Here is a 57671-nt window from a genome sequence, read left to right on the forward strand (position 1 = left end):
CGACAGCCCCGACCGCGTACAGCGTCCCCCGCCGCCAGTGCCGCGGCGACAACCCGAGTTCGGCCCAGCCGAGCCCGCGCCGCCGCATCATCGCCACCAGCACCACGGCGGCTATCGGAACGGTGAGGATGTTCGCCCACGCCGAGGTGAAATGGGCGACCAGATTGGTGCAGGCCAGCACTATCACGACGACGGCGACGTCCAGGTAGGCGTGCATCCGGCGGGCCGGACCGGCGAGGTCGGCCGGTGCGGTGTCGTTATCGTTCCGAGACATCGGCGCCAGTCTACGTTCATCCACTCCGGCGTGCTGATGACCCGCCCGATCCGGGTCTTGCTTTGTATGTATACGTCTACGTATAGTGGCGAAGCGAGACGGGGTGGTGTGCGCGGTGTGGCGGATGCCCCGAAATCAACGAATGCGCAAATCCGCAGTTACTTATGAAGTGGAGAAGTCATGACCACCGAGGACTACGGCGAGATCACCCTGAAGGACGGCCCGGGCGGCCTGCGCCGCAAGCGCTTCACCGGCCGCTATCTCGCCGAGGCCCGCGAGGTAGCGAAAACCGGCGTCACGGTGGACCGCGTATACCACAGTCGCAAGGGCAAGTTCGTGATTCAGCGCCAGCGATCGGACTGGTCCGACGTCACGACGTTGACCGGCCTCGCCGCCGACTGGACCAATTGGCGGGGCATACTCGGTGTGGGCGAGCAGAATTGGGGCGATTTCACCGTCGAGATCCTCGATTCGCTCGATGACCTGCGCGGCGTCGTCCCGCCCAAGCTGTATCGCCGGGTGGTCGCCGCAACGGAGCAGCCGCACACCGAAGTTCTCGACATCTGAACGGGCCCACCGGAAAGGACCCTCGATATGTTCGCACGGCTGGGCGCTCTGGTCGTTCATCACCCGTGGAAGACGATCGGCCTGTGGGTACTGATCGTGATCGCGGTCATCGCGACCGCTCCGAAACTGACCTCCACCACCGACCAATCCGATTTCCTCCCATCGCATTACGAGTCCATCCAGGCCATGCAGGCGCAGGAGCGGGCGTTCCCGCAGAGTTCGGCTCCGGCGGCGATCCTGGTGTTCGAACGTTCCGACGGCGCACCGCTCACCGACGCCGACGCGGCCACGGTGCAGGCGATCACGACGGAGCTCGCGGACGCGCACATCCAGAACGTCACCGGGCTCGCGGCGGTGCCACCGTCGGAGAACCGCCTGGTCCAGATCGCCGCAGTGCAGATGGTCAAGGTGACGAGCGCGACCGACACCCGCCAGAGCGACGCGGTGCGGGATCTGCGTACCGCCCTGCACTCGAAGGTGGACAAGACCGAGCTGCGGGCCGGCGTCACCGGTCAGGCCGCGCAGGCCCTCGACGCCACCGAATCGTCGGAGAAGGGCCTGACCATCATCGGTGTCGCCACCATCCTGCTGATTCTGATTCTGCTGCTGGTGATCTTCCGCAGCCCGGTGATCGCGCTGCTGCCGATCGTGGTGATCGGCGCGATGACCGGCGTGGTGAACGGGCTGATCGCCTGGGTGAGTAAGGCTTTCGACCTGAAGATCGACAGCTCGGTGACGTCGATCCTGATCGTGGTGCTCTACGGCGTCGGCACCGACTACATCCTGTTCCTGATGTTCCGCTACCGGGAGCGGCTGCGTGCCGGGGAGGACCCCAAGACGGCCATGGTCAGCGCGGTCACCCGGGTCGGCGAGGCGATCACCTCGGCCGCGGGTGCGGTGATCATCGCGTTCATGGCGCTGACGCTGTCGACGCTGGGCATGTTCCGATCACTGGGACCGGCGCTGGCCATCGCGGTCGCGGTGGCGTTGCTGGCGGGGCTCACGCTGGTGCCCGCGATCGTTTCGCTGTTGGGCACCAAGGTGTTCTGGCCGTCGCAGGCCTGGCGCACCGAGCCGAAGGGCGCTCGCTTCGCGGCCCTCGGACGGGGGCTCGGCAAGCGGCCCGCGGCGTACGCGGTGGTGTCCGGCGGCTTGCTGGTGGTGCTCGGTCTGTTCGCCGTCGGCTTCAACCCGACCTTCGACCTCACCTCGGGCTCCACCTCGAACGCCTCCGAATCCGTCGTCTACAGCAAGGAATTGCTCAAGGGCATGCCCGCCGGGGTCACCCAGCCATCGGACGTGCTGCTGCAATCGTCCGGCGGGCTGAGCGACGAGCAGCTGGCGTCGTACCGGACGGCCCTGGCCGGTGTGCCGGGAGTGGGCCAGGTCGCGGAACCCGTTCGGTCGCAGGACGGTTCGGTCGCCCACTATCAGGTCACGCTCGCCTCGGCGCCGGAATCCGACGCCGCCTTCGACACCGTCAAGGGTCCGCTGCGCGATACGGCGCACGAGGCCGCCCCGCCCGGCACGACGGCGGCGGTCGGCGGTATGACCGCGGTCTTCGTCGACTTCCAGGATGCGATGAACCACGACTACATGATCGTGTTCCCGGTCGCGGCGGTGCTGATCATGGTGGTGCTGGGTCTGCTGCTGCGCAGCCTGGTGGCGCCGTGGTACCTACTGCTGTCGGTGTTCCTGGGCTTCGCGGCCACGCTGGGCGCGTCGGTGCTGGTGTTCCAGCACCTGCAGGGCGAGTCGGGGCTGATCTTCACGCTGCCGCTCATCATGTATCTGTTCGTGGTCGCGCTCGGCACCGACTACAACATCCTGATGGTGGCCCGGTTGCGCGAGGAGGCCCGGGAGGGCAACGATCCCCGGCAGTCGGCGGCGCTGGCCGTGCGGCACACCGGCCCGACCATCGCCGCGGCGGGCATCATCCTGGCCGGCACCTTCGCCTCGATGATGTTGGCGGGCAACACCGTACTGTCGGAGATGGGCTTCGCGATCTCGGTCGGCATCGCGATCGCGGCGTTCGTCATGGCGATGTTCTTCACTCCCGCGCTGACCGCGCTGATCGGTCGGCGGGCGTGGTGGCCGGGTCACGGAGATACCGGCCCGTCGAAGCACGCTGTGGCGGAGGGGAAAGCGGCCACGCGCATCTGATCACTGTCGCCGCGGCGGCGGACCGGGCCGATACCCCCATCCGCCCGCCGCGGCGATCCGGCGCTTGGCGGCGCCACGCTTCACCGCGACGACGATGAACACCACGAGACCGAGCACCACACCGGCGGCGCCGATGCCGAGGGCGAGCAAGATGGTCGAGGCGAGCGAGCCCCCGATCCCGCGCCCGATCGCCGCGGTGACGCCCGAGTCGCCCTGCGTCACCAGGTGATACGTGCCCGGCCGGGCCGCGTCGAACGAAAAGCCCGCTCGCCCTTCATGTCCGCCGAGGCCGTAGGTCAGCGCCGACGAATAGTCCTCCAGCGGAACCGATGTGCCGTCGGGGCCGAGGAGCCGCACGTTGACATTGCCCTGGAAGACCCGGGACGAGGCGTTCGGGTACTCGAAATACACCGTGTATCCGCCGGTTTCGGTGATCTGGACGTCCGCCGACCCCGGCACGGGCACCCGCTGGAAGCCGTCGACCCTGTCCGACATCCGCACGAAGCCGACCAGCGCGACGACGACAGCCCCGGCTATCCCCGCGACGACCAGCAGCGCGCCCAGCGCGTACCAGCGGCCGGACGGGATGACGCGCTCGGGCACGCCCGGCATCGCTGACGAGTGTGGTTGCGACATGCTGGACTCCTCCGCTTCGCCTGACTGTCGGCTGCGACGATTCAACCACCCGGGCGCCGGCGACGGTGCCGCTCATCGCGCCCAGCCGGCCGGATCGGTCCAGGCCTGCAGGGAACGGGTGGTGGTGAAGCGGCGCGGCTCGCGGGTGATCGGATCGGTGAATTCCAGTGTGGTGGCGAGCAGTTGGAGCGGGCGGGTGAAGTCGTCGACGGCGCGGTCGGTGAGCTCGGGGTAGAAATCGTCGCCGAGGATGGGAATGCCGAGGCCGTTCATGTGCAGGCGCAACTGGTGGGTGCGGCCGGTGTGCGGGGTCAGGCGGTAGCGGCCCAGCCCGTCGCGGTGCTCGAGCAACTCCACCAGGGTCTCGGCGTTCGGCTCGCCCGCCACCTCGAAGGCCCGGATAACGTGGCGTTCCTTGACGATTCGGCTGCGAACGGTGCACGGCAGGGCGAGTGCCGGGTCGTATCGGGCGATCGCCTCGTACCGCTTGTACACGCGGCGGCGGTGGAACAGGGTCTGGTACGCGCCGCGGCGGGCCGGATCGATCACGAACAGCACCAAGCCCGCGGTGGCCCGGTCGAGCCGGTGCGCCGGAATCAGGTCCGGCAGGTCCAGCTCTCGCCGCAGCCGTACCAGGGCGGTCTGCAGAATGTGCTGCCCGCGCGGGATGGTGGACAGGAAATGCGGCTTGTCGACCACGAGCAGGGTGTCGTCGCGGTGCACGATCGCGATCTCGAACGGCACCGCCGTCTCCTGCGGCAGGTCCCGGTGGAACCACACGGCCCCGCCCGGCAGGTACGGCGCGTCCGGCGCGATGGGGCCGTTCAGATCGACGATGGCGCCCGCCGCGAGCAATTCGTCGATCCGGGCGGCGGGCACGCGAGGCAGCCGCTCCACGAGATGGTCGCGGATCGTCGCCCAGCTGCCTTCCTCCGGCAGCCGCAGCCGCGCCGGATCCAGTCCGTGCCGCTTCGGCAGCGGCGGCTTCTGCCTGCGTCGCACACGTCGACCCTAGCGGGCCGGGTCACTCGCCATCTGCCCGCAAGCATGCCCGGGCCGCGGCCCATCGGCGGCGCGGGCGAAGCCGAAAGCCCTGAGCACGGGTGGTTCCGTGCTCAGGGCTGGTGCGAAACTAGACCGTGCAGGGCTGGTTCGCGTAGTAGGCGATCGTGCACTCCGATTCGCGGGTCAGCTTCCAGTTGCCGTCGATCTCCTTCCACGACAACTCGATGAACATCGCGTCGAAGCCGGGGACGTTGACCTGCAGGTTGTGGGTGAGCCGGTCGCCGTCGACGTTGACCGGACCGACGGCCTGCCACTGGAAGCCCGGCACGGTGGCCATCACGCCGCCGACATTGTCCACCAGCGGCAGCCCGGCCTCGCCCGCCTCCAGTTCGTTGGCGCGGGCCGAGCGCGAGGCGCCCGGGTCCAGGATCAGCTGGAGCTTGCTCTGCAGCTGACCGACGCCGGGGGCGGCGGCGTGCGCGGAAGCGACCACCGGGGCGGCCAGGGCCGGGCCCGCGGTCGCGGCTCCGCCGACGAAAACAGCCGCGGCCAGGGAGAACGCCGCCACGGCACGGGAGGAGATGTTGAGCATGGGCATATCCAATCTCTAACGGGACCGTCGGTGTCGTCCGTCTCGGGTCTTGCGGAAGGACTGGCACCACAGTGCAATATAAGGTAAGCCTATGCAAAGGTCAGCCTCAGGGCGGCCCTAATCTGCGCAGCTGAACGGAGAGCCAGTGGAAACGCTTCTCGTGGTCGGAGCCGGGCCGAAAGCGATGGCCGTCGCGGCCAAGGCGCGGGTGCTGCGGGAGCTGGGTCTGCCCGCTCCGCGCGTGGTGGTCGTGGAATCACATACGGTGGGCGGGAATTGGCTGCCCAGCGGCGGCTGGACCGACGGCCAGCACCGGTTGGGCACCGGCCCGGAGAAGGACGTCGGCTTCCCGTACCGCTCCACCTGGGCGCGTGGGCACAACCGGGCGATCGATCAGGCGATGATCGCCTACAGTTGGACCTCGTTCCTGGTCGAGAGCGGCACCTACGCCGAATGGATCGACCGCGGCCGCCCCAGCCCGCACCACCACGTCTGGGCGAAATATCTGCAGTGGGTGGCCCGTAAGGCCGAGGTCGAACTGGTCACCGGCACGGTCCGCAGCATTCGGGCCGCCGCCGACGGATGGCTGGTCTCGGTGGCCGACTCCGACGGCACACTCACCGAGATCGACACCGATCGGCTGATGATCACGGGTCCGGGCAACAGTCGCCGCGCACTCGCCGACCATCCGAAAGTGCTGAGTATCGCCGACTTCTGGGATCTGGCCGGAAAACGCCGGCTGCCTGCCTCCTCGCGCGCTGCGGTCATCGGCGGCGGCGAGACGGCCGGGTCGGCGGTGGACGAACTGGTGCACCATGACGTCCTCACCGTCTCGGTGATCTCACCCGCCGCCACCATCTACACCCGCGGCGAGAGCTTCTTCGAGAACGCGCTGTTCAGCGATCCGGCCAAGTGGCGGGCGCTGAGCCTGCAGGAGCGCCGCGACGTCATCCGCCGCACCGACCGCGGGGTGTTCTCGGTGCGGGTGCAGGAGAATGTGCTGGGCGACAACCGAGTTCATCATCTGCAGGGCCGGGTGGTGCGGGTGGCCGAGCAGGGCGACGGGGTGGCGCTGACGCTGCGCAACGAGTTACGCCCGGACCAGGTCCACACCTTCGACCTGGTGATCGACGCGACCGGCGGTCAGCCGCTGTGGTTCCTGGAACTGTTCGACGCCGACGCCGCGGACCTGGTGGAGCTCGCGGTGGGCGGCCCGATCACGCAGGCGCGTCTGGAGGCCGCCATCGGTCACGACCTGGCGGTCGACGGGCTGGAGTCGAAGCTGTATCTGCCGAATCTCGCGGGCTTGGCGCAGGGGCCCGGATTTCCGAATCTCAGCTGCCTGGGCGAACTTTCGGACCGCGTGCTGGGCGGGGCGGCGCCGCGTCCGATGGTCGGGGCGGCCCGCGGTGGCGAGGCGCACCGACCGGCCTGACCGTCGATAATGTCGCTAGGCTAGGCTACCCTTAGTTTTCGAGAATGAGGTTGGGTTCATGCGTATCGTGTCGTTCGGCTTTCAGACCTGGGGCCGCAAAACGCTACAGGCTCTGATCGATTCCGAGCATGAGGTGGTGCTCGCGGTGACCCACCCCGCCAGCGAGCATGCCTACAAGGGCATCTGGTCCGACTCGGTCGAGGAACTGGCTCGCGAGCACGGCATCCCGGTGCACCTGACCGAGCGCGCCGACGCCGAGACCATCGATCTGGTGAAGCGCGCCGAGCCGGACGTCATCGTGGTGAACAGCTGGTACACCTGGATGCCGCGGGAGCTGTACGCCATGCCGCCGCACGGCACGCTGAACCTGCACGACTCGCTGCTGCCGAAGTTCACCGGTTTCTCGCCCGTGCTGTGGGCCCTGATCAGCGGCGAGTCCGAATTCGGGTTGACGGTGCACCGGATGGACGAGGGGCTGGACTCCGGCGACATCCTGGTGCAGCGCGCGCTGCCGATCGGCCCGGACGCGACCGGGACCGAACTGGTGCTCGCCGGGCTGGAACTCATCCCGGGCGTGCTGGAGGAGGCGCTGACCGCCCTCGATTCCGGCACCGCGCAGTGGCGGCCGCAGAACAAGTCCGAGCGCACTTACTTCCACAAGCGGTCCGAGCGGGACAGCCGCATCGACTGGCATTGGGACGCGGTCGATCTCGAGCGTTTCGTGCGGGCGCTGTCGGAACCGTACCCGCGCGCCTTCTCCTACTATCGCGGCGAGAAGGTCGAGATCATCGCCTCGACGCTGTCCGAGGCGCGTTACGGCGGCACCCCGGGCCGCGTGGTGGTCGTGGAGGGTGGCGGCGTCGTGGTCTGCGGCCCGGACGCGCATCGCGGGCGCAACCGCGGCCTGCTGATCACCCGGGTCCGCGCCGCCGACGGGCAGGAACACGACGCGGCCGGGTTCTTCGCTCGCGGTGGCTATCTCACCGACGCACCGGCATGAGCGGCCCGGGCGGCGGTGCGAGCCGGCGGCCGCTGTCGGCGGGCCAGCGCCGCATCTGGTTCCTGCAGACCCGCGACCCCGAGGACACCACGCTCAACACCTGCGCGGTGTTCCGCCTGCGCGGCGCGGTGGACGCCGCACGGCTGCGCGCGGCGATCGACGCGGTCGCCGCCCGGCACGAAATCCTGCGCAGCACCTACCTTTCCGACGCGGAGGGCGAGCCCCACCGCGTCGTGCGCGCCGACGCGGCCCCCGCCTGGCAGGAATCGGACATCTCGGAACTGCCGCAGGCGAGCCGCGCCCGCCGCCTGGAGGTCCTGGTGCGCCGCGCGGCCGCCCGGCCCTTCGACCCGACCACCGAGTCACCGCTGCGATGCCTGCTGATCCGCACGGCCGCAACCGAATACGCCTTCGCGCTGATAACACACGCCATCGGCTGGGACGACGACTCCTGGCCCCTCTTCTGCGACGAGGTCACCCACACCTACGACAACACCCCCACCGAGCCCAACCCTGCCGCCGTCGTGGGTGACAGCGGCGTTACGGGGGGCGAGGTAGCCCACGCCTACGGCAACACTGCCGCAGAGCCCAACCTCGATGCCATCGTGGGCGACAGCAGCTTTACGGGAGGTGAGGTAGCCCACGCCTACGGCAACACTGCCGCAGAGCCCATCCTTGGTGCCGTCGTGGGTGACAGCGGCGTTACGGGGAGCGAGGTAGCCCACGCCTACGGCAATACGCCAACCGAGCCCAACCTTGGTGCCGTCGTGGGTGACAGCGGCGTTACGGGGGCGGGGGATGCGGTCGAGCACGGCGGCATGACGGCCGACGGTGGTGCGGTAGACGACGGCGTCGAGTATTGGCGGCGGGTGTTGCGGCCGCTGCCGCAGCCGTTGGAGTTGCCGGGGCGGACGGTGCCGCCAGGATCGGGGTCACCGCGGGCGGGTCGACGCAGCCGCGGGCTGTCCGCCGAATCGGTCGACCGCGCCGAGGGCTTCGCGCGGGCGCAGGGCACGACGCTGTTCGCGGTGCTGCTCGCGGCCTACGACGTGCTCCTGCATCGGTATACCGCGGCGACGGATTTCCTGGTCTCCGTCCCGGTTTCGCTGCGCGCGGGGAACGAGGGCATCGGGTACTTCGGCAACTCGCTGCTGCTGCGCGCCGCCGTGCGCCCCACCGACACCTTCGCCGAACTCACCGCGGCCGTGGGCGCTGCCGTCGCCGCCGCCCGGACCCATCGCGGCGTGGGCATCGATCGGGTGGTGCGCGAGGTCAATCCGGAACGCGGAGGCGGCCGGGACGGGCTCGAGCAGCTCGTCCGCACCGCGTTCGGGGTGCGGGACCGGCTGCCGCGCTTCGCCTTCGACGGTCTCGCGAGCGAGCTGCTCGAGTTCGGCAGCCCGGGCACCCGGATCCCGTTGTCGCTCACGGTGATCCTGGACGCCGCCGGCGCCCGCGTCGAAGCCGAGTATCAGGCGGATCTGCTCGAGGACCGGATTGTCGAGCAAGTGCTCACCCACTACGTGCGGCTGCTGGAGACCGCTCCCGCCCAGCCGCGGCGGCGGATCGGGGATCTCGACATGTTCGGCGGCGAGGACCGCGCGGGCATCCTGGCCCGGTCGCACGGGGAACTGGTCGCGTCGGAGCCCACCACGTTGGTGGCGCTGTTCGAACGCAGCGTCGCCCGCGCGCCGGACGCCACGGCGCTCGTCAGCGCGGCCGACGGCGACCGGGAGTACACCTACGACGGGCTCGACCGGCGCGCGAACCGGCTGGCGCACGGGCTGATCCGCCGAGGCGTCGGCCCGGAGGATGTCGTCGGACTGCGGCTGACCACCTCGGTCGATTTCGTCGTCGCCGTGCTGGCCGTGCTCAAGACAGGCGCCGCCTACCTGCCGATCGACCCGGCCTATCCCGCCGAGCGCATCGATCGGATGGTCGCCGACGCGCATCCGCGATTCGTTCTGGGCCACGAGGAAATGCGCGCGGCCGAGAACGCGGCGGCGTTGCCCGACACCGCCCCCACCGACGCCGACCGGGTGCGTCCGCTGCGGCCGGACAACCTCGCCTATGTCATCTACACCTCCGGCTCCACCGGCACCCCCAAGGGCGTCCCGGTGGCGCACGCCGCGATCGCCGAGCACGTGGCGGGTTTCTGCGCGGAATGGGGGATGCAGGCGCGGGACCGCCTGCTGCAGTCGTCGTCGGTGAGCTTCGACGCGTCGCTGCTCGACCTGTTCGTCACGCTGACCCTCGGCGCCTGCCTGGTGGTTCCGAAGCCCGACGCCTTCCGCGACATTCCCTACGTCGCCGACCTGATCTCCCGCTGCGGCGTGACCGTGCTGCACATGGTCCCGTCGCTGCTGCGGACGTTCCTGATGCTGCCCGAGGTGAACCAGTGGCGGGCGCTGCGGCACGTCCCGGTCGGTGGCGAGGCGCTGCACGGAGAGGTCGCCGACCGCTTCGCCGGGGTGTTCGACGCCGAACTGCGCAACCACTACGGCCCCACCGAGGCCGTCGTCTCGGCGACGCACCTGACCGTCGAGGGCCCGCAGGGCACCCGGATCGTGCCGATCGGGCACCCCAACCGCAATGTGTACGTCTACCTGCTCGACGAGCGGTTGCAGTTGGTGCCCGCCGGCGTCGTCGGCGAGATCTACCTCGGCGGAACACAATTGGCGCGCGGTTACCTGCGGCGCACCGGGGCGACGGCGGAGCGCTTCGTGGCCGACCCGTTCCAGCCGGGCCGCCGCCTGTACCGCACCGGAGATCTGGCGCGCCGCAATGTGCGCGGCGAACTCGAATTCCTCGGCCGCGCCGACGAACAGGTGAAGGTGCGCGGCTACCGGATCGAGCTCGGCGAGGTAGAGGTCACCGTCGCGAGCCACCCGGCGGTGGCGCAGTGCGTGGCGACGGCAGTGCCGGACAAGGCGATCGGCACCGTGCTGGCGGCCTACGTCGTCCCGGCGGCCGACGCTGATGTCGACATCGACGCGGTGCGCGCGCACGCCGCGGCGGTGCTGCCGGAGTACATGGTGCCCAGCGCTTTCGCGGTGATCGACGAGATCCCGCTCACCGAACACGGCAAGCTCGACCGGCGCGCGCTGCCCCGTCCCGCGCCCGCGAGCGTCGAGCTGTACCGGGAACCGGTGACCGCCACCGAGATCCGGCTCGCCGAACTGTTCGCGCAGTTGTTCGGGGCCGACCGGGTCGGTGCCGACGACTCGTTCTTCGACCTCGGCGGCCACTCGTTGCTGGCGGCCCGGCTGCTCGCCCGCATCCGCGCCGAATTCGATGTCGAGATCGGGGTGCGGGTGCTGTTCGAGACCCCGACTGTGGGCGGCCTGGCGGCGCTGGTGGAGGCGGCCGCGGCCCGCAACACACCGCTGGAGGTGGGCTGATGCTCGGCGTGATGTCCGGGATGGCCGGGGCGCGAACGGTTTCCGGGCTGACACCGGCGCTGCGGCAGCGGCTGCTGGAGGAATGGGCGACCGGGGTGGAACCGTCGGACGTGGTGGGCCTCCCCCGATTACTGCGCCGGGCCTGGGCCGTACCGGTCGCCCGGCCCGCGGTGCGCTGTGGTGACGACCGTCTCGACTACGGCGAGTTGTGCGCCCGCGTCGGCAGATCGGCCGGTACGCGGTCGGCGCCTGCCGCCGGTGCGGAGCAGGCTGTGCGGCTGCTCGCGCTTCCGGCCGTGCACGACGGCGGCCTGATTCGGCTCGGTGCGGGGAGCCGGAGCGTGGCCGTGACCGCCGGTGCGGTGGCCGTCGCGGTCGCCGACCGCTGCGCGGTGGCGGCCGAACAGCGTTGGGAGTGGGCCGATCCCGCGCTCGGCTCGCCCGACGTACGGCTCGTCGTCGCGCCGTGGGACAGCGTCGGCACGCTGGTGGAGCTGCTCGCCGCGATCGCGGACGGGGCGACGCTGGTGGTCCCGACCGACGCCCAGCGCACGGATCCGGTGGCGCTGACCGAATTGATCAGCGCGCGTTCGGTGACCCACGTGGTCGCCTCGCCCGCGGACCTCGCGGGCCTGCGCGGCTGCGGCCTGCCCACGGTGCGACGCTGGGACGTCGTCGGAACACAGTGCCCCGCAGGGCTGTCCGACCGGCTGCGCGCCTCGTCGCCGGAGGCGGTGACGAGTTTCGGCTACGCACTGCCGGTGTACGCCGGTCCCGTCGCCCGCGGGCCGCTCGACGGCAGCGGCCGCGCCCGGCCGATCCCCGGCGCCCGGCTGCTGGTGCTCGACGACTACCGGCAGCCGGTGCCGCCGGGCGTGGTGGGGGAGGTCTACGCCGGGGGCGCCGCGCTGATGGAAGACGGCGCCCGGCCCGCCGCGAGCCGCTTCCTCGCCGATCCCTTTCCGGTCGAAGGAGTTTCGCCCCGGCTGTATCGGACCGGCGCGCGGGCGCGCTGGACCGCGGACGGCTGGCTGGTCCTCGCGGACGGCCTCGGTGCGGCTCCGCCGCGGCAGCTGGTGGGCCGACTCACCTCCACAACCTTATTAGCTTAGCCTAAGCTACCAGATCGAGGGTCCGTGTATTCGGCGGATCGTGAAGAAGGAGCTGACGGAATGAACCCTGGTCGAACACTCGCGAGGCGGCCCTTCGGGCGCCGTGCGCGGGCCGCAGCGCGGCGCACCGTCATGGCCGCAATGGCACTGGGGCTCGTCCTGGGCGCGGCCGCGTGCGGGTCGAGCGACAGCACGTCCGGGTCGGGCGACGCGGTGACCATCAAACACACCATGGGCGAGGCCACCATCGAGGGCACGCCCGAACGGGTGGTCACGATCGGCCCGCAGTGGCTCGACGCCGCGGTGGCGCTGGGTGTCACGCCCGTCGGCTACCTGGTGCCCGGCGCCGCGCCCGGGCAGACGGTGCCCTGGCTGCCGCAGTCGCTGGCCCAGCAATCGAAGGCGCTGACCGCCGGTGGCGACGTCGCCGAGCAGATCGCCGCGCTGAACCCGGATCTCATCGTGGCCCCCGGCTACATGATGGACAAGGCCATGTACGACAAGCTGTCCAAGCTGGCGCCCACGATCGGCCCGCTGACCAGCGCCCAGATCGACCCCTGGGAAGACCAGACGACCGCGCTCGGCAAGGCCTTGCGCAAGGAGTCGGCGGCCGAACAGGTGATCGCCGATGTGCACGGCAAGATCGACGCCGTCGCCGCGCGGCACCCGGGCTTGCGCGGCAAGACCTTCCTCACCTGCATGCTGACCACCCCGACCCAGCTCATGGTGCTCGCTGACCCGAAAGACGGTTCCGCCCAGGCATTCACGCGGATGGGGCTGACCATGCCGGAGAAGCTGGTGGCGGAGGCGCCCAGCGGAGGCCGGCTGGCGCTGTCGCCGGAGCGGCTGGGCGACCTGACCGCCGATCTGCTGGTCTGTGGCGCCGCACCGGGCCTGGAGGCGAAGTTCAAGCAACTGCCCGGCTACGCGGAGTTGCCGTCGGTGCGCCAGGGCGGCATCGCCTTCGTCGACATGATCACGATCAACGCCATCAACGTGCCGACCGCGCTGTCGCTGCCGTACGTGCTCGACAAGCTGGAACCGACGCTCGCGAACGTCGGGAAGTGAGGGACCGTCATGCCTGATTCACCTCGATCCGACCGCGGCATCCCGCTGACGTTGGCCCAGCAGGCGGCGCTGCTGCCGGAACGCATGCGCCGCACCCCGGCGTCCGATCTCGCTGTCACACTGGAGATTTCGCCCGGACTCGATGCCGCGGCGCTGGACCGTGCCGCGGTGGCGGTGCTCGCGCAGCACGAGATCCTGCGGACGGTGTACCCCGACGATCGCCGGATTCCCTATCAGCGTGTCGTTCCCGCGCCGGAATCGGTGGTCGAGGTCGTCGAGACCGGCGAGCCCGAACTAGCGGCCGCGCTGGCCGCCGACGCGGACCACCGGTTCGACCTGCTGAGCGAGCTGCCGGTGCGAATCCGGTTGTACCGCTTGCCGGATCGCCAGGTGCTGTCGATCGTCGCGCACCCGGTGGCCGCCGATGATCGGTCGCTCGAGCTGCTGGTGGCGGCGCTGTTCGCGGCGTACGACGGCGCTGCCGTGGCCCCCGCGCCGCAGTACCGCACCTTCGCCCTCGCCCAACTGAAGACGCTGGCGGGCACCGTATCCGACGACGCGGGGCTGGCCCACTGGCTGCAGCGGCTGGCGGATCTGCCCGAGCGCGCGGACCTCACCGACGCGGAGCCGGGTACCGAACCGGTGCGGCGCAGGGTATTCCGCGTCGCGCCCGGCTCGATCGCCGGTGCGACCACCGAGGCGGCGTTCGCCGCGGTGGTGGCGCACGTGCTGAGCGCGGCGGGCATGGGCGACGATATCGCCGTCGGCATCGCGGATCCCGACCGCGAAGGCGCCGCGACCGCGTTCGGCAACTTCACCAATCACCTTGTGCTGCGCCTCGATCCGACCGGTGGCCGCCCCGCGCGGCAACTCGTGGAGCAGGCCGCCGCGCAGGTGGACGAGGCCCGCGCGCACACCGGCACCCGCATCGAGCGCATCACCCATCAGATGCGTGGCATGGCGGCGGTGTCCAGCGGCTCGCTGTTCCAGGCGCTGGTGACCGTGCGTCCCGCCGCCCCGCTGGTCCCCGAGACTGCGGGCCGGACGGTGCGTGAACTCGCCCGCCGGACCGCCCGGCCGCACGGGGTCGACGTCGTGGTGGACGTCGTCACCGACGCCGAGGGCGCGACCGTGACCGTGGATTTCGCCCCGGCGCTCGCCGCCCACCCTGAAGTCGGCGGGCTCGCCGAAGCGCTCGAGCAGACCTACGCGCAGTGGGCCGCGGCGCCGGAGAGCTCGGTGGCCCCGGTCGCCGCGCCCGCGCTGTACACCCGCGACGAGATGCCGGAGCCGGGCGTCACGGGACTCGGCGGCGCCCCGCGCACCGACGCGGAACGGCTGCTCGCCGAGGCCATCCGCGAGATTCTCGAGCTCGACGAGGACGACGAGGTCGGGCGCAAGGACACCTTCTTCTCGCTGGGCGGTGACAGCATCGCCGCGCTGCGGCTGGTCACGCTGCTCGGCGAGCGCGGGCACACCCTGGACGTGCAGAAGGTTTTCGAGTTCCCGGCGCTGCACGAACTCGCCGAACAGCTGGAGTCCGCCGATCCGGCGGCCGCTGCCGCCGCGGCTGCGGCTCCTGAGGTGGCGCCGATGGCCGCCTCGGGTCTGGACCCGGCTGCGCTGCAGGCCCTCGGCCGGAAGTTCGCCGCACAGTGACCGTCGAGATCCGCGACGTGGTCGCGCTGTCCCCGCTGCAGCGCGGACTGTATTCGGTGAGTTCGATCTCGCGCGGCGGTGACCCCTACCTGGTCACCTTCGCGGTGCGGGTCGAGGGGCTGACCGATCTGCCCGCGCTGCGGCGCGCGTTCGACGAATTGCTCGACCGCTACCCGCATCTCGGGGCGTCGGTGCTGGCCGAGGACGTGCCGCATCCGGTGCTCGTCATCACCTCCGCCGGGCGGATCGGCTGGCGCGAGGTCGATCTGCGCACCGCCGCCGACCCGGAAGCGGCGGCGCGGCAACTGTATTGGGACGAGGCGCGGCGACCGCTGGATCTCGCCGCCGGGCCGCTGTTTCGAGTAGTGGCGGCACGGGTGGGCGGGGCGGACTACGAGTTGGTCTGCACCGCACACCATATCGTCGTCGACGGCTGGTCCATCCCGCTGCTGTTCTCCGACCTGATCGCGCTGCACAGCGGGGCCGGGGGCGCATTGCCGCCCGCGCCGCCGCTGCGTGAGCACGCGGCCTGGCTGGCAACCCGCGACACCGCGGCATCCGCGCGGGCCTGGGCGGCCGCGCTGGCCGGACTCGCGCCGATGCCGATGCTCGGACCGCCGGCGCCGCCCGAGGTGGAACTGCCGGTCGTCGGCGAGGCCCGGCTGGACTCGCGGGCCACGGACGCGCTGCTCGCCTGGGCGCGCGGGCGCGGGCTCACCCTCAACACCCTGCTCCAAATGGCCTGGGCGCGTATCGTTTCCGGCCTCACCGGTCGAGACGACGTGGTATTCGGGCAGACCACCTCCGGCCGGGACGCGTCGCTGCCCAATGCCGAGCGACTCGTCGGGGCCCTGGTCACCACCATTCCCGTGCGGGTGCGGATGGACGATCGCGATCCGGGCGAGATCGGCGCCCGGCTGCAGCGCGAGGTCGCGCGACTACGCGCGCACGAGTACCTGGGAATCGCGGAGATCACCCGGGCGGCCGGCGCGGGCCAGCTGTTCGACACGCTGCTGGTCTTCGAGAACTCGCCGGTCGGCGCGGTAACCGCCGGTATGCCGATGGGCCGCGGGGCGACCATGACCCCCCGCCGCGTCGACTCGCCGAGCCACTACCCGATCGCGGTGGTGCCGGTGCTCGAGCACGGCGTCCTGATCTGCCGCGTCGAGATCCGGCCGGACGTGGTGGCGCAGTTCGACCCCGACCGGATGGCGCGGCGAGTCCTCGCCGTGGCCCGCCGGATCACCGAGACGACGCGGGCCTGTGCTGTCGATGTGCTGCTGGACGACGAGCCCGCGGCATTGACGGCGGGCGGGTACTCCGTGCCGGGCTTACCTGAGTCGGCCGATGGTCTTGCCGGAGGAACGCGGGTCGCCCGAGCGGTAACCGGCGGGGCGGCCGGGACCGATACGGGCGATACCGCCGTGGACGTCCCGGGCACATTGCTCGATGTCGCGGCGAGCGTGGCGGAGCGTGTGGCCGTGGTGGACGGGGCGGGCGCGCACACCTTCGAGGAGTTCGGTTCGGCTGTGCGCACTTCGGCGGCCGACCTGAGGGCCGCCGGAGTGCGTCCCGGCGACGCCGTCGCGGTCATGCTGCCACGGGACCGCCGAGTCCTGCACGCGCCCTTCGCCGTCGGGTACGCGGGTGCGACGTGCGTGCATGTGGATCCGGCAACGCCTGCCGATCGGCTCGCCTACATGCTCGAAACCGCCGGTGCGCGAGTCATTCTCGCAGAGGAGGCGCGGGCGGATGTGATTGCGGAGGTTCGTGCCTCGGGCATCGACTGCCTGCACGCGGTTCCGGACAACAACGGACGCCTCCGTGTCCCTGACAACGGAGGAAATTTCCGTTTCGCGAACGACTCCGGCGAGCAAGCGGTTTCGGAATCCGGATCCGCTGCGTCACCTACGGAATCGCGCGCTCCCTTCTACGTCGTGTTCACCTCCGGCACCACCGGCCGCCCGAAAGGCGTTGCGGTCTCGCATAGTTCGCTGCTCAACCACTGGGCGAATCACGAGCGCCGCATCTTCGCGCCGACCGCGGCGGCGTCGGGCCGGCAGTTGCGCGTCGGGCACGGCTGGTCGACCGGTTTCGACGCCGCGTGGCAGCCCACGGTGGCGTTGTTGAGCGGGCACACCGTGGTGCTGCTCGGCGACGAGGTGCGCACCGACGCCGAACGCATCGTGGCGGCGATCGAAGACCACGGGATCGACATCTTCGACACCTCACCGTCCATGCTGAACCGCCTGATCGCCGCCGGTCTGTTCCGCGCGGGCGACGGCGGTGAAACCTGCCCGCTGGCGGTACTCGCCCTCGGCGGCGAGGCCATCGGCCCCGACACCTGGCGGCGCCTGCGGGGCCTCCCGGCCACCCGCGTGATCAACTTCTACGGTCCCACCGAGACGACGGTGGAAGCACTGATGGCCGACGTGCACGACCATGCCGCACCGACCATCGGCCGCCCCTTCGACGGCATGAAAGCCGAAGTGCTGGACCATCGCCTGCGCCCGGTCCCGTCCGGCGGCACCGGCGAGCTGTACCTGTCCGGCCCGCAACTGGCCCTCGGTTATCTCGGCAGACCCGGCGCCACCGCGGCGGCATTCGTGGCGGGCCCGAACGGAAGGCGTTACCGCACCGGCGATCTGGTGCGCCGCGCCGCCGCCGGCACTCTCGCCTACGAGGGCCGCGTCGACAGCCAGGTGAAGATCAACGGCTATCGCGTCGAACCCGACGAGGTGACCGTCGTGCTGCGCGAGCTCGACGGGGTGCGGCACGCCGCGGCCCTGGCGTTCACCGAGAACGGCCGTACCCGCCTGGGGGCGCTGGTGGTCGGCACACCCTCGGCGGGCCGCATCCGCGCGGCGCTGGCCCGCCGCCTGCCGCAGTTCATGGTGCCGACGCGGATCGTGCACGTCGACGAGATCCCGTTGAACCGCAACGACAAACTGGACGGGCACGCGGCCACCGCGCTGCTGGCGCGACCGGCGGGCACCGCCGCGGCCGCGCAGCCGGAAACCGACACCGAGCGCACCCTGCTCGCGGTGATCGGTGCGATGACTTCGGGTGACGGCGCGGCCCGCGCCGGAATCCTCGACAGCCCGGTCGATCTCGGCATCGACAGCATCGGCGTGATCGATCTGGTCTCGCGGTTGCGCGGCGCGGGCTTCCGGGTCTCGGCCCAGGACGTGCTGGCCGCCGCCGATCTGCGCGACCTGGCCCGCCGCCTCGACGACCCGGATGCCACCGACGACCTCGTCGCCGAGGTGACCCCGGCGGGCACGATCCTGCCGCTGACCGCGCTGGCGCACGAGATCATCGCCAACGGCGACTACCGGTATCTCGCGCAGTCGCAGGTGATCACGCTGCCGCAGGACGCCTCGGTCGAGGCGGTCGTGGCCCGCCTGGACGCACTCGCTCATGCGCATCCGACGCTGCGCTCCCGTCTGACCACCTCCGAGTCGGGCGCCCCCGTGCTGCTCGTGGGCGAGGAATCCGGTGTGGCAGCACTGATCTCGGTCGCCGACGACGACTCGCGCGCCGCCGCCTGTCTGGCCGAGACGGTGGAGCGGCTGGACCCGGAGGCCGGACGCATGATGGCCGCGACGGTGCTGGAGGGCCCGAATCGCCGTCTGCTGCTGTCGATTCACCATCTCGCCGTCGATGTGGTGTCCTGGCTCATCCTCATGGACGACCTGCGTCACCTCGAGCAGGGTGCGCCGCCGGCGAACGAGCGCCGGGTCGAACCGGCCGACGTGGTTACCGAGCGCATCGCCCCGGAGATTCTCGGCGCCCCGCTCGGCGGCTGCCACACCGATCCGGCAACGGACAAGGCGGGCAAGGCCGTTCAGCGCGTGGTCGAACTGGACCCGGACCGCACCGAGCGGCTGCTGTCCCGCTGCGCCGCGGCCGGCGTCCCGCTGGAGGAGGCACTGCTCGCCGCGTGCGCGCTCACCGTGGCCGACAGCGCCGACGCGTCCGGGCGCATCCCGGTGACGCGGGAAGCGCACGGCCGCGCACCCGACGACGACACCCGCCGCGTCGGCTGGTTCACCGTCGAGGAGACGGTGCTGGTCCCAGCGGCGGACCTCGCGGGCTGGACGCCGGACCGCGGGCGGCCGCCGCTGGCGGATCGCACCCACACCGCCCGCGGTCAACTCCGCCTCAACCACCTGGGTCGATTCGACGTGCTGCAGTTCGGTTCCGGGCCGTGGACGCCGGTCCCGCTGTCGGAGTTCACTTCGGAGTTCGGCGTCACCGGTCACCCCGACCTGCCGCTGCGGTTCACCATCGACGTCAATACCGCCGTGGTCCCGCGGGATTCGCGGCCCGTGCTGGCCGCGCAGTTCGACATCAATTCGGCGGTGCTGGACGAGGCCGAGGTACAGGCCCGCACCGACCGGTGGCTGGCCGTATTGTCGATGTTCACCGCGCGGTGAGCAGAGAGGGAGGGAGCATCATGACGGCTGAGACCGTCGAGCAGGCCGCGCCGGAGGCGCCGGTGCTGGAGCCGGATCGGGTCGCGCTGAAACAGCGGAAGAAGGCCGATGCCGCCGCGCGCAAGCAGATCCTGGCGCCGGTGAACGGCGCGCTGACGCTGGCGAGCCTGGTGATCGTGCTCGCCTCGGTCTGCGCCGTCGTCCCGTTCGTGCTGATCGTCGAGGCCTGCCGCGAACTGCTGTCCACGCCGGTCGATTCCGATCGGGTGTGGGTGCTGGTGATCAGCGCCGTCGTGGTGCTGGTGGTGCGCGGCCTGCTCGAGGCCGGGGCCCTGGTGTGGACGCACCTGCTCGACGCGAAGTTTCAGCTGACCCTGCGGCAACTGCTGGCCGCCAAGCTGACCCGGGTGCCGCTGGGCTGGTTCACCGACCGCAGTTCGGGGGAGGTGAAGAAGTTCCTGCAGGACGACGTCGAGGCGCTGCACTATCTGATCGCCCACGCCCGGCTGGACTTCGTCGGCGCGGTGACGGTCCAATTGATCGCCCTGATCTACCTTTTCACCGTCGACTGGCGGCTCACGCTGATCCTGCTGATCCCGCTGTTCCTCTACACCCGGGCGCTGGCGGCCATGATGGGCCCCGGTCACCGGGAGCGCCTGGCGGTCTTCGCGGGCTCCGAACGCAAGATCGAGGAGTCGACCATCGAGTTCGTCGACGGCATCCAGGTGGTGCGGGCGTTCGGCCAGGCACGCAAGGCGCACAACACCTTCCAGGAGGCGGTCGACAAGACGGCCGCGAGCCTGCTGGCGTGGAAGACCCCGATGACGCGGCTGCAGTCGGGCGCGGAGATCCTGCTGACCCCGCTGTTCCTGATGCTGGTCGTCGTCGTGGCCGGTCTCGGCTTCGTCGAGCTCGGCTGGATCGAGCCGGTGGACATCCTGCCGTTCCTGCTGCTGGGCATCGGCCTGGGCAGCGCCCTGCTCGGCATCGGCTTCGGCGGCCAGGCGCTGCGCGAAGGCGCGGCGGCCGCATTGCGGCTGCACGAGTTGCAGCAGACGCCGGAACTCGCCGCACCCACCGGCAGCGCCGAGCCGAGCGCGGACGGCGGCGCCGGACTGCCCGTGCGGTTCGAGCACGTGAGCTTCGGATACCGCAAGGACCGGACGGTGTTGCACGACATCGACATCGAGCTGGCGCCGGGCACCATCACCGCGCTGGTCGGACCGAGCGGATCCGGCAAGTCGACGCTGGCACGGCTGCTGCCCCGGTTCTACGACGTGACGGCCGGACGAATCACCATCGGCGGCAAGGATCTGCGCGAGTTCTCCACCGAAGAGCTGTATCGCACAGTCGGATTCGTGCTGCAGGACGTGCAGATGATCCGCGGCACCATTCGCGAGAACATCCGCCTGGCGCGCCCGGACGCCGACGACGCGACCATCGAGCGCGCCGCCCGCGCCGCGCAGATCCACGACCGCATCATGGCGCTGCCGCGCGGCTACGACTCCGAGATAGGCGGAGACGCGGTACTTTCCGGCGGTGAGGCCCAGCGGCTGTCGATCGCCCGCACACTGCTGGCCGACACTCCGGTGCTGGTGCTGGACGAGGCCACCGCCTTCGCCGACCCCGAATCCGAGGCCGCGGTGCAGGACGCGCTCGCGGTTCTCGTCGCCGACCGGACGGTGCTGGTGATCGCGCACCGCCTGCACACGATCACCGGCGTCGACCGGATTCTGGTGCTGGAGAACGGCGTCGTGGTCGAGAGTGGCGACCATCCGGCACTGTCCCGCGCGGGCGGGCTCTACCAGCGGCTGTGGGAGACGAACGAGGCTTCCATGCACGCGATCCAGCTCGTCGAGGGGGAGATCCGATGATCACCAAGGTCTTTGCGCTCGTCCCGGCGGAGCTGCGCCGCCACATTCCGCGGTATCTGGCGCTGATCGGCGGCCTGTCGCTCGGGCAGATCGCGGCCTACCTGCTGCTGATTCCGCTGCTGCAGGCCCTGTTCGACGGCGACCTGGGCAGCGCGTGGCGGTGGGCGGCCTGGATGGCGGTCGCCGTGGCCGCCGCGTCGGCGTTCTCGTTCCTGGTGTCGATGGTCGGCCTGCGCATCGGCGTGGGCATGCTGCGCGGGGTGCAGACCCGGCTCGGCGACCATCTGAGCAGCTTGCCGCTGGGGTGGTTCGCCACCGCCAACGCCGGGTCGATCTCGAAGATCATCGTGGGCGGTGTGCGCGAGATCCTCGGTGTCGTCTCCTATTTGGTGGCACCGGTGGTGACGGCGGTGATCGTGCCGGTGGGCGTCGCGATCGGGGTGGCGTTCATCGACTGGCGGATCGCGCTCACCATGCTGATCAGCCTGCCGGTGCTGCTGGTGGTGAGCCGGTGGGCGAACAACAGCTTCTCCCGCTCGAACGAACGGATGCACGAGGCCGCGGCCGAATCCAACGCCCGCGTGGTCGAATTCGCGCAGGCGCAGCCGGTGCTGCGGGCCTTCGGCGCGGTCGGCGACGGCAACCGCAAGCTCACCGAGGCGCTGCGCGCGCAGCAGCAGGCATCGAACCGGCTGCTGTTCGCGAGCGTGCCCGGGCTGATGGTGTTCGCGCTGTGCGTGCAGGCGGTCTTCTTGATCCTGGTGTCGGTGGTCGTCGCCCGCGGCACCGGTGGGCAGCTGGCCGTGCCCGCCGCCATCGCGCTGATCGCGGTGAGCGCCCGGTTCATCGAGCCGATCAACCGGGCGGCGCAGCTGAGCAACGCGCTGCGCAGCGCCGCCGACGCCGCCGGGCGGATCACCGACTTCCTCGCGGTGCGCGATCTCGGGGAGGCGGTCGAGCCCGTCGAGCCCGGAGCGCCGGAGATCGTGTTCACCGACGTCGAGTTCGGTTACCGCGCGGGCGAGAAGGTCATCGACGGTGCGTCTTTCACGGTGCCGAGCGGTACCACGACCGCGATCGTCGGCCCCTCCGGCAGTGGCAAGACGACGCTGTTGCGGCTGGCGTCGCGCTTCTACGACGTCGATGGGGGCCGGATCACGGTGGGCGGTCACGACGTTCGCGCGCAACCGTCGGAAACGCTGCTGCGCCAAGTGTCCCTGGTGTTCCAGGACGTGTACCTGTTCAACCAGACCATCGAGGAGAACATCCGCATCGGCCGTCCCGACGCGACGCCGGAGGAGGTGCGCCGCGCCGCCGAGATGGCCCGGGTGGACGAGATCGTCGACCGCCTGCCCGACGGCTGGAACTCCACCGTCGGCGAGGGGGGCGCTGCACTGTCCGGCGGTGAGCGCCAACGTGTTTCGATCGCCCGCGCCCTGCTGAAGGACGCCCCGATCGTCCTGCTGGACGAGGCCACCAGCGCCCTGGACCCGCACAGCGAGGCCGTCGTGGTCCGCGGCATCCACGAACTCACCCAGGGTAAAACCGTCGTCGTGGTAGCCCACCGCCTGGCAACCATCCGCCACGCCGACCAAATCCTGTTCGTGGAGGGCGGCCGAATCATCGAAAGCGGCACCCACCCCGAACTCCTCGCCCGAGGCGGCCGCTACGCCGAATTCTGGAACGAACGCTCCCGAGCAACCGGCTGGCACCTGTCCCCGGCATAGGCACGAACGGGTTGGCGGTCAGAGGCGGTCCGGCCGATCCGTCTTCGCGTCGAACCAGTCGAGGACGGTTTCGCGGGTCAGTTCGCGAATGATGACGACGGCGAGCACGATGCCGACGGAACCGGCGAAAGCGCCGCTGAACAGGGCGAAGAGGCGACTCCGCGTAGCCTCTTGCCCAAGACAACCTCCCGGCACCCGTCGTCCGTCACGTCGCCCGGATGGCCTCGAATCCGGCCCCGGCGGCCCAGTACGTGACCGCCTCGATCAACGCGTCGCTGATACCCCGTCCACGTGCGGCGGGGTGTACTCACAGGGAGATCAGTTCGGCGGAGGCGCCATCCGGGCCCGAAATTCCACTGGCCAGGGTGGCGGAGTTCGGTCTGCTCGACAATCGGATTATGGGCCGGGGTCTCGCGGAACGATGGGGGCTATTTCCAATACGCGCGGCCCGCGACATTTTCCTTGGGCAGCTTGGATTTCAGGGACTTGAGGATGGCGCGGGTGGTGGCGGCGTCGCAGGCGGCCCAGCCGAAGGCGTTCGGGTCGCAGGTTACGTTCTCGGCGGCTTGGCGGAGTAGTTGGCCGTAATTGACGCGTTCGACCCAGGTGACCTCGGTTTTGCGGCCGGAGCGGACGGGGAGGGTGCGGTCGGATTCGTATTGCCATTCGAGCCAGACCCGGGCGGGGGTGTCGCCGATGGCGTCGAGGAGGGAGTTGACGGCGGGGAGGGAGGCCGTGTCGCCGAAGATGACGAACTCGGCGGGAATCGGCTCGGGGACAGCGAATTTGGAACCCATCACCGTCGCGTCGATGACGTCGCCGACCGCTGCCCGCTCCGCCCACCGGGAGGCGGGCCCGCCGTGCAGGGCGAACTCGATGTCGAACGTGTCTCCGGCCGGATCAGGGTCGACGAGGGTGTAGCCGCGCTGCAGCAGGTTGCCCTTCTCGTCGGGAAACCAGATGCGAATCCACTGGGTGGGGTGCACCGGATGGTCGGCCAGCAGGCCGCCGCCGGTGAAGCCCAGCCGCAGGTAGTTGTCGCTGACGCGGTCCACGGACGTGACGGTGAGCCGGTAGTCGTCGGCACGCAGTGCCTTCAGGACGAATCCGTTGAAACCTTTTCCCATATGGTTAGGTTAGCCAAACCACATACCTTCGTCGCGGCGGGAGCTTGTACGTTACTATGCGAAGAGGTTAGGCAAGCCTAGCCTACGCGGTGTGATGAAGGCTGGATTCTCGGCCGGTGAGGAGTCTGATGCTCGGCAAGGCTGACGTGCGAAACATTGTGGCAGCGGAGCTCGGAGTGCATCCCGAATCGATCGGCTACGAGGACGACCTGGTCAGCCTGGGCATGCACTCGATGATGCTGATGCAACTGGCCGCCCGCTGGCGCAAGCAGGGGCACGAGGTCCGCAGCTCCGAACTGGCCCTGCAGCCGACGATCGCCGCGTGGGCCGAGCTGCTGTCGGGCCAGGTCGAACCCGAGCCGCCCGCACCCGCGCCCACCCCCGCCGAGATCACCGACGGCGACGAATTCCCGCTCGCCACAATGCAGCACGCGTACTGGGTCGGCCGCCGTCAGGACCAGCGACTGGGCGGCGTCGCGGCGCACCTGTACGTCGAGTTCGACGGGCACGGCGTGCGCGGCGACCGGATGCGGCGCGCGGTCGAGCGGCTGGTGCGCAGGCATCCGCAGCTGCGCGTGCAGTTCACCGACAGCGGTACCCAGCGGGTGCTGCCCGAACCGTTGCGTCCGGTCTTCCATCTCGTCGATCTCACCGCCGAATCCGACGGCGGCCGAACCGAACTCGAGCGGATCCGGCAGGAGAAGAGCCACCAGCGGATGGACGTCGACGCGGCGCAGGTCGTCGACATCACCCTCACCCTGCTGCCCGATGGCCGTCATCGCGTGCACGTCGATGTCGACATGCTGGCCGGTGACGCGCTGAGCTACCGCAGAATCCTGGACGACCTCGCCACCCTGTACGAAACCGACGCCGACGCAACCGATTCCATCGGCTACACCTTCCGCGAGTACCTGTCGGACAAGCAGCGCACCGCCGCCGACAACTCCGCCGCGAAAGCGTGGTGGGACAGCCGCCTCCGGCAGCTGCCCGACATCCCGTCGCTGCCGGTGCTGCCGGAGAGCGAGCGCGCCGATCCGGCGCGCAGCATCCGCCTGCACCACTGGTTCTCCCCGGAGGCGAAGGCACAGCTCAACAAGGTCGCGCACGGCCACGGCGTGACTCCCGCGGTGGCGCTCGCGACCGTGTTCGCCGAGTCTATCGCCCGCTGGTCCGCGCGGCAGCGGTTCCTGCTGAACGTACCGCTGTTCGACCGGGAGCCGCTGCACGACGACATCGACCGCGTGGTGGGCGACTTCACCAACTCGGTTCTGGTGGACGTCGACGCGCGCGAACCGGAGTCGATGGTCGCCCGCGCCAAGCGTCTGCAGCGCGAATTGCACACCTGCGCAGCGCATTCCACCTACGAGGGCCTCGACGTGCTGCGCGATCTGGGCCGATTGCGCGGCGCCCCGGTCACCCCGTCGGTGGTGTTCACCTCCGGCCTCGACCTCGGCGAGCTGTTCTCCGACCGGGTGACCCGGATCTTCGGCGAGCCGGTGTGGATTCTGTCGCAGGGACCGCAGGTAGACCTGGACGCCCAGGTGGTCGAGCTGGCCGGTGGCCTGATGGTGAACTGGGACGTACGCCGCGACGCCATGCCCGCCGGTGTGGTCGAGGCCATGTTCGCCGAATTCCGGCGGCTGCTGCTGACCCTGGTGGAGCCGGGCGCCGACTGGCAGGCGCCGCTGTCGATCGCGCTGCCCGAGGAGCAGCGGGCGGTGCGCGACGCGGTGAACGCCACCGATCGCGACCTCGGCGACCGCAACCTGCACGACGCGTTCTTCGCACTGGCCGAACAGGATCCGGACCGCACGGCGCTGCGCTGGCGCGACGGCGGCGCCCAGACCTACGGCGAGCTGGCGGGCCGGGCGCTGGCGGTCGGCCTGGCGCTGACCGACGCGGGCGTGCGGCCGGGCGACACCGTCGCGGTCGTGATCGCCAAGGGCCACCGGCAGATTCCGGCCGTGCTGGGCGTGCTCGCCGCGGGCGCGACGTATGTCCCCATCGGGACCGGGCAGCCGCAGGCCCGCCGCGACCGGATCCTGGCGCGTGCGGGCGCGCGGGTCGCCCTGGTCGACGACGGCATCGAACTGCCCGCGGATGTCACCGCGATTCCGCTGGAGCGGGCCCTGACCGGACCGCGCCTGGAGCGGGCGCACAGCTGCGCGCCCGCGGCGCACGCGTACGTGCTGTTCACCTCCGGCTCCACCGGCGAGCCCAAGGGCGTCGAGGTGAGCCACCGCGCCGCCGCCAACACCGTCGATGCCATCGCCACCCACTTCGGCCTCGGCCCCGACGACCGGCTGATCGGACTGTCCTCGCTGGAGTTCGACCTGTCGGTGTTCGACATCTTCGGCGCCCTGTCCCTGGGCGGCGCTCTGGTCTGCGTGGACGCCGACACCGAGCGCGACGCGGCGGCCTGGGCGGCGCTGATCGCCGAAACCGGTGTCACCGTGCTCAATTGCGCCCCGGGCCTGATCGGCATGCTCCTCGACACCGCCACCGCCGCACAACTGCGCTCGATGCGCGTGGTGATCACCGGCGGTGATCGGGTGAATACCGTACTGGGACAGCGTTTCCGGACGCTGGTGCCGGGCCTGCGCTTCGCCGGGCTGGGCGGCACCACCGAGACCGCCATCCACTCCACCGTCTGCGAGGTGACCGACGACTTCCCCGCCGAGTGGGCCGCCGTGCCCTACGGCACCCCCCTCGCGAACGTGCGGATGCGCGTGGTCAACGAGCGCGGCGAGGACTGCCCGGACTGGGTCGTCGGCGAATTGTGGATCGGCGGAACGAGTGTCGCCGACGGCTACCGCGGCGACCCGGAGCGGACCGCGCAGCGCTTCGTCGAGGTCGACGGCGTGCGCTGGTACCGCACCGGCGACCTGGCCCGGTACCTGCCCGACGGCACGGTGGACTTCCTGGGCCGCGCCGACCATCAGGTGAAGATTCGCGGCTACCGGGTGGAACTGGGCGAGGTGGAGTCGGCGCTGACCGCGCTGCCGCAGGTGCGCGAGGCCGTGGCGCTGGTTACCGATTCCGGTCGACTGGTGGCGGCCGTGACCGCCGAGGGCACCGTCGATTTCGCGGCGGCGCTGCGAGATACGTTGCCCGCGCACATGATCCCCGAGTCCGTCCAGGTCTTGGACGCTATCCCGCTGACCGCCAACGGCAAACTCGACCGTGCGGCGATCCGCCGACGGATCGATAGCGAGATCGTCCGCGACACCTACGTCGCCCCCGGCAACGAGACCGAGGCGGCGGTGGCCTACATCGCCGCCCAGATCCTCGGTGTCGAGCGGGTCGGCGTCGAGACCGACTTCTTCGAGATCGGCGGCAACTCGATCCTGGCCACCACCCTCACCGCCAAGGTGCGCGGACTGCTCCAAGTCGAGAAGTTCGGTGTCACAGAGGTTTTCGAGGGGCGCACGGTCCGCCGGATCACCGCCGCGCTGCTCGCGTCGGAGACCACGCCCGGCCGGTTGGCGCAGGTGTCACGGATCCTGCTGGAGCTCGCCGAGGTGAGCGTGCCCGAACCGGCGCCCGCGAGCTGAGCCGCGCCAACCGCCGTCATTCGCCGTACACAGATTGGTTCGATAGATGCGTTCGCTGGAAGACCTGCAGGTAGCGATGGCGGCTCGGCTCGCCCAGGAGGGGCTGGCCACCACCGCGACGGTGCCGGTGCGCCGGGATCCGGCCCGCGCGCCACTGTCGTTCGGGCAGCGGTACGTCTGGGCGCATCAGCAGATCGCCCCCGACAGCGCGGCCTACAACCTTTGTCTCGCACTGACTTTCGAGGGCGACGTGGATGCGGCCGCGCTGCGGGAGGCGTTCACGGCGCTGGTCCGACGGCACGAGGTGCTGCGCACGACCTATCACACGGATGAGAACGGCGAGCCGTACCAGCGGATTCACCGGGACCTGCCGCCGCGGCTGACCGATGTGGACCTGACCGGCGCGGCGGACGCCGACGACCGCCTGGCCGAACTGGTCGGCGCGGCCGCCCGGGAAACCTACGACCTGACCGCCGAATCGTCGCTGCGCGTCCTGTTCGCGCGCGTGCATGCCACGAAACTCGTTGCCGTGGTGTCGATCCAGCACATCGCCTGGGACGGCATGACGCTGCCCGCGCTGTCGCGGGACGTGGAGAACTTCTATCGGCAGGCGCTGACCGGTCCCGTCACGGTGGAGCCGCTGGCGCTGCAGGTGGCCGACTTCGCCGAATGGGAACAGGACCGCTTCCACGCCGAGGACCAGACCGAGGACATCCGGTTCTGGGAGAGCCGATTCGACGGCGAGGTTCCCGAACTCCAGCTGCCCTACGACCGCCGTCCGATCGCGGTGTCCGAGCGCGGCGACCGCGCCGACCGGCCGCTGAGCGACCGGGCCGACGCCAATCTGCGGAGACTGACCGCCGAACTGCGCACCACCCCGTTCTCGGTGTTCCTCGCCGCCTACCACCTGGCGCTGCGGCAGCTGACCGGCCGCCGGGACATGGTCATCGGCACCACGGTCGCCAACCGCGAGGAAGCCGGGATGGAGCTGCTCATCGGCAATCTCAGCAATATGCTGCCGCTGTATCTCACCGGTACGGCGGGGACCTTCGCCGAACTGGTCGAGCAGGTGCGGTCGGTGACGACGGAGGCGTTCCGGCACAAGCACTTCCCGCAGGAGGAGATCGTCCGGGCGGTGAACCGGGCCACCGGGAACGTCGGTTCCAGACTGTTCGACACCATGGTGCTGTTCCTGCATCAGAAGATCGACGGCCCGCAGCTGCCGGGCGTCACCACGAGCTGGGAACTGGTGGACAATGGCGGCGCGCTGCTGCCCCTGGTGGTCGAGACGTTCATGCACGACGACCGCACCGACGTCCAGATCACCTATCGCACCGACGTTTTCGACGCCGAGACCATCGCCCGCCTGCACGAGTATATCGACCGCATACTGGCCGAGGCCGCCGCCGCACGCCCGGTGCCCGAACTGCTCACCCTCTCCGACATCGACCGCGCGCACCTGGACGAGTGGTCGCACGGCACGGTCGTGGCGATCGAACGGGACACCGTCGACGCCATGATCCGGCATTCCGCCGAGCGCTATCCCGAGCGGACGGCCGTCGTCTTCGGCGACACCGAGCTGAGTTACGCCGAATTCGATTCGAGCGTCAACAAACTCGCGCGCCTGCTGCTCGCGCGCGGTGTCCGCAACGGTGACGCGGTCGCCGTCTACGCCGAGCGCAGTGAACGACTGCCGATCGCCTTCGCCGCGGTGGTGCGGGCGGGCGCGGTGTACTTCCCCGTCGATCCCGCCTACCCGGCCGACCGCGTGGCGTACATGTTCGGCGACGCTCGCCCGACCCTGGTGATCCGGGCCGCGCGGCAGTCGCTCGGCATCGAGCCGGATATTCCGGTGGTGGATCTCGACGCTCCCGAGGTCGTGGAAGAACTTGCCGCGCTGGATGACTCGGTACTCGCCGAGACCGAACGCAGCCGGCCGATCCATCCCCTGGACGCCGCCTATCTGCTGTACACCTCCGGCACGACCGGCCGCCCCAAGGGTGTGGTGATCCACCACCGCGGCGTGACCAACCACGTCCAGTGGATGCGGGACTACCTCGAGTTCGGCGCGGAGCGCATTCTGCAGAAGGCGCCCATCGGATTCGACGTATCGGTATTCGAACTGGTCAACGCGCTGTGCACGGGATCCGCGACGGTGCTGCCGCCGCCGGAGTGGTGGCAGGCCGACGTGGAGGCGCTGGCCGACATCATCCACCGCCACCGGATCACCCAGATCTCGTTGGTGCCCAGCGTCGTTCGCGCGTTCATCGACGCCGGTCCCGACCCGGCCCGGTTGCAGTCCATGCGCTACGTGTACCTCGGCGGCGAATCCGTGCCTCCGGCACTGGTGGAGGAGTCGAGCCGGTTCTTCGGCGGGACGGTGCTGGGCCTGTACGGCCCGACCGAGGGCTCGATGGACCTCATGCACGAGGACTTCGCCGACACCGCCGAGCGCGACGAACTGCAGTCCGCGCTGATCGGGCGGCCGGAATGGAATTCGTCGGTGTACGTGCTGGACGAGCAGTTGCGGCAGGTGCCGCCCGGCGTGGTCGGCGAGCTGTATCTCGGTGGCGTGCAGCTGGCCCGGGGTTATCATCGGCGGCCGGATCTGACCGCCACCGCCTTCGTGGCGTGCCCGTTCGCCGCGACGCCGGGTGCCCGCATGTACCGCACCGGCGATATCGTGCGCTGGAATTCCCGTGGACGGATGGAGTATCTGGGCCGCGTGGACGACCAGGTGAAGATTCGCGGCCACCGGATCGAGCTCGGTGAGATCGGCACGGTGCTGCGGCGGCTGTCGGGCATCGCGTCCGCCGCGGCCGTCACGGTGCAGCAGAGCGGTGGCCCCGCGCTGGTGGCCTACTATGTGCCCGAACAGGATTCGGCGTACTCGTCCGATGCCGACCGGATCAGGGCCGAGCTGGCCGAGCGACTCCCCGAGTACATGATCCCCTCGGCGCTGGTGCGGCTGGACGCGCTGCCGCTGACGGCCAACGGCAAACTGGACCGGAAGGCGCTGCCCGTCCCGGATCTCGGCGGCAGCAGCGGCCACGGCCGCGCGTTGCGCGACGAGGCGGAGCACACCGTCGCCGCGGCGGTGCGGCAGGTGCTCGGCATCGCGGGCGCCACGGAACTGGCCGCCGACGACGACTTCCTGGCGCTGGGCGGCGATTCCATCACCGCCATCCGCATGGCCTCCGCGTTGAAGAAACGCGGCCTGCTCATCACCACCAGCGCGCTGTTCGAGGCGCGCACCATCGCCCGCATCGCCGCGGCCGCCGAGCCGATCGTGGCCGGCGACGCGCCGGCGCTCGCCGAGGTCGGCGACGAGACGGGCTGGATTCCGCTCAACCCGATCGCCACCGTGCTCACCGAACAGGCCGCCGACTACAGCGGTTTCAGTCAGGCGACCGCGGTCGTGACACCCGCGCACAGCACCCTCGACCAGGTGGCCGCCGTGCTGGGCGCACTCGTGGACCGGCACCCGATGCTGCGCGCTCGCGTGGCCGAGGACCCGGACGGGCGCACCGCCTTCTACGTCCCCGGCCCGGACGAGCCCGCGACCGAGCCCACGCTCACCGAAGTGGTGCTCGACAACGAAACATGGGATCGCACGGCGGGTGCCACGCTGGACGAGCAACTGCGCCAGGTGAGCGAACTGCTGGACCCGGCGGCGGGGCGGATGGTCGCCGCCGTGTGGCTGCGGTCCGCCGACGGCGCCCGGGGCCGGCTGCTGCTGGTCATCCACCACCTGGTGGTCGATGGCGTGTCCTGGCGCATCCTGCACGACGACCTGCGTCAGCTGTGGGACGACCCGGCCCCGGCCGCGGAATCCGGAACGTCGGTGAAGACCTGGAACACCAGCCTGGTCGGGTTGGCCACCGCCGACGCGGTGGTCGACACGCTGCCGTACTGGACGGCCGCGGCGGAGGGCGTCGACCCGCTGCTCGGCGACCGGGAACTCGACCCGGCCGTGGACACCGTCGCCATGGTTCGGGAGATCACCGCGACGCTCGACTCCGACGACACCGCCTTCCTGATGACCGCGGCGACCGCGGCGTTCGGCTGCGACTTCCTCGACATCCAGGTGGCGTCGCTGGCCGTGGCCGTGCACCGGTTCCGGCGTCGCCGCGATCGCGACGCCCGCACGGTGTCGCTCACCATGGAACGGCACGGCCGCGTCGAAACCCTGTTCAGCGGTGTGGATCTCGCCAACACCGTCGGCTGGTTCACCACCACCTATCCGGTCACCCTGGACGTGAGCGGCGGCGACGAGATGGAGTCGGCGGTCAAGGCCGTCAAGGAGCAACTGCTCGCGGTGCCCGACTCCGGCATCGGCTGGGGTCTGCTGCGCCGGCTCAACCCCGACACCCGCGCGGCCCTCGAACAGCACCGCACACCGCAGATCAGCTTCAACTACATGGGCCGCTTCGCCGTCACCGGTACGGACGACCCCGTCGAGGACTGGTCGGCCGCACCGGAATTCGGCTACCTGGGCGGCCACGCCAACCCCGGGATGCCCGCACCGGCGCTGCTCGACATCAACACGGTCGCGCTGACCGAGGACGACCGCGTGACGCTGCAGGCCTCGTTCCGGTTCCCGGGCGGCCTGCTGTCCGACGAGGACGCCCGCGAACTCGCCGAGCTGTGGGAGTCCGGGCTGGCCGAGCTGGCGAAAGCGGTGCGCGACAATCAGATCCGCCGACTCACCCCGAGCGACGTGCTCGCCGGTGAGGTGACCCAGCTCGATCTGGACCGCTGGCAGGACATGTACGGCGAGTACGAGGATGTATACCCGCTGGCGCCGATGCAGGCCGGGCTCTACCTGACCGCGCTGAGTGCCGGGGCCCGCGACGTCTACAACGTGCAGACGCTCATCGGCGTGCGGGGCGAGCTGGACGTGCCGCGCCTGGGCCGTGCGTTCGACACGGTGCTCAACCGGTACCCGAATCTGCGTGTGACACTGTCGGTCTCGCACGCCGGGCAGCCGTACGCGATCGTCGCCGGGCACGCCGAGGTCCCGGTGCGGGAGATCGACCTCTCGGCGCAGCCGGACGCGGACACGCGACTGCACGAGTTCTACCGCGCCGACCAGGCCGAACAGTTCGACCTGACGCGCGGGCCGCTGACCCGGGTCACGGTGGTGCATCTGCCCGACGCCACTCACACCGTGGTGCTGACCATGCATCACCTCCTGCTGGACGGCTGGTCCGGCCAGCTGGTGTCGCGAGAAGTGTTCGCGGAGTACGCCGTCGCGGGCGCGGAGCCGATCGGGACGCCCGAGACCTTCGGCAAGTTCCTGGCGATGGTCCGCGACGGCCAGGACGCGGTGGAGCAGGCGTGGCGCCCGGTGCTCGAGGGCGTGCGGCCGTGCCTGGTCGCGCCGGGCCGCGGCGTCGGCAGCGACGGCATCCCGGTGGAACGTTCCTTCGTCATCGACGACGAGCTGGTGGAGCGGGTGACGGCGCTGGCCTCCGAGGTCGGCACCACCTTCAGCGTGGTGTGCCAGCTGGCGTGGGCGAACGCGCTGCGGTACGTCGCGGGCGGCGCGGACGTCGTGTTCGGCGAGGCGGTCTCGGGCCGCCCGGCCGACCTCGACGACGTCGACAACGCCATCGGCTGTTTCGCCAACATCATCCCGGCCGTCATCGGCTTCGACGGCGCCAAGAGCTGGCGGCAGCATCTGGCCGAGATCCAGTCTCGCCGAGTGGATCTCATGGAGTACCACACCTACCCGCTCACCTCGGCGTTGCGCGCCTCCGGCACCCGCAAGCTGTTCGACACCATGTTCGTGTTCGAGTCCTACCCGCCCGGCCGCAAGGAACTCGAGCGGCTGCTCGGCACGGCGGGGCTGGAACTGGTGTCCTTCGAGGGCGCCGGGGCGACCGACAACGCCCTGCTGCTGATGATCTTCCCCGCCAATTCGCTGCTGCCCAGCGACTCGGTGCAGGCGGCGATCTTCTACGCCGAGGACGCTTTCGAACCCGACGACGCCCGCATCATCGAGGCCGCCTTCTACAACACCCTGCGGGCCGTCGCCGACGCCCCCGACGACCCGATCGACGCGGCCGCCGTGCTCGGCGAGGAAGACCAGGGCCTTCTGGTGATGCGGCGAATGTGGCAGTGACGTAACCGAATTCGGGGGCATCACCGAGTCGGGAGGAGGGGACATGAGCGGTCCGGAGATCGAGGACGTGCTGGCGCTCGCGCCGCTGCAGGAAGGTTTGTTCTCCCTGTCCCACCTCTCCGGTGCGGACGACGACGTCTACACCATCCCGTTCGTCGTGGATATCGACGGACCTCTCGACACCGCGGCGCTGCGGGCGAGTTTCGCGGCGCTGTTGCGTCGGCACGCGAATCTGCGGGCGGTGTTCTGGGACCGGGATGTGCCACGGCCGGTGCAGATCGTGCCCAGCCGGGTCGAGCTGCCGTGGACCGAATGCGTCACGCGGCCCGAGGAATTGGACACACTCACCGCGGCGGAGATCGCCCGCCCGTTCGACCTGGCCCGCGGCCCCGCACTGCGTGTGCTGCTGGCCGCGCTGCCGCCGCGCGCCGACGGCACGGCGCGGCGGCGCATGATCGTGACCATCCACCACATCCTGATGGACGGATGGTCGTTAGGGCTGCTGTTCACCGAGCTGCGTGCCCTGTACGAGGCGGGGGGAGCGGCGGACGCGCTGCCGCCGGTGCGGCCCTATCGCGACTACATCGGCTGGCTGGCGGCGCAGGACATGTCGGCTGCGCAGCGCCGGTGGGCCGACTACCTGCGGGTTCTCGACGGCCCGGTGATGCTCGCCGACGGTAGCGCGCCGGCGGCGAAGGCGCAGATCACCCGCTTCGCGCTGCCCGCCGCCGAGACCGCGCGGCTGCGGCGGTGGGCGCGAGCGCGAGGGCTGACGTTGAACACCGTGGTGCAGTTCGCCTGGACACTGGTGCTGGCGCGGCTGACCGACCGCCGAGACGTCGCGTACGGGACAGTCGTGACGGGACGCCCGGATCAGATCGCCGGTGTGGACCGCATGATCGGCCTGTTCCTGAATACCGTCGCGGTGGCGTTCCGGCTCGATCCCGAGGCCGCGGTGGTGGCCGAATGCGCTCGGCTGCAACGGGAGTCGGCGGCCATGCGCGAGGTCGGCTTCCTGAGTCTGTCGTCGGTGCAGCGGGCGGCCGGGCACGGTGCGCTGTTCGACACCATGTTCGTCTTCCAGAACGCGCCGATGGAGCACGCGTTCCGGGACGCCACGTTCGCCGACGGGACCACCTTCCGTCCGGTCATGACCGCGAACCTGACGCACTACCCGCTGACCGTGGTGTCGCATCTGCTCGGTGACGAACTACTGGTGGTGGTGGAGGCGGTCGTGGCGGCGGTGCCCTGTCGACCGGTCGATATCGGCACGAGCATGCTGGCGGCGCTGCGGCGCCTGCCCGATCACGCCGATACCGCCACGGCCGATCTCGATGTGCTGCCGGAAAGCACGTACGCCGACCTCCTGCGCGCCGCGACCACGCCGGTGCGCGAAAAGGTCACGGAATCCTCGGTTTTCGCGCTGTTCGAACGCCGGGCCGCCGCCACCCCGGATGCCGTCGCCCTCACCACCGACACGGTCCGCCTTACCTACCGCGAGCTGTACGACCGGTCGGCTCGGCTGGCCGCCGAGATCGCCGCCCACGGTGTGGCCGCCGAGGGCGTGGTGGCGCTGTTCCTGCCGCGCGGCCCGGAGGCGATCGCCGCCATCCTCGCCACGCTCGCCGCGGGCGCCGCCTACGTGCCCGTGGACGTGGCGCTGCCCGCGGCCCGGGTCGAGTCGATCCTCGCGCAGTCCGAGCCGGATCTGGTGCTGGCGGCCGACGGGCACGCCCGCGACCTCGACGGCGTCCCGGTGCTGCGGCTCGACGATCCCGCGACGGCCGCGCGAATCGCCCGGCGAGCGCCCGAGATTCCGGTGGTTTCGCCGCATCCGGCGCAGCGCGCCTACCTCATCTTCACGTCCGGTTCGACCGGTGAACCGAAAGGTGTCGCCGGTACGCACGACGCGCTGCTCAGCTATTTCGCCGACCACCGTGCCCGCGTGTACGGGCCCGCCGAGCGGCGGCTGGGCCGCAAGCTGCGGATCGCGCACGCCTGGTCGCTGAGCTTCGACGCCTCCTGGCAGCCGCTGGTCGGCCTGCTCGACGGTCACGGCCTGCACCTGTTCGACGAGGCGGCGATGCGGGACGCGCAGCGGCTGGTCGACGGGATGGTCCGGCACGACGTCGACATGATCGATACGACGCCGTCCCTGTTCCGGCAGCTGGCGGCGGCCGGTCTGCTCGAGCATCGGCTCGCCGTGCTGGCGCTGGGCGGCGAGGCCATCGACACCCAGCTGTGGGCGCGGCTGCGCGCGCTGCCGGACACCGCCGTGCACAACTGTTACGGTCCGACGGAAACGACCGTCGAGGCCGTCGTCGCCGACCTCGGCGCGCTCGATTCCTTTGGAGCGCAGGCTGATGCGCCGACGATCGGTGCGGCGACCGCGGGGATGTCGGCCCATGTACTGGACTCCCGGCTGCGTCCGGTCCCGGTCGGGGTGACCGGTGAGCTGTATCTGGCCGGGCCGCAACTCGCGCGTGGATACGTCGGGCGTCCGGGTGCCACGGCCGGCCATTTCGTGGCCGACCCGTTCGGCGGCGGCCGCATGTACCGCACCGGCGACCTGGTGCGCCGCCGTCCCGACGGCCTGCTCACCTATCTCGGCCGCGCCGACGACCAGGTGAAGGTGCGCGGATATCGCATCGAGATCGGCGAGGTCGAGACGGCGCTGCGGACACTGCCCGGCGTCGCGGCCGCGGCGGTCACCGTGACACGGCGCGGCGACGGCGCGAGCCTGATCGGCTTCGTGGTGTGCGCGCCGGGCCGCGCCGCCGACCCGATCGGCATGCGCGCCGCGCTGTCGAATCGATTGCCCGCCTACATGGTTCCCGCGCGCGTCATGGTGCTGCCGCGGATCCCGGTCACGGTCAACGGCAAGCTCGACACCCGCGAGCTCGGCCGTCTCGCCGAGCAGCACCGCACCGCCGCGAGCGAAACCGCTGTCGCACCCCGCACCGACACCGAGAAGGCCCTCGCCGCGCTGCTAGCCGAGGTGTTCGACGGGCACGCCCCGGGTGTCGACGCCGACTTCCTCGCCCTCGGCATGGACAGCATCGTCGCCATCGCACTGGTGAACGCCGCACGGCGACAGGGTATTTCGGTGTCCGCGCGCATGGTGCTGGCCAACCCGACCATCCGCGATCTCGCCGCGGCGATCGACCGAGGCGAGACCGGCGCCACAGCGACCGGCGCGGGCGGCTACGGTGAGGTGCCGCCGCTGCCGATCGTGGCATGGATGTACGCCCACGGCGGCTACCGCCGCTTCACCCAGAACATGCTGCTCACCCTGCCCGCGGACATCACCCGCGGCGAACTGGAGGCGGTGCTGCAGGCCGTGCTCGACGGCCACGACGCGCTGCGGTCGCGGTTGGTGGAGACCCCGCGGGGCCCGCGACTGGTCACCCGCGAGCCCGGCGCGGTGTCGGCGAGCGAGGTGCTCACCCGCATCGAGGACGTGCCCGCCGAGGCCGACGGCCGCCACCTGCGCGCGGCCACCCACGCCGCGATCGACGAGATCGACCCGGGCGCAGGGGATATGGTGCGGGCGGTGTGGTTCCGCGGCCGCGCCGACGGCGACCTACTGTTCCTCGCCATCCACCACCTGGCCGTGGACGTGGTGTCCTGGCACATCCTGACCGCCGACCTCGCCACCGCCTGGGAGCAGGTGCGAGCCGGTGGCACTCCGAAGGTGATGGCCGAGCCCACGTCCTACCGCGCGTGGTCGCGACTGATGGTCCAGCGCGCCGCGCACGACGACGTGCTGGCGCACCGCGATTACTGGGCCGCGCAGGTCGCCGGACCCGATCCGGCCCTCGGCAGTCGCAAGCCGGACCCGGCCCGTGACACCTGGGAGTCGTTGCGGGCCACGATGTTCCACACCCCGGCCGACACGACGGCCCGGGTGCTGAGCGTGGCGACCGGAAACGCGGGCGTCCGGGAAATCCTCCTGGCCGCCCTGACGATGACGCTGATCTCGTGGCGTCGGGAACGAGGGGAGGATGACACGACCGGGGCGCTGATCGCCCTGGAGAGCCACGGCCGCGCGGACGAGGCCGTGGGAGCCGACAGTTCGGGCACGGTGGGATGGTTCACCAGCGTGTTCCCGGTGCGGCTCGGCGCCGGAGCGTCGGCCCTCGATGCGGGCACCCTGCTCGACTCCGTGACGGCGCACATCGGCGCGGTGCCGCGGCACGGCGTCGATTTCGGGTTGCTGCAAGCGGTGGCACGAGTGCCGGAGCTGGCCGACGCGCCCGAACCCCAGGTGGAGTTCAACTACCTGGGCCGCACCGATCTGCTCGAGCACGACCGACCCGCCTGGTCGATCACCACCGACGCCGCCTTCACCGCGGCCATGCCGATCGCCCCGGAACCCGAGCTGCCGCTGCGCTACGCCCTGGATGTCGTCGCGGCCGTGGGCAACAGCTCCGAGGGACCGCGGCTGACCGCGCAATGGCGTTGGAGCGCGGCGCTGTTCACCGAGTCCGAGGTGACGCGCCTGGGCGAGCTGTGGAATCACAGCATCGCCGCGATCGCGAACGTATCGGAACGGTGATGCGGTGATGTGATCGCCCGCCACAACCAAGGGGATGGATTGATATGCACAGACCGGGATGGATAAGGAAGTTCCACAAGTCGCGATCGGCCGACGGGCCGCCCTTGTTGATCTTCCCGCACGCCGGCGCGGGCGCGTCGACCTACCGGGCCTTTTCCAAGGCGTTCAGCAGGTACTTCGATGTCATCGTCTTCCAATATCCGGGGCGCCAGGATCGTGCGCACGAACCGCTGGCGACCTCGCTGCCCGAACTGGCCGCGGGTGCGCTCGCCGAATTCCGTGGTTCCGCGTTCGACCGCGCGGGGATCTTCGCGTTCGGTCACAGTATGGGCGCGCTGGTCTCGTTCGAATTCGTCCGGCTCGCCGAGGCCGCGGGCCTGAACGTGCGTCAGCTGACCGTGTCGGCGGCGGTACCGCCCTGCCGCGCGGAGCACCGACCCCGCACACCCGTCGAGGGCGAGGCCCTGCTCGACCACCTCACCATGCTGGAGGGCACCGGTTCCGACGTGCTGTCCAGCCGCGAGATCATGCGCATGGCCCTGCCCGTGCTCGAGGCCGACCACCGGGCCTCCGACGCCTACACCGGACCGGCGGACGCGGCCCTGTCCGCTCGCATCCACGCCCTCGGCGGCGCCCAGGACCCGATCGTCTCCATCGCCGACCTGCACGGCTGGCGCCGCCACAGCGACGACGTCGAGGTCACGGTGTTCGACGGCGGGCATTTCTTCCTGAACGAACACGTCGACACGATCGCGGAATCGGTGGCCCGCCACGTGCCGGTCGGACCGGCGGCCTGAGGGGGAGGAGACGAGTATGCCGACGACGGAAGCCATCGATCATGTCGTGATTTCCGGAATGGCCGTGGAAGCGCCCGGTGGCATCGACGGACCCGGAGCCTACTGGTCCGCGCTGGCCGACGGCCGAGAGATGATCGGGCCGTTCCCCCGCGACCGCGGCTGGCCGATCGAGGAAATGCTGTCGCTGTCGCGCCTGGACGGCTGGGGCACGGTACGGGACGCGGGCGGATTTCTCGACCGCGCAGCCGCGTTCGACCCCGCCTTCTTCGGAATAAGCCGGCGCGAAGCGCTCGCCACCGACCCGCAGCAGCGGGTGGCACTGCGGGTGGCGTGGCAGGCGCTGGAGAACTCCGGGATGAATCCGGCGGCCCTCGACGCGGAGGACGCCGGGTGTTTCGTCGGTGTTCTCCCGATGGAATACGGGCCGCGCGGCGCCGAGGTCAACGAGTACAGCGGCCATCGCGTGGTCGGTCAGGTCACGATGAGCGTCGCCGGTCGGGTGTCGCACTGCTTGGGCCTGATCGGGCCGTCGGTGACCGTCGACACCGCCTGCACCTCGTCGCTGACGGCACTGCACCTGGCGGCCACCGCGGTGCGCGGCGGCGAGTGCGAGTGGGCGCTCGCCGGTGGCGTGTGCGTGATGGGGTCGCCGATCCTGTTCTACGAATTCTCCAAGCACAACGCCCTGTCGGCGGACGGGCACTGCCGGTCCTACGCCGACGACGCCAGCGGCACCCTGTGGGGCGAGGGTGCGGGATTCGTTCTGGTGGAACGGGAATCGCGCGCGCGGCGGCTCGGCCATCGCGTCTACGGCCGCATCCTGGCCTCCGCCCACAACCACAACGGGAAGGGGAAACCCATCCTCACGCCGCGAATCGACGCGCAGGAGCGGGTGATCCGCAAGACCATCGACCTGGCGGGCATCGACCCGGACGAGATCGGCATGGTCGAGGGGCACGGCACCGCGACCCGGGCCGGTGATCCGGTCGAACTCACCGCCCTGCAAAACACCTACGGCGCAACGGATTCCACCACGCTGGTGGGTTCGGTGAAGTCGAATATCGGACACACCCAGGCCGCGGCCGGAATGCTGGGCCTGATCAAGATGCTGCTGGCGGGGCGGCACGGCCGGATCCCGCCGAGCCTGCATTCGGCCAATCCCACCACCAAGGTCGACTGGGACCGATCCAGCCTGCGCCTGGCCACGGAACTGCAACCGTGGCGTGCGCGCGGCGGCGTGCGCTGCGGCGCCGTCTCGGCCTTCGGTGCGGGCGGGGCCAACGCGCATGCCATCGTCGCCATGCCCGCGCCGGAGGAGGCGGACCATGTCTAGTTATCGACTGCCCGACGGATCGGTGCCGATCCTCCTGTCGGCGGACCATCTCGGCCTGCTGCCCGCCGCGGCCGCCGCCCTGCTGTCCTATGTCGCGGAGCATCCCGAGGCGTCCCCGGATCGCGTGGCGGACATGCTGTTCCGTACCCGGCCCGCACGTCGGTACCGGGCGCTGGCGATGGTCGACTCGCGCGACGGCCTGGCCGAGGCGCTGCGGGCGCTCGTGGACGGCCGGAACCATCCGGCGGTCGTGCGGGCGGCCGAGCCCGCGGCGGCGCGCCGATCCGCGTACGTGTTCCCCGGCCAGGGCGGGCAGCGGCCGGGCATGGGCAAGATGTTCTACGAGCGCGTGCCCGCGTTCCGGGCCGAGGTCGATCGATGTGGCGAACTGTTCGCCGAGCTGTTCGGCGCCTCGCCCACGGCGTACCTGCTGGACGAGAGTCTCGATCCCGGCGACAGTGCCCGCGTCGTGCAGCCGGCGTTGTTCGCGGAAATGGCCGGGCTGGCCGCGATGTGGCGGTCGGTCGGGATCGCGCCGGATGTGGTGGTGGGCCACAGCCAGGGTGAACTCGCCGCCGCCTACGTGTCGGGCGCGATGACGCTGGCCGACGCGATCCTCGTCGTCGGCGCCCGGGCCCGCGCCGTGGACACCATCGCCTCGGACCGGTACGCCATGGCCGTGGTGGCCGCCGACCGCGACGAGTGCGAGGAACTGCTGGCCCGGCGTTCCGGCTGGGCGCAGGTGTCGGTCATCAATTCGCCACGCATGGTGGGGATTTCGGGGGAGCGGGGCACGGTCGAGGATGTCGTGGCGACCCTCACGGCGGACGATCGGTTCGCCCGCCTCATCCGCGTCGAGTATCCGGCACACACCGATCGGGTCACCGAGGTCCGGCAGCAGCTCCGCGACACCGTGGGCGGCCGGTTGCGGCATCCGCACTTCCTGGATACCGATATCGACTGTCTCGGAGCGACTCTCGGCGAAGCGGTGACCACCGATCTGCCCGTGGACGAGTACTGGTTCTGGAATCTGCGCAATACCGTCCGGTTCGACAAGGCCATCGACGCGGCGATCGCGCGGGATGTCGACACCTTCGTGGAACTCGCCGAGCATCCGACGCTGGCGCTGTCGATCCAGGAGAATCTCGCGGCCGCCGCGCCGGGCCGCCGGGTCACGGTGACCGGCACCTCCAGCCGGGCCGCGGCCGATCTGTCGGAGTTCACCCGGAATCTGGCCACGCTGGCCGTGCAGGACCTGAACTACTCCTGGGACGCGCTGCGGGACGAGTCCGATGAGCTCGTACGGCTGCCGCTGGAGGATTTCCCCAACACCGAGATGAACGAGGTGTGGCTGTGGCTGCCGTACAACGGCGGGCACGTAGACCGGAATGTGGTCCCCGACAACGAACCGGTCCGCACCGCGCCGCCCCAGCTGCTGTTCGAGACGTGGAACCGGCTGGCGCACCGGAACCTGACGCCGCCGCGCTCGCTGGGCGTCGTCGACCACACCGGGCAGTGCGCCGAACTGGCCGCCGCCCTGTGCGCGCACGCCCCGGACCAGGGCGCCTCGGCTCGGCTCCTCGACGTCGCGGCGGGGGACGACACCGGTGCTGTCGACACGCTCGTGGTGCTGCTGCCCGCGCTGCCGGAGCTGCCCGCCGCCGCGGCCGTCACGGAGGTCGCGGAGTTCTTCGGGACGCGCGCGTGGTGGGCCAAACCCGGTGCGGGGGTGACGGATTGGTGGCTGGTCACGGTCGGTGGCGAATCGGCGGTGCGCGACGACGCGCCGCCGCATCCGGTGCCTGCCGCGGCGGCCGCGGGATTCCGCTGTGCCGCAACCGAATGCCCGGGCGTCGCCTTCCGGCATCTGGACCTGTCGCCCGAGGCGTCCGGCGCGGACGACGCACCCACGATCATCACCGCGCTGCACACCGCCGACGAGCCGGAGCTGGCGCTGCGCGGCGGGACACTGTACGCCAAGCGGCTGGTGGAGGCCGATCAGGAAGGCGCCGCCCCGGTGGCGATGCCGGACAACGTCGTGATTCTCGGCGGCACCGGCGCGGTCGGCCTGGAATTCTGCGAGCACGCCGCGCGGCACGGCGCCCGCCGGATCGCGCTGGTGAGCAGGTCGGGGGCGACCGGGGAGGCCGGTGATCGGCTGCGCGGGCTGCGCGCTCTCGGTACTGCCGAGATCCGGGTGATCTCGTGTGATATCGGCGACGAGGCCGCCACGCGGCGGCTGGCGGACGAATTGCGGGATATGCCCGCGGGTCTGGTCGTCCACGCGGCGGCCGATATCGCCGGACTGACGAACATCGAACTGGCGAACGTCACCGCGGCCGCGGCCGAGCGCGTGCTGCGGGGCAAGGTCGTCGGCCTCACGCACGTACTGGATTCGCTTGCGCTGGAGCGGGATTGCCGATTGCTGCTGTGCTCGTCGCTGGCGGCGACCCTCGGCGGGCGCGGCATGAGCGTCTACGCGGCGGCCAACCGGATGCTCGACGCCGAGGCCCAGCGCCTGCGCGCCGCGGGCCGCGACGCCGTCTCGGTGCAGTGGGGCCAGTGGGCCGTGCACCGCGGCGCGGGCGCCTCCGCCCCCGACGTCCTGGCCGGTGTGGGATACCTGCCCATGCGCTCCGAGGACGCCGTCGGCCTCGGCCTCCGTCCCCTACGCGAGAACTCCATAGTCACGGCATTCGATTGGGACCGCGGACGTTCCGTGCTCGGACAATACGGCTACGGCCCGGTCCTGTCCCAGCTGGAAACCCCGAAGCCGATCCAGCCCGCCCCACTCCCGCCAACCCAACCGCCTACCCCGCAGCCCGTATCGAATGCTCAGCCGCCCGGGGCCCGGCCGCCCGTATCAGCGGCTCGCTCAATCGTTTCGGAGACCCACGTACCGCAACGGTTGCTGGAACTGCTGGCGGAGGTGATCGGCGCGGACGATCCCGCGACGATCGACACCGCCCGTCCGCTGGTCGCGGTCGGCCTGGACTCCCTGCAGGCCCTCGAACTGCGCAGGCGGGTCGACGAAGAGTTCGGACACGACCTACCCGTCGCCGATCTCATCGGCGGTGCGTCGCTCAACGACGTCGTACGGCTCGTGGGTGGGCGGTCGGCGTCGGTCCCTGCCATGGCCACGCTCGATTCGCACCTCGAAAACACGACGGCCGCAACGCCGCAGACCCTCGACGCGGATCGAATCGGTTCCGCCCGCAGGGATCTGGATCTCTTCGGCCTGCGCGCCATGCTGCGCGTACTGCGTCCGGTGTTGGACGTTCGGACGTTCCGCACCGACGACGAGATCGCCGCCGCGCTGGATTTCGCGCCGCGGCACCGCTGGCTGTTGCGGCAGTGGCTGCTGGCACTGACCGAGAACGGTTGCCTCGACAGCGATTCCGAGCGCGGTCACCGGTATCGCGGCGAAATCCCCGCACCGTCGCGCGGCGATCTCTACGAGGTGTGCGCCGATCTCGGTTACGCCCGCGAATTCGCCACGTTCCTGTCCGGATCGGCCGAGCGCTTGCTCGACCTGGCGCAGGACCGGCTGCGGGTGCAGGAACTACTGTTCCCCAACGGCGACATGGTCACCGCGGACACCTTCTATCGGGACAACCTGGGCAGCCGATATCTCAACAGTGCCGCCCGGCAGGCCGTCGCCGCGGTCGTCGAGCGGCTGCGGCCCGGCCGCGCGGCCGTCCGAATCCTGGAACTCGGCGCGGGCGTGGGCGGCCTGACCAGCGAGGTCGTCGCCGGATTGGCCGGGGAGCCGGTGGATTACCACTTCACCGACCTGTCCGCGTTCTTCCTCAACGCCGCGCGCAAGCGGTTCGCCGACGTGCCGGGCATGCGGTTCGGCATCGTGGACATGAACGCCGACCTGCCCCGGCAGCCGCGCTGCGACATCGTGCTCGCCGCCAACGTGCTGCACAACGCGCGGCACATCGGGCAGACCCTGCGGCAACTGCACGACCTGCTGGAACCGGGTGGCGCGGTGATCTTCCTGGAGTTCTGCCGGGCGCACTGCCTGATGCTGACCTCGGTGCACTTCCTGATGTCGCCACGCGCGGGCCAGGCCCGCGCGGGTGAGACCGATGTGCGCGCCGGAACCGACCGGATCTTCCTGACCGAGGACGAATGGCTGGACCAGCTCACCGCGGCCGGTCTGACACCGCGGCCCGTCCTGCCCGCGGCCGACCATCCGCTGGCGGTGTTGGACCAGAAAGTGTTTGTCGCCGTGCGTGATCGGACCTGACCTGCCGCCGGAGGTTTGCCGCAGTCCTGCCGCCCGGTAATAGCACGCGGGCGTGAGTGTCTATTCGGTCATGTGACCACCCTCTGTCTCCGGGCACACCCCTCGGGTATATTAGGTTTGCCTCACCTACATCGGTCCGGCATGGATTTCGATCCTGCCAGGACCGATGTCCCGAGGTGCAAGCAGTCGGGCGGAACGAGAGATGTATGAGCAGACCTGTGCGTACCTGATCGTCCGCCGTCGCGCTCGGCCGTCCGTGGGCGGGCCGATGCCTGGGATTCGCTGTGGCTCGCGCCATTCCACCTGGCAGTCCGTGTGAAGAGAGATATGTGATATGGCAACTACTCCCGGTTGGGTCAGACAGTTTCACAAGCCGCGTGCGGCCGGAGCGGCGCCGCTGGTGATCTGTCCGCACGCGGGCGGCGGCGCCTCGACATACCGGCCGTTCTCCAAGCGGCTGTCCGAGGATTTCGACGTCATCGTGCTGCAGTACCCCGGGCGGCAGGACCGCGCGCGCGAGGCGGCGCTGGGCACCCTGCCGGAGATTGCCGCCGGCGCCTTCGACGAATTCGCGCGCTCCTCGTTCAATCGGGGCGAGCCGCTCACGGTGTTCGGGCACAGCATGGGCTCGATCGTGGCGTTCGAATTCACCCGGCTCGCCGAGGCCGCCGGGCTACCGGTGCGATTACTGGGCATCTCCGGCACGGTCGCACCCTCGCGGGTGGCGGACATGCCGAACCATCCGACCGACGACGAACTGCTGCTCGACCACCTCACCGGACTCCAGGGCACCGGCACCGACGTGCTCGGCAATCGCGATCTGATGAAGATGGCGCTGCCGGTGCTCAAGGCCGACTACGCCGCCTTCGACCGCTACTCCTGTCCGGCGGACGTGCGGGTGCAGGCGCCGATCCGCGCGATGGGCGGCAGCGACGACGAGTTCGTCACCATGGGTGAGCTGTACAACTGGCAGCGCCACACCGAGGCGGACCTGCAGGTCGAGATGTTCGACGGCGGCCACTTCTATCTGCACGATCAGGTCGCGGGGGTATCGGAACTGCTTGCGGCCGAACTGGAGACGGCCGGATGAGCGAGGTGGCCGACCCCATCGTCATCACGGGCCTGGCCGTCGAGGCCCCCGGCGGCATCGAAACCCCGGCGCAGTATTGGGCGGCGCTGTCGGAGGCCCGGGACCTGACCGGGCTCTTCCCGCGCGACCGCGGCTGGCCGATCGAGCGGCTGCTGTCGCTGTCGGAAGTGGAGGGTTGGTCCGAGGTCCGCGACGCGGGCGGATTCCTCGACGCCGCGGCCGAATTCGATCCGTTGTTCTTCGGCATCACACCGCGCGAGGCGGTCGCCATGGATCCGCAGCAGCGAGTCGCGCTGCGGGTCGCCTGGCGCGCGCTGGAGAACGCCGGAATCAACCCCGGCGCCATCGACGGCGCGGAGGAGGTCGGCTGCTACATGGGCGCGTCACCGACCGAATACGGCCCGCACGCCGCGGAGGTCAACGACTACAGCGGATATCGCGCGACCGGCACCGCCCTCGGCGCGGTCGCCGGGCGAATCTCCAATTGTCTGGGCCTGGGCGGGCCGTCGATCGTGGTGGATACCGCGTGCGCCTCGTCGCTGGCCGCACTGCATCTGGCGGCCGCGGGTATCGCCGCGGGCGAATGTGAATGGGCGCTGGCCGGCGCGGTGTGCGTCATGGGCTCGCCCGGAGCGTTCTTCGAATTCTCCAAGAACAACGCCCTGTCGACGGACGGGCAGTGCAAGCCCTACTCCGACGACGCCGACGGCACGCTGTGGGGCGAGGGCGCCGGTGTCGTGGTGCTGGAACGCGAATCCCGGGCCCGGCGGCTGGGCCACCGGATCTACGGCCGCCTGCTCGCGAGCCGGGTCAACCACAACGGCGGCGGTGGGCCGATCGCCGTGCCCAGCACCGAGGCGCAGCGTCGCCTGATCCGCAAGACCGTCGAGGCGGCGGGCATCTCGCCGGAGCTGGTGGGGATGATCGAGGGGCACGGCACCGCGACCGCGGTCGGCGATCCCCTGGAACTGGCCGCGCTGCAGGACGTGTACGGCAGCGGCACGGCGCGACTGGGGTCGGTGAAGTCGAACGCCGGTCACGCCCAGGCGGCCGCGGGCATGCTCGGGCTGATCAAGGTCCTGCTCAGCGGATTGCACGGTTACATCGCGCCGACCCGGTTCGCGGACAACCCGACCACCAAGGTGGATTGGACCGCGTCGGGCCTGCGCCTGGCCGCCAAGCTCGAATACTGGCAGCCCCACGACGGGATCCGCTACGGCGCGGTCTCGTCGTTCGGCGTCTCGGGCACGAATGCCCATGCGCTGCTGGCCGTTCCGGCCGTGGAAGAGGAGATCCATGTCTAGTTACCGACTTCCGGACGGCAGCGTTCCGGTCCTGCTGTCCTCGGATACCCCGGAAACACTGCGCGCGGAGGCCACCGCCGTCGCCGGGTACGTCGCCGACCACGCCGACGTATCGCCGGACCGCGTGGCGGACATGCTTTTCCGCACCCGCGTCGCGCGCCGATACCGAGCCTTGGTGATGGCGACCGGCCGCACCGAACTGCTGTCCGGGCTGCGCGCCGTCGCTGCGGGGGAGCCGCACGCCGACGTGGTGAGTTCCGAGCAGGCCGCCACCGCGCGGCGGGTGGCGTACGTCTTCCCGGGGCAGGGCAGCCAGCGGCCCGGCATGGGCCGCATGCTCTACGACCACTCCGAGGCCTACCGCGCCGCGGTCGACGAGTGCGACAAGGTGTTCCACGAGCTGTACTCGTGGTCGCCGCTGCCGTATCTGCTGGACGCGGACCTGCCGGCCGACGACAGCGCGGGGACGGTGCAGCCCGCCCTGTTCATGCAGATGGTCGGGGTGGCTGCGATGTGGGCGGCGGTCGGGGTGCGCCCGGCGGCGACCGTGGGCCACTCGCAGGGCGAGATCGCCGCGGCCTACGTGTCCGGCGCGCAGACGCTGCGCGACGCGGCCCGCATCGTGACCACCCGCGCGAGCATCGTCGACGGACTGCAGCTGACCGGCTACTCCATGGCCGTACTCGGCATCGACCGGGAGGAGTGCGAGGACCTGCTTGCCCGGCACGCGGGCTTCGCGGAGCTGTCGGTGGTGAACTCGCCGCATATCCTCGCCATCTCCGGCGAGCGGGCGGCGGTGCTGGCGATCGTCGAACTGCTCACCGCCGCAGGGAAATTCGCCAAGGAGATCCGGGTCCAGTACCCGGCGCACACGTCCTACGTCAGCGGTTTCCGCGACCTGCTGAGCCGCACCGTCGGCGACGACATGGACAACCGGTCGTTCTTGGCCAGCGAGATCGATTTCATCGGGGGCACGCTGGGCGACCGCGTCGACCCGGAGCTGTCGATCATCGACTACTGGTATCTGAACCTGCGCAACCGGGTTCGCTTCGACCGGGCCATCGACATCGCCGCGGGCGGTGGCGTCGACACCTTCCTCGAGATCTCCGAGCATCCCACGCTCATGCTGGCCATTCAGGAGAATCTGGCCGCGGTCACCCCGCAGCGCGCGTTCCAGGCACTGGGCACCTCGCGGCGATCCGCCGAGAATCTGCGCGAGTTCACCCGCAACCTGGCCACCGTCGCGGTGCACGACGCCGGATACGACTGGGAAGCGTTGCGGGTCAGCGCTTCCGGCGGCGCGGTGGCGCTGCCGCTGCTGGACTTCCCGAACACCCGGATGACCGCCAAGACGCTGTGGGCGCCGTACCCGTACTCGGACAGCGCCACCGCGTTTGTTGCCCCACACGCGGCGGGCGAGCGCGTCGCCGACGGCACGGTCGTCCCGCAGCGCTACGCCGAACACTGGACCAGGCTGCCCCGGCGAAAGATGGTGCCGCCGCGCACCATCGCGCTGGCCGATCCGTCCGGCCGCTGCGCCGAGCTGGTGTCCGCGATCTGCGCGGCCGCGCCCCGGCACGGCGCCACGGTCGTCTACACCGACGAAACCGGCACGCCCACCGCGTCGTTCGACACCCTGGTCGTGCTGGTTCCGCCGCCCTCGGGCACCGAGGTCGCGGCGGCGGTAGACGATATCGCCGAATTCCTCGGTGACCGTTCGTGGTTGCCCGAGCCGGCCGGGGTGAGCGACGTCTGGCTCGTCACCGTCGGCGGCGAGCAGGTGCTGGAGACCGACGTCCCCGGCCTGTTCCCGGCCGCCGCCCAGGCCGGATTCCGCTGCCTGGCAGCCGAACACCTCGGCATCTCCTTCCGGCACATCGATCTGGCCGCCGACGCGGACCCGGCGACTGCCGCCAAGGGGCTGGTGCAGTCGCTGCACACGGCGGGCGAGCCCGAACTCGCGGTGCGCGACGGCGGCGTCTACGCCAAACGCCTGATAGTCGACGACACCGCCGCCGACCGGCCGCTGCACGCCGACGAGCTGCGGGAGGTCGTGATCGTCGGCGGCACCGGCAAACTCGGGCTGGATTTCTGCGAACGGTTCGTCGCCGCGGGTGCGGGCCGCGTCACCCTGGTCAGCCGCACCGGCGGTGATCCGGCCGCGGTGCAACGGATCCGGCGCATCCAGCGGCTGGGCGAGACCGAGATCGTCCGCAAGAACTGCGATGTCGGTGACGAGGCCGCCGTGCGCGCGCTGGCCGACGAGTACCGCGACACCCCGGCGACGCTGATCGTGCATGCGGCCGTGGACTATTCGGCCGCCGAGGCCGATCCCACGCCGGACACCGTTCGCGCCGCGGCCGCGGCCAAGGTCCTCGCCGTGGACCACCTGGTGCGGCACTTCCCGCTCGCCGACGACGGCCGCGTGGTGCTGTGCTCCTCGCTGTCGGCGACGCTCGGCGGCCGCGGGCACATGGTGTACGCGGCGGTCAACCGGCTGCTCGACGCCGCCGCGGCGCGTTACCGCGCTCAGGGCGTGCGCTGCACGGCGGTGCAGTGGGGACTGTGGCGGGCGGTCGGCGCGGACAACGCCGAGGCGCTCGCCAAGATCAGCGGCACCGGCCTGCTGCCGATGGAACCCGTGACGGCCGTCGCGGCCGGCTTCGCGCCGGACGCGGCGAATACGCTCGTCGCGGCGGCGGAGTGGGGCCGGATCCGCGACCTGTACACGGTATTCGGTTACCAGCCGCTGTTCGCCGAACTGCCCGAGGAACAGCCGCAGACCGCCGATTCCGTTGCGGCCGAGACCGATTCGTCGCCCGCACCGGCGGTGGAGGAGGTGTCTACTCCGGTCCGCGCCGCGCCACGGGACACCGCGGACACGGTCCGCGACGCATTGCGCGCGGTGATGGGCCTGGGCAGCACGGAGACCATCGACGGCTCGATCCCCCTGGTGGCTCTCGGACTCGATTCGCTCCAGGCACTCGACCTGCGTAAACGCGTCGAATCAGACCTGAAGCGGGACCTGCCGGTGACGGCGATCCTGGGCGGCGCGTCGCTGGACGAGGTGGTGTCGCTGCTGGGCTGAGCACGACCGGGGCGGACGACGAAAGGGTAGAAACGCGTAGCTGATTAGGTTAGCGTTACCAAAGTAATAGCCGCGGGGATCTATGAGCACTCAGACGGAGAGCATTGTGTCGGAATCAGTGACAGGCGCCGCCGGTTCGCCGGGCGCGGACAACGCGATCGTGGTCGAGTCCGTGGAGAAGTCGTTCGGCGCGGTGAAAGCCCTGCGGGGCATCACCTTCAACGTCCCCGCGGGCAGCGTGCTGGGCGTGCTCGGCCCGAACGGCGCCGGTAAGACGACGACCGTGTCCATCCTGTCCACGCTGACCCGGCCCGACGCCGGCCGGGCCGAGGTCGCCGGGTTCGACGTCGTCCGCGACGCCGCCCGGGTCCGCTCGTCCATCATGCTCACCGGCCAGTACGCCGCTCTCGACGAAATGCTCACCGGCCGAGAGAATCTCGTGCTGTTCGGCCGCCTGATGGGCCTGCGCCGCAAGTCCGCCCGGAGCCGGGCCGTCGAGCTGCTGGAGCAGTTCGGGCTGACCGAGGCCGCCGACCGGCGGGTCGGCCAGTACTCCGGCGGCATGCGGCGGCGCATCGACATCGCCTGCGGTCTGGTGCGCCCCCCGAAGGTCGTGTTCCTCGACGAGCCGACCACCGGCCTGGACCCGGTGAGCCGCCAGAGCCTCTGGGCGCTGGTGCGCTCGCTCAAGGAGCAGGGTGTCACGATCCTGCTCACCACGCAGTACCTCGAGGAGGCGGATGCGCTCAGCGACAACATCATCGTGGTCGACAAGGGCACGGTGATCGCCGAGGGCACCGCCGATCAGCTCAAGGCCCGCTCGGGCGCCAGCTACTGCGAGGTGGTGCCGGTGGACGCCGGTGACGTGCCCGCCGTGGTGACCGCGCTGTCCGGCCTGGGCGAGATCACGATCGCCGAATCGCAGGACCGGGTGTCGCTCCCCGCGCCGGACGGCGCGGTGACGCTGTCGGAGGCCCTGAGCCGGATCCAGGGCGCCGGAATCGAATTGATCGACATCGCGCTGCGCCGCCCTTCCCTCGACGAGGTCTTCATCGAGCTGACCAAGCCGACCGTGGGAGCCGGGGCGTGACGGCCGCGGTGTCCGGCCCGGCAAAGCCCGGTGTCGCCCGCGACGGCGAAACCATCCCGGCCGCATTGCAATTGAGCGCGCTGAGCGGTCGCAGCATCCGCACCACGCTGCGCGAGGGTGATGTGGTGCTGGCCTTCTTCCAGCCGCTGGTGTTCTTCGTCTGCTTCTACGTGCCGCTGCGCCGGTCGCTGGAGGGTCCGGGCATCGACTACGCCCAGTACCTGCTGCCCGTCATCGCTGTCTTCGCGATGTTCTTCACCTCGATGTTCGCCGGTGACCGGGCCGCGCGAGAGGTGGTGGGCGGCATGGCGACCCGGCTGCGTTCCATGCCGGTGCCACCCTGGATCCCGGTGACCGCGCGCATGTCGGCGAGCCTGGTGCGCACGGTGACGGCGCTGGTGGGCGCGCTGGTGATCGGCACGGTATTCGGCTTCCGCTTCCACTCCGCCGGTGGCGCGGCGCTTTTCGTGGTGCTGCTGCTGGCCTTCGGTGCGGCGCTGGTGTTCGCGACCGACGCGCTCGGCACCGTCACCCGCAACTCCGAACTCAGCGGCACCGTGCTGTTCGGGCCGCAACTACTGCTGATCATGACATCGACGGGATTCGTTCCGGCCGAGGGTTTTCCGGGCTGGATCCAGCCGTTCGTCCGCAATCAGCCGGTCTCGCAGATCACCGCGGCGCTGCGTGGGCTGGCCGAGGGCCGGTTGGTCGCCGAGCTCGGCGTCGCCGTGGCCTGGATAGCGGGCCTGCTGGTGGTCGGGGCGGCGCTGGCCGTGCGGGCGGAAGGACACCGGGCATGAGCGAAACGACCGCTGTACGAAACGATCTGGCCGCGCTGCCGACACAGAGTCTGGTGGAGACCGGTCGCCTGCTGCGCCGGTGGTCGCGGCAGCCCGAGGTGATCACCAGCACCCTGGTGTTCCCGATCCTGCTGCTGCTGATGTACGACCTGGTGCTGGACAGGGCGCTGGGCGCCACCACCGGCGGCGACCCGATCTATGGTTTCGTGCCGATGATCGCCGTGGCCGGGGCCATGTACGGCGCGATGGGCACCGGCCTGTCGCTGTTCGGGGAGCGGGAAAGCGGTCTGCTGCGGCGATTCTGGGTGCTGCCGATCCATCGCTCGGCCGGGCTGATCGGCCGCCTGCTGGCCGAATGCGGCCGCGCGGCCGCCGCCACCGTCGTGGTGGTCGTGGTCGGGATGATCCTCGGCCTGCGTTTCGAGCAGGGGTGGGCCGGTGCGCTCGGCGTGCTGGTGGTACCCGTCATCGTGATCGCCGGATTCACCCCCGTGGTGATCATGGTCGGGGTGAGCAGCGTCGGCGACAAGGTCGTGCAGCTGTTCGCCATCGTGGTGCTGGTCGGCATGTTCTTCAACTCGGGATTCGTACCGGTGCAGAACTATCCCGGCTGGCTGCAGCCGGTGGTGCGGGCGCAACCGATGAGCTGCGCCATCGAGGCGATGCGCAATTTCATGCTCGGCGGCCCGCTGGTCGTCCCCGTGCTGCAGACACTGGCCTGGGCGCTCGGGTTGATCGTCGTGTTCGGTGCGCTGGCCGTGCGCGGTTACCGCAAAGCCGCCGAGAGCTGATCCGCGCCAACGTCTCCGGGCGAATCCGAGAACAAGATCTTCCCCTGCGGTGCGACAACGGGCTAAATTGGCACTCGGCGCAAGTGAGTGCTAACCGTTTGTGTGTCTTCCAGGAGAAGGAACATGACCGTACAGTCCTCGACTCCGCAGCAGCGTATTCGCTATGACCGGACCTCGGCGCGAATAGCTCCGTTCCAGGCGCCTGCCGCGCCGGAAACCTTTCATATTGCGATGGTGGTTCCGCCCTATTTCGACGTCCCGCCGAAGGCCTACGGTGGCGTCGAAGCGGTCGTCGCGGACCTGGTCGACGCGCTGATCGAGCGCGGCCACGAGGTCACGCTGTTCGGGGCGGGTGAACCCGGCACCCGGGCCCGGTTCGTCCCGGTGTGGGACCGGATCCAGGCCGACCGGCTCGGCGACCCGTTCCCGGAGGTGGTGCACGCGTTGAAGGTTCGCCGCGCGCTGGAGGAGGTGATGGCCCGCGACGGTATCGATCTGGTGCACGACCACACCTTCGCCGGGCCGCTGAGCGCACCCTTCTACGCGGGGCTCGGCCTGCCGACCGTGGTCACCGTGCACGGTCCGGTCGACGGTGATCCCTATACGTACTACCGCGAACTCGGCGAGGACGTGTCGCTGGTGGCCATCAGCGATCGCCAGCGCGAACTCGCCCCCGACCTGAATTGGGCCGGGCGGGTACACAATGCGCTCCGGGTCGCCGATTGGCCCTTCTGTGCCGACAAGAGCGACTACGCTTTGTTCCTGGGCAGGTTCAGCGAATGCAAGGCGCCGCACCTGGCGCTGGAGGCGGCGCATGCGGCCGGTATGCCGCTGGTGCTCGCCGGTAAGTGCAACGAACCCGCGGAGAAGGCGTATTTCGACGAGGCGGTGCGGCCCCTGCTGACCGAACGCGACCACGTCTTCGGTATGGCCGACGCCGCGGCGAAGCGAAAACTGTTGTCCGAAGCCAAGTGCCTGCTGTTCCCGGTGCAATGGGAGGAGCCGTTCGGGATGGTGATGATCGAGGCGATGGTCTGCGGCACACCCGTGGTCGCGCTGCGCGGCGGCGCGGTCTCGGAGGTGATCGTGGACGGTGTGACCGGCCGCGTCTGTGACGATCCGGCCGAACTGCCGATCGCGATGCGCGAGGTGCAGGAATACGACCCGGCGGCGTGCCGGGAGCACGTGCTGGCGAATTTCAGCGCCGACACGCTGGGCCGCGGCTACGAACAGGTGTATCGCCGGGCACTGCGGGCACGGCGCTCGCGGCGGATGGTCCGGGCGGCGACCAGGATTCACGCGCTGCCCACCACGTCCGCGCCGGGCGCCATGGCGGGTGATCCCGCGTGACCGGTCCCGCTCCGCTGAATTCCGGGGAGCCGGCACTGCTGGGTGGTGCGGTCACTCTGGTCGAGGGCAGTACGTTCTGTTTGTCCGATCGCGTCGGTGATGTGGAACCCGGTACCGCGCAGGGCCTGTTCTATCGCGACGCGCGAGTGGTGTCGCGGTGGGAACTGCGGGTGGACGGCCAGCCTCCGGAACCGTTGTCGGTACTGAGCCCCGAGGCGTTCACCGCACGGTTCATCGCGCGGCGCCCGCCCCGGTCCGGCGCGGCCGACAGCAGCCTGCTCGTGGTGCGGGAACGACTGGTCGCCGACGGGTTGCGCGAGACGATCACCCTGGAGAACCTGGGCCGCGAACCCACCGCGGTCACCCTCGAGCTGTTCGCCGACGCCGATTTCGTCGACCTGTTCGCGGTGAAGGAGGGCCGCGACGGGCACGGGCGGGCCGAGGTCATGGTCACCGAGAACGAACTGCTGTTCAACGATCGCTCGGATCGCTCTCGCGGCCTGGCGATCTCGTCGTCGGAACCGCCCGCCGTATTGCCCGGTTCGCTGTCGTGGCGGGTGGTGGTGCCCGCCGGTGGGCGCTGGCAGACCGAGATCCTGGCCCAGCCGACCCTGGCCAATCAGCGCGTGCAGCTGCCGCTGCGGCCCGGCGAGCACTACGAGACCAGCGAACCCGGCCGCAAGATCGAGGCGTGGCGTGACACCGCGACCAAGCTCACCACCGGTGACCCGCTGCTCACCGCCGTATTGCAGCGCACCGAAAGCGATCTGGGCGCGTTGCAGATCCACGACGAGACCCGCGAGGGCCGTACGTTCGTCGCCGCCGGGGCGCCCTGGTTCATGACCCTGTTCGGGCGTGACAGCCTGCTCACGGCGTGGATGGCGCTGCCGCTGGATGTCGGCCTGGCGCTGGGCACCATGCAGCAGCTGGCCGAGATGCAGGGCCAGCGGGTGGACGCGCTCACCGAGGAGGAGCCGGGCCGGATCATGCACGAGATCCGGCGCGGGCCCTCCGGTGGCCTCGCGCTCGGCGGCGAGACCTATTACGGAACCGTCGACGCCACACCGCTTTTCGTCATGCTGCTGGCCGAAGCGCGGCGGTGGGGAGCCTCGCCCGAGGCCGTGCAGGCGCTGCTGCCGGCCGCCGACGCCGCGCTGGACTGGATCACCCATTTCGGCGACCGCGACGGCGACGGCTTCGTGGAATACCAGCGCGCCACCGACCGCGGCCTGGCCAACCAGGGCTGGAAGGACAGCTTCGACGGGATCAACGACGCCGCCGGGCATCTCGCCGAGACCCCGATCGCGCTGTGCGAGGTGCAGAGCTACGTGTACGCGGCGTACCTGGCGCGCGCGGAGCTGGCCGAGGAGTTCGGTGATCAGGCCGTCGCCACCCGGATGCGCGAGCACGCCGCCCGGCTGCGCACCAAGTTCGGCGAGGCGTTCTGGTTGCCCGAAAAGGGCTGGTTCGCGGTGGCGTTGGACGGCCGCAAGCGCCGCGTCGACGCGCTCACCAGCAATGCCGGGCACTGCCTCTGGTCGGGCATCGCCACCGACGAGCAGGCCGCCCAGCTGATCCAGCGGCTGTCGACGCCGGCGATGGATACCGGATTCGGTTTGCGCACACTGGCTTCGGATATGGGCGCGTTCAATCCGATGAGCTACCACAATGGTTCGGTATGGCCGCACGACACGGCCATCGCGGTGGCCGGGCTGCTGCGCTACCGGCACATTCCGGGCGCGATCGAGCTGGCCACCCGGCTGGCCGACGGCCTGCTGGACGCCGCGGCGGCCTTCGGCGGCCGATTGCCCGAATTGTTCTGTGGTTTCCCGCGTTCCAGATTCTCGGTGCCCGTGCCGTACCCGACGTCGTGTTCCCCGCAGGCATGGGCGAGTGCCGCACCGCTGCTGCTGGTGCGCTCGTTCCTCGGCCTCGAGCCGGATGTCCCGCGCCGCACGCTGACCGTGCTACCGCACCTACCGGCCCGATGGGGCCGCGTCGAACTCACCGATCTGCGGCTGGGCGGCTCGGTCATCGATCTGGCCGTGGACGGCGACCACATCACGGCGTCCAACCTGCCCGACGATTGGCGGCTGATCACGCACTGAACCGGGCGCTCTCGCACCCGGTTCGCGCGGCGAACTCGTGCGGTGCGGTCAGTGGCTGTGCGGGGGCACCGTCGGCCCCTCACTGGCCTGGACCAGGACGAAACCCTGGCCGCGGAAGGCCAGTTGCATGGCCTCGCCGCTGCCGCGGCCGATGAGGGCGCCGGCCTTGAAGGTGCGGTTGACGCCGACCTGCAGGCTGGTGCTCCAGGCGACGGCGGACTGGCCGTCGGCGAAGGTGGGGGCGCGGCTCGCGTCCAGCATCACGGGTGCGCCGTGCGTGGTGACTGCCACCCAGCCGGTGCCCTGCAGGGTGGTGTTGAACAGGCCGCCCGCGGCGATGCCCGCGCCCTGCACCCGCTGAATGTTCGAGGTCAGACTGGGGTCGTAGGCCAGCACATTGGATCCGTTGACGGTGATGCCCTCGTTCTCCAGGAAGAACAGCTGCACATCGGCGGCATCGTCGGCCAGGAACAACGCCCCCTGCCCCTTCACCCGCATGAGCTGCACGCCCTCACCGGTGACGGCCTTCTTGATGAACTTCCCGATCCCCCCGGCGCCTTCGTAGTCGAAGTCCATCTGTCCCTGGAAGGCCACCATGGACCCCTGCTTGGCGAGCACGTCACCATTGAGCTGCACCCGCAGCATCTTCGAATTCTGCAGGGCGAAGTGACCGGGAAGCTGCCCCTGGTCCAGATTGCCGAAAAACGAACTACGCATGACCGAGCGGCCTCCCGTGTCTCTAAATCCCGCTGGACCCGCAGTATATCCGCGCACGCCGGACGGGGGCGGCGCCTACAGCGTCACCCGCTGCTCGGGCGGCAGGAACAACTTGTCACCCTCGCGCACCCCGAAGGTGTCGTAGAACTCCTGCAGGTTGCGCACCACCTGATTGCAGCGGAACTCGTTGGGGGAGTGCGTGTCGGTGAGCCGTTCGGCGGTGAGTTCCTTGGTCTGCTTGCCGCGCCAGCTACGCGCCCAGGACACGAACATGGCGCGGTAGTCGGGCTCGACGACCTCGCGCTGCGCCGCGATCCGGTAGGCCGCCAGGGCGATCTGCAGGCCGCGCAGGTCGGCGAGATTCTCGCCGAGGGTCAGCTCGCCGTCGACGTGCTGCTCCGGTGCGAGGCCCTCGGGAACCAGCGCGTTGAACTGCTCCACCAGCTGTTTCGACTTGGCGTCGAATGCCGCCCGATCCGCCCCGCTCCACCAGTTGCGCAGGTTGCCGTCGGCGTCGTACTTGGAGCCTTGGTCGTCGAAGCCGTGGCCGATCTCGTGACCGATGGTGGCGCCGACCGCGCCGAAGTTGACCGCGAGCTGGGCGTCCTTGTCGAAGAACGGCGGCTGCAG

Annotated in this window: 32 protein-coding genes and 1 pseudogene (2 of these 33 running past the window's edge); 25 read left to right on the top strand and 8 right to left on the bottom strand. The window is 70.4% G+C overall.

Features of this window, described 5'->3' with window-relative positions:
• Positions 1-274, bottom strand: the start of a protein-coding gene (locus NWFMUON74_RS04215; RefSeq protein ID WP_187686675.1) for a CPBP family intramembrane glutamic endopeptidase. It extends 482 nt beyond the left edge of the window; only the first 274 of its 756 coding nucleotides appear in the window; its start codon is at positions 272-274; the stop codon falls past the left edge of the window.
• A 180-nt stretch (positions 275-454) separates the two neighbouring features.
• Here NWFMUON74_RS04215 and NWFMUON74_RS04220 point away from each other — a divergent pair, with 180 nt between their 5' ends.
• Positions 455-841 carry an EXLDI protein gene (locus tag NWFMUON74_RS04220; RefSeq protein WP_187686676.1) on the top strand — a complete coding sequence of 129 codons (387 nt, stop codon included), beginning with the start codon at positions 455-457 and terminating at the stop codon, positions 839-841.
• A gap of 27 nt (positions 842-868) precedes the next feature.
• Complete coding sequence (locus NWFMUON74_RS04225; protein WP_187686677.1) at positions 869-3004, top strand: MMPL family transporter; 2136 nt, start codon at positions 869-871, stop codon at positions 3002-3004.
• Here NWFMUON74_RS04225 and NWFMUON74_RS04230 read toward each other — a convergent pair whose 3' ends face one another.
• From NWFMUON74_RS04230 to NWFMUON74_RS04240, 3 genes are all read right to left on the bottom strand, one after another.
• Complete coding sequence (locus NWFMUON74_RS04230; RefSeq protein WP_187686678.1) at positions 3005-3640, bottom strand: hypothetical protein; 636 nt, start codon at positions 3638-3640, stop codon at positions 3005-3007. It lies immediately after the preceding gene.
• Positions 3641-3712: 72 nt separating this feature from the next.
• Entirely contained in the window at positions 3713-4642 is a 930-nt protein-coding gene (locus NWFMUON74_RS04235; RefSeq protein WP_187686679.1) for an RluA family pseudouridine synthase, read from the bottom strand.
• 130 nt (positions 4643-4772) lie between these two features.
• Positions 4773-5243, bottom strand: coding sequence for an MTB12 C-terminal domain-containing protein (locus NWFMUON74_RS04240; protein WP_232110832.1), 471 nt, complete (start codon positions 5241-5243; stop codon positions 4773-4775).
• 139 nt (positions 5244-5382) lie between these two features.
• On the opposite strand from NWFMUON74_RS04240, the gene NWFMUON74_RS04245 reads away from it, so the two are divergent.
• The 9 genes from NWFMUON74_RS04245 (at position 5383) to NWFMUON74_RS04285 (ending at position 22952) form a co-directional block, all read left to right on the top strand.
• A complete protein-coding gene (locus NWFMUON74_RS04245; RefSeq protein ID WP_232110833.1) occupies positions 5383-6672 on the top strand; it encodes a SidA/IucD/PvdA family monooxygenase in 1290 nt (429 codons plus the stop codon).
• A gap of 58 nt (positions 6673-6730) precedes the next feature.
• Complete coding sequence (locus NWFMUON74_RS04250; protein WP_187686680.1) at positions 6731-7672, top strand: methionyl-tRNA formyltransferase; 942 nt, start codon at positions 6731-6733, stop codon at positions 7670-7672.
• Positions 7669-11073 carry a non-ribosomal peptide synthetase gene (locus NWFMUON74_RS04255; protein WP_187686681.1) on the top strand — a complete coding sequence of 1135 codons (3405 nt, stop codon included), beginning with the start codon at positions 7669-7671 and terminating at the stop codon, positions 11071-11073. Before NWFMUON74_RS04250 ends, NWFMUON74_RS04255 begins: the two co-directional genes overlap by 4 nt.
• Positions 11073-12185, top strand: coding sequence for an AMP-binding protein (locus NWFMUON74_RS04260; protein WP_187686682.1), 1113 nt, complete (start codon positions 11073-11075; stop codon positions 12183-12185). The genes NWFMUON74_RS04255 and NWFMUON74_RS04260 overlap by 1 nt, the downstream gene beginning before the upstream one ends.
• A 132-nt stretch (positions 12186-12317) precedes the next feature.
• Positions 12318-13253: an ABC transporter substrate-binding protein gene (locus NWFMUON74_RS04265; RefSeq protein WP_187686683.1), complete on the top strand. Its 936-nt coding sequence runs from the start codon at positions 12318-12320 to the stop codon at positions 13251-13253.
• A gap of 9 nt (positions 13254-13262) precedes the next feature.
• On the top strand, positions 13263-14912 hold the full coding sequence (locus NWFMUON74_RS04270; protein ID WP_187686684.1) for a condensation domain-containing protein: 1650 nt from the start codon (positions 13263-13265) through the stop codon (positions 14910-14912).
• On the top strand, positions 14909-19351 hold the full coding sequence (locus NWFMUON74_RS04275) for a non-ribosomal peptide synthetase (protein WP_187686685.1): 4443 nt from the start codon (positions 14909-14911) through the stop codon (positions 19349-19351). The genes NWFMUON74_RS04270 and NWFMUON74_RS04275 overlap by 4 nt, the downstream gene beginning before the upstream one ends.
• Before the next feature lie 20 nt (positions 19352-19371).
• Positions 19372-21225: an ABC transporter ATP-binding protein gene (locus NWFMUON74_RS04280; protein WP_187686686.1), complete on the top strand. Its 1854-nt coding sequence runs from the start codon at positions 19372-19374 to the stop codon at positions 21223-21225.
• A complete protein-coding gene (locus tag NWFMUON74_RS04285; protein WP_187686687.1) occupies positions 21222-22952 on the top strand; it encodes an ABC transporter ATP-binding protein in 1731 nt (576 codons plus the stop codon). The genes NWFMUON74_RS04280 and NWFMUON74_RS04285 overlap by 4 nt, the downstream gene beginning before the upstream one ends.
• Before the next feature lie 205 nt (positions 22953-23157).
• Here NWFMUON74_RS04285 and NWFMUON74_RS36820 read toward each other — a convergent pair.
• Both NWFMUON74_RS36820 and NWFMUON74_RS04290 read right to left on the bottom strand, forming a co-directional pair.
• Positions 23158-23247, bottom strand: a pseudogene (locus NWFMUON74_RS36820) (hypothetical protein); the annotation flags it as partial.
• Between the two features lie 133 nt (positions 23248-23380).
• On the bottom strand, positions 23381-24079 hold the full coding sequence (locus NWFMUON74_RS04290) for a siderophore-interacting protein (RefSeq protein ID WP_187686688.1): 699 nt from the start codon (positions 24077-24079) through the stop codon (positions 23381-23383).
• 128 nt (positions 24080-24207) lie between these two features.
• Between NWFMUON74_RS04290 and NWFMUON74_RS04295 the strand changes: the two genes are divergently transcribed.
• From NWFMUON74_RS04295 to NWFMUON74_RS04360, 14 genes are all read left to right on the top strand, one after another.
• Positions 24208-27633: a non-ribosomal peptide synthetase gene (locus NWFMUON74_RS04295; protein ID WP_187686689.1), complete on the top strand. Its 3426-nt coding sequence runs from the start codon at positions 24208-24210 to the stop codon at positions 27631-27633.
• Positions 27634-27679: 46 nt separating this feature from the next.
• The gene (locus tag NWFMUON74_RS04300; RefSeq protein WP_187686690.1) at positions 27680-33760 is read left to right on the top strand and encodes a non-ribosomal peptide synthetase; all 6081 of its coding nucleotides are present in this window, start codon (positions 27680-27682) and stop codon (positions 33758-33760) included.
• Between the two features lie 43 nt (positions 33761-33803).
• Positions 33804-38318, top strand: a complete 4515-nt coding sequence (locus NWFMUON74_RS04305) for a non-ribosomal peptide synthetase (protein WP_187686691.1) — start codon at positions 33804-33806, stop codon at positions 38316-38318.
• Between the two features lie 44 nt (positions 38319-38362).
• On the top strand, positions 38363-39115 hold the full coding sequence (locus NWFMUON74_RS04310; protein WP_187686692.1) for a thioesterase II family protein: 753 nt from the start codon (positions 38363-38365) through the stop codon (positions 39113-39115).
• 16 nt (positions 39116-39131) lie between these two features.
• Positions 39132-40448 (top strand): beta-ketoacyl [acyl carrier protein] synthase domain-containing protein, encoded by a 1317-nt coding sequence (locus NWFMUON74_RS04315; RefSeq protein ID WP_187686693.1) that lies wholly within the window; start codon positions 39132-39134, stop codon positions 40446-40448.
• A gap of 55 nt (positions 40449-40503) precedes the next feature.
• Entirely contained in the window at positions 40504-44703 is a 4200-nt protein-coding gene (nbtC, locus tag NWFMUON74_RS04320; protein WP_425343088.1) for a nocobactin polyketide synthase NbtC, read from the top strand.
• Between the two features lie 334 nt (positions 44704-45037).
• A complete protein-coding gene (locus NWFMUON74_RS04325; protein ID WP_187686695.1) occupies positions 45038-45793 on the top strand; it encodes a thioesterase II family protein in 756 nt (251 codons plus the stop codon).
• Entirely contained in the window at positions 45790-47097 is a 1308-nt protein-coding gene (locus NWFMUON74_RS04330; protein ID WP_187686696.1) for a beta-ketoacyl [acyl carrier protein] synthase domain-containing protein, read from the top strand. Before NWFMUON74_RS04325 ends, NWFMUON74_RS04330 begins: the two co-directional genes overlap by 4 nt.
• Positions 47090-50185 (top strand): nocobactin polyketide synthase NbtC, encoded by a 3096-nt coding sequence (gene nbtC, locus NWFMUON74_RS04335; RefSeq protein ID WP_187686697.1) that lies wholly within the window; start codon positions 47090-47092, stop codon positions 50183-50185. Before NWFMUON74_RS04330 ends, nbtC (NWFMUON74_RS04335) begins: the two co-directional genes overlap by 8 nt.
• Before the next feature lie 82 nt (positions 50186-50267).
• Complete coding sequence (locus NWFMUON74_RS04340) at positions 50268-51275, top strand: ATP-binding cassette domain-containing protein (protein ID WP_187686698.1); 1008 nt, start codon at positions 50268-50270, stop codon at positions 51273-51275.
• A complete protein-coding gene (locus NWFMUON74_RS04345; RefSeq protein ID WP_232110835.1) occupies positions 51272-52075 on the top strand; it encodes an ABC transporter permease in 804 nt (267 codons plus the stop codon). The genes NWFMUON74_RS04340 and NWFMUON74_RS04345 overlap by 4 nt, the downstream gene beginning before the upstream one ends.
• Positions 52072-52866 carry an ABC transporter permease gene (locus NWFMUON74_RS04350; RefSeq protein WP_232110836.1) on the top strand — a complete coding sequence of 265 codons (795 nt, stop codon included), beginning with the start codon at positions 52072-52074 and terminating at the stop codon, positions 52864-52866. Before NWFMUON74_RS04345 ends, NWFMUON74_RS04350 begins: the two co-directional genes overlap by 4 nt.
• A 231-nt stretch (positions 52867-53097) precedes the next feature.
• The gene (locus NWFMUON74_RS04355; RefSeq protein WP_187686699.1) at positions 53098-54216 is read left to right on the top strand and encodes a glycosyltransferase family 4 protein; all 1119 of its coding nucleotides are present in this window, start codon (positions 53098-53100) and stop codon (positions 54214-54216) included.
• Positions 54213-56324: an amylo-alpha-1,6-glucosidase gene (locus NWFMUON74_RS04360; protein ID WP_187686700.1), complete on the top strand. Its 2112-nt coding sequence runs from the start codon at positions 54213-54215 to the stop codon at positions 56322-56324. Before NWFMUON74_RS04355 ends, NWFMUON74_RS04360 begins: the two co-directional genes overlap by 4 nt.
• Positions 56325-56372: 48 nt before the next feature.
• Here the strand turns inward: NWFMUON74_RS04360 and NWFMUON74_RS04365 are convergent, their stop codons facing one another.
• Both NWFMUON74_RS04365 and NWFMUON74_RS04370 read right to left on the bottom strand, forming a co-directional pair.
• Positions 56373-57041, bottom strand: coding sequence for an AIM24 family protein (locus NWFMUON74_RS04365; RefSeq protein ID WP_187686701.1), 669 nt, complete (start codon positions 57039-57041; stop codon positions 56373-56375).
• Between the two features lie 75 nt (positions 57042-57116).
• A protein-coding gene (locus NWFMUON74_RS04370; protein ID WP_232110837.1) for a M13 family metallopeptidase crosses the window boundary here: on the bottom strand, positions 57117-57671 show its final stretch. It continues 1479 nt past the right edge of the window; 555 of the gene's 2034 nt are visible here — the last part of the coding sequence; its start codon lies beyond the right edge, outside the window; the stop codon is at positions 57117-57119.

The organism is Nocardia wallacei (genome assembly GCF_014466955.1).
GTDB lineage: Bacteria > Actinomycetota > Actinomycetes > Mycobacteriales > Mycobacteriaceae > Nocardia > Nocardia wallacei.

Excerpts from the sequence above, each read along its gene's own strand:
- NWFMUON74_RS04330 (WP_187686696.1), top strand. The coding sequence starts at position 45,790 with ATGAGCGAGGTGGCCGACCCCATCGTCATCACGGGCCTGGCCGTCGAG.
- NWFMUON74_RS04310 (WP_187686692.1), top strand. The coding sequence starts at position 38,363 with ATGCACAGACCGGGATGGATAAGGAAGTTCCACAAGTCGCGATCGGCC.
- NWFMUON74_RS04290 (WP_187686688.1), bottom strand. The coding sequence starts at position 24,079 with ATGGGAAAAGGTTTCAACGGATTCGTCCTGAAGGCACTGCGTGCCGAC.
- NWFMUON74_RS04300 (WP_187686690.1), top strand. The coding sequence starts at position 27,680 with ATGCGTTCGCTGGAAGACCTGCAGGTAGCGATGGCGGCTCGGCTCGCC.
- NWFMUON74_RS04315 (WP_187686693.1), top strand. The coding sequence starts at position 39,132 with ATGCCGACGACGGAAGCCATCGATCATGTCGTGATTTCCGGAATGGCC.
- NWFMUON74_RS04240 (WP_232110832.1), bottom strand. The coding sequence starts at position 5,243 with ATGCCCATGCTCAACATCTCCTCCCGTGCCGTGGCGGCGTTCTCCCTG.
- NWFMUON74_RS04325 (WP_187686695.1), top strand. The coding sequence starts at position 45,038 with ATGGCAACTACTCCCGGTTGGGTCAGACAGTTTCACAAGCCGCGTGCG.
- NWFMUON74_RS04225 (WP_187686677.1), top strand. The coding sequence starts at position 869 with ATGTTCGCACGGCTGGGCGCTCTGGTCGTTCATCACCCGTGGAAGACG.
- nbtC (WP_187686697.1), top strand. The coding sequence starts at position 47,090 with ATGTCTAGTTACCGACTTCCGGACGGCAGCGTTCCGGTCCTGCTGTCC.
- NWFMUON74_RS04255 (WP_187686681.1), top strand. The coding sequence starts at position 7,669 with ATGAGCGGCCCGGGCGGCGGTGCGAGCCGGCGGCCGCTGTCGGCGGGC.
- NWFMUON74_RS04220 (WP_187686676.1), top strand. The coding sequence starts at position 455 with ATGACCACCGAGGACTACGGCGAGATCACCCTGAAGGACGGCCCGGGC.
- NWFMUON74_RS04250 (WP_187686680.1), top strand. The coding sequence starts at position 6,731 with ATGCGTATCGTGTCGTTCGGCTTTCAGACCTGGGGCCGCAAAACGCTA.
- NWFMUON74_RS04280 (WP_187686686.1), top strand. The coding sequence starts at position 19,372 with ATGACGGCTGAGACCGTCGAGCAGGCCGCGCCGGAGGCGCCGGTGCTG.
- NWFMUON74_RS04350 (WP_232110836.1), top strand. The coding sequence starts at position 52,072 with ATGAGCGAAACGACCGCTGTACGAAACGATCTGGCCGCGCTGCCGACA.
- NWFMUON74_RS04265 (WP_187686683.1), top strand. The coding sequence starts at position 12,318 with ATGGCCGCAATGGCACTGGGGCTCGTCCTGGGCGCGGCCGCGTGCGGG.
- NWFMUON74_RS04355 (WP_187686699.1), top strand. The coding sequence starts at position 53,098 with ATGGTGGTTCCGCCCTATTTCGACGTCCCGCCGAAGGCCTACGGTGGC.
- NWFMUON74_RS04260 (WP_187686682.1), top strand. The coding sequence starts at position 11,073 with ATGCTCGGCGTGATGTCCGGGATGGCCGGGGCGCGAACGGTTTCCGGG.
- NWFMUON74_RS04305 (WP_187686691.1), top strand. The coding sequence starts at position 33,804 with ATGAGCGGTCCGGAGATCGAGGACGTGCTGGCGCTCGCGCCGCTGCAG.
- NWFMUON74_RS04285 (WP_187686687.1), top strand. The coding sequence starts at position 21,222 with ATGATCACCAAGGTCTTTGCGCTCGTCCCGGCGGAGCTGCGCCGCCAC.
- NWFMUON74_RS04295 (WP_187686689.1), top strand. The coding sequence starts at position 24,208 with ATGCTCGGCAAGGCTGACGTGCGAAACATTGTGGCAGCGGAGCTCGGA.
- NWFMUON74_RS04230 (WP_187686678.1), bottom strand. The coding sequence starts at position 3,640 with ATGTCGCAACCACACTCGTCAGCGATGCCGGGCGTGCCCGAGCGCGTC.
- NWFMUON74_RS04340 (WP_187686698.1), top strand. The coding sequence starts at position 50,268 with ATGAGCACTCAGACGGAGAGCATTGTGTCGGAATCAGTGACAGGCGCC.
- NWFMUON74_RS04365 (WP_187686701.1), bottom strand. The coding sequence starts at position 57,041 with ATGCGTAGTTCGTTTTTCGGCAATCTGGACCAGGGGCAGCTTCCCGGT.
- NWFMUON74_RS04270 (WP_187686684.1), top strand. The coding sequence starts at position 13,263 with ATGCCTGATTCACCTCGATCCGACCGCGGCATCCCGCTGACGTTGGCC.